The 57,671-nt window shown below is 61.8% G+C and carries 50 protein-coding genes (2 of these 50 only partly in view); 24 read left to right on the top strand and 26 right to left on the bottom strand.

What is annotated here, in order from left to right; genetic code table 11:
- On the bottom strand, positions 1-178 hold the 5' portion of the coding sequence (gene hexR, locus BM317_RS08220; protein ID WP_003187110.1) for a transcriptional regulator HexR. It extends 689 nt beyond the left edge of the window; the window shows 178 of its 867 coding nt (coding positions 1-178); it begins with the start codon at positions 176-178; the stop codon falls past the left edge of the window.
- Positions 179-600: 422 nt separating this feature from the next.
- On the opposite strand from hexR, the gene BM317_RS08215 reads away from it, so the two are divergent.
- Positions 601-915 carry a hypothetical protein gene (locus BM317_RS08215; protein WP_092168298.1) on the top strand — a complete coding sequence of 105 codons (315 nt, stop codon included), beginning with the start codon at positions 601-603 and terminating at the stop codon, positions 913-915.
- A 68-nt stretch (positions 916-983) separates the two neighbouring features.
- Here the strand turns inward: BM317_RS08215 and BM317_RS08210 are convergent, their stop codons facing one another.
- Complete coding sequence (locus tag BM317_RS08210) at positions 984-3,857, bottom strand: putative bifunctional diguanylate cyclase/phosphodiesterase (RefSeq protein WP_092168295.1); 2,874 nt, start codon at positions 3,855-3,857, stop codon at positions 984-986.
- A 261-nt stretch (positions 3,858-4,118) separates the two neighbouring features.
- On the opposite strand from BM317_RS08210, the gene uvrD reads away from it, so the two are divergent.
- The 3 genes from uvrD (at position 4,119) to BM317_RS08195 (ending at position 8,020) form a co-directional block, all read left to right on the top strand.
- Positions 4,119-6,299 carry a DNA helicase II gene (gene uvrD / locus BM317_RS08205; protein WP_092168292.1) on the top strand — a complete coding sequence of 727 codons (2,181 nt, stop codon included), beginning with the start codon at positions 4,119-4,121 and terminating at the stop codon, positions 6,297-6,299.
- Between the two features lie 297 nt (positions 6,300-6,596).
- Positions 6,597-7,472 carry a Tim44 domain-containing protein gene (locus BM317_RS08200; protein ID WP_092168289.1) on the top strand — a complete coding sequence of 292 codons (876 nt, stop codon included), beginning with the start codon at positions 6,597-6,599 and terminating at the stop codon, positions 7,470-7,472.
- A 140-nt stretch (positions 7,473-7,612) separates the two neighbouring features.
- Positions 7,613-8,020: an SMI1/KNR4 family protein gene (locus BM317_RS08195; RefSeq protein ID WP_092168286.1), complete on the top strand. Its 408-nt coding sequence runs from the start codon at positions 7,613-7,615 to the stop codon at positions 8,018-8,020.
- Positions 8,021-8,031: 11 nt separating this feature from the next.
- Here the strand turns inward: BM317_RS08195 and BM317_RS08190 are convergent, their stop codons facing one another.
- The gene (locus BM317_RS08190; RefSeq protein WP_092168283.1) at positions 8,032-9,795 is read right to left on the bottom strand and encodes a cation:proton antiporter; all 1,764 of its coding nucleotides are present in this window, start codon (positions 9,793-9,795) and stop codon (positions 8,032-8,034) included.
- A gap of 279 nt (positions 9,796-10,074) precedes the next feature.
- Between BM317_RS08190 and BM317_RS08185 the strand changes: the two genes are divergently transcribed.
- Positions 10,075-10,560 carry an acyl-CoA thioesterase gene (locus BM317_RS08185; RefSeq protein WP_060739964.1) on the top strand — a complete coding sequence of 162 codons (486 nt, stop codon included), beginning with the start codon at positions 10,075-10,077 and terminating at the stop codon, positions 10,558-10,560.
- Between the two features lie 135 nt (positions 10,561-10,695).
- Here BM317_RS08185 and pdxY read toward each other — a convergent pair whose 3' ends face one another.
- A complete protein-coding gene (gene pdxY, locus BM317_RS08180) occupies positions 10,696-11,568 on the bottom strand; it encodes a pyridoxal kinase PdxY (protein ID WP_092473887.1) in 873 nt (290 codons plus the stop codon).
- Positions 11,569-11,687: 119 nt separating this feature from the next.
- On the opposite strand from pdxY, the gene BM317_RS08175 reads away from it, so the two are divergent.
- Positions 11,688-12,110, top strand: a complete 423-nt coding sequence (locus BM317_RS08175) for a DUF3301 domain-containing protein (RefSeq protein ID WP_092168278.1) — start codon at positions 11,688-11,690, stop codon at positions 12,108-12,110.
- Between the two features lie 12 nt (positions 12,111-12,122).
- On the opposite strand, the gene BM317_RS08170 is transcribed toward BM317_RS08175, so the two are convergent.
- Positions 12,123-13,088: a CobW family GTP-binding protein gene (locus BM317_RS08170; RefSeq protein WP_092473885.1), complete on the bottom strand. Its 966-nt coding sequence runs from the start codon at positions 13,086-13,088 to the stop codon at positions 12,123-12,125.
- A gap of 27 nt (positions 13,089-13,115) precedes the next feature.
- On the opposite strand from BM317_RS08170, the gene BM317_RS08165 reads away from it, so the two are divergent.
- Positions 13,116-13,469, top strand: a complete 354-nt coding sequence (locus BM317_RS08165) for an NADH:ubiquinone oxidoreductase (protein WP_092473883.1) — start codon at positions 13,116-13,118, stop codon at positions 13,467-13,469.
- Here the strand turns inward: BM317_RS08165 and BM317_RS08160 are convergent.
- Both BM317_RS08160 and zigA read right to left on the bottom strand, forming a co-directional pair.
- Positions 13,466-14,116, bottom strand: coding sequence for a DUF1826 domain-containing protein (locus BM317_RS08160; protein ID WP_092473881.1), 651 nt, complete (start codon positions 14,114-14,116; stop codon positions 13,466-13,468). The two genes, BM317_RS08165 and BM317_RS08160, sit on opposite strands and share 4 nt — an antisense overlap.
- The gene (gene zigA / locus BM317_RS08155) at positions 14,116-15,324 is read right to left on the bottom strand and encodes a zinc metallochaperone GTPase ZigA (RefSeq protein WP_092473879.1); all 1,209 of its coding nucleotides are present in this window, start codon (positions 15,322-15,324) and stop codon (positions 14,116-14,118) included. The genes BM317_RS08160 and zigA overlap by 1 nt, the downstream gene beginning before the upstream one ends.
- 126 nt (positions 15,325-15,450) lie before the next feature.
- Between zigA and BM317_RS08150 the strand changes: the two genes are divergently transcribed.
- The 5 genes from BM317_RS08150 (at position 15,451) to BM317_RS08130 (ending at position 19,273) form a co-directional block, all read left to right on the top strand.
- The gene (locus BM317_RS08150) at positions 15,451-15,843 is read left to right on the top strand and encodes a glutamine synthetase (RefSeq protein WP_092473877.1); all 393 of its coding nucleotides are present in this window, start codon (positions 15,451-15,453) and stop codon (positions 15,841-15,843) included.
- Positions 15,844-15,958: 115 nt separating this feature from the next.
- The gene (folE2, locus tag BM317_RS08145) at positions 15,959-16,855 is read left to right on the top strand and encodes a GTP cyclohydrolase FolE2 (RefSeq protein ID WP_092473875.1); all 897 of its coding nucleotides are present in this window, start codon (positions 15,959-15,961) and stop codon (positions 16,853-16,855) included.
- Positions 16,852-17,520: a metal ABC transporter ATP-binding protein gene (locus BM317_RS08140; protein WP_092473873.1), complete on the top strand. Its 669-nt coding sequence runs from the start codon at positions 16,852-16,854 to the stop codon at positions 17,518-17,520. The genes folE2 and BM317_RS08140 overlap by 4 nt, the downstream gene beginning before the upstream one ends.
- Positions 17,520-18,386 (top strand): metal ABC transporter permease, encoded by an 867-nt coding sequence (locus BM317_RS08135; protein WP_092168254.1) that lies wholly within the window; start codon positions 17,520-17,522, stop codon positions 18,384-18,386. Before BM317_RS08140 ends, BM317_RS08135 begins: the two co-directional genes overlap by 1 nt.
- An 11-nt stretch (positions 18,387-18,397) precedes the next feature.
- On the top strand, positions 18,398-19,273 hold the full coding sequence (locus BM317_RS08130) for a metal ABC transporter substrate-binding protein (protein WP_092473871.1): 876 nt from the start codon (positions 18,398-18,400) through the stop codon (positions 19,271-19,273).
- A gap of 124 nt (positions 19,274-19,397) precedes the next feature.
- On the opposite strand, the gene BM317_RS08125 is transcribed toward BM317_RS08130, so the two are convergent.
- On the bottom strand, positions 19,398-19,919 hold the full coding sequence (locus tag BM317_RS08125) for a DUF3617 domain-containing protein (RefSeq protein WP_060739953.1): 522 nt from the start codon (positions 19,917-19,919) through the stop codon (positions 19,398-19,400).
- Between the two features lie 141 nt (positions 19,920-20,060).
- Between BM317_RS08125 and cls the strand changes: the two genes are divergently transcribed.
- On the top strand, positions 20,061-21,500 hold the full coding sequence (gene cls / locus BM317_RS08120) for a cardiolipin synthase (protein ID WP_092168248.1): 1,440 nt from the start codon (positions 20,061-20,063) through the stop codon (positions 21,498-21,500).
- On the opposite strand, the gene cfaB is transcribed toward cls, so the two are convergent.
- From cfaB to BM317_RS08095, 5 genes are all read right to left on the bottom strand, one after another.
- A complete protein-coding gene (gene cfaB / locus BM317_RS08115) occupies positions 21,497-22,684 on the bottom strand; it encodes a C17 cyclopropane fatty acid synthase CfaB (RefSeq protein ID WP_092473869.1) in 1,188 nt (395 codons plus the stop codon). The two genes, cls and cfaB, sit on opposite strands and share 4 nt — an antisense overlap.
- A 183-nt stretch (positions 22,685-22,867) precedes the next feature.
- Positions 22,868-24,787, bottom strand: a complete 1,920-nt coding sequence (locus BM317_RS08110) for a heavy metal translocating P-type ATPase (RefSeq protein ID WP_092168242.1) — start codon at positions 24,785-24,787, stop codon at positions 22,868-22,870.
- On the bottom strand, positions 24,784-25,836 hold the full coding sequence (hflK, locus tag BM317_RS08105; RefSeq protein ID WP_092473867.1) for a protease modulator HflK: 1,053 nt from the start codon (positions 25,834-25,836) through the stop codon (positions 24,784-24,786). Before hflK ends, BM317_RS08110 begins: the two co-directional genes overlap by 4 nt.
- On the bottom strand, positions 25,833-26,873 hold the full coding sequence (gene hflC / locus BM317_RS08100; protein ID WP_092473865.1) for a protease modulator HflC: 1,041 nt from the start codon (positions 26,871-26,873) through the stop codon (positions 25,833-25,835). The genes hflK and hflC overlap by 4 nt, the downstream gene beginning before the upstream one ends.
- Positions 26,870-28,831 (bottom strand): protease modulator HflK, encoded by a 1,962-nt coding sequence (locus tag BM317_RS08095; protein WP_092473863.1) that lies wholly within the window; start codon positions 28,829-28,831, stop codon positions 26,870-26,872. The genes hflC and BM317_RS08095 overlap by 4 nt, the downstream gene beginning before the upstream one ends.
- 221 nt (positions 28,832-29,052) lie before the next feature.
- Here BM317_RS08095 and BM317_RS08090 point away from each other — a divergent pair, with 221 nt between their 5' ends.
- Positions 29,053-30,318, top strand: a complete 1,266-nt coding sequence (locus BM317_RS08090; RefSeq protein WP_092473861.1) for a dihydrolipoyl dehydrogenase family protein — start codon at positions 29,053-29,055, stop codon at positions 30,316-30,318.
- 215 nt (positions 30,319-30,533) lie between these two features.
- Here BM317_RS08090 and BM317_RS08085 read toward each other — a convergent pair whose 3' ends face one another.
- The 7 genes from BM317_RS08085 to BM317_RS08055 form a co-directional block, all read right to left on the bottom strand.
- Positions 30,534-32,684, bottom strand: coding sequence for a tetratricopeptide repeat protein (locus BM317_RS08085; RefSeq protein ID WP_092168227.1), 2,151 nt, complete (start codon positions 32,682-32,684; stop codon positions 30,534-30,536).
- Positions 32,671-33,864, bottom strand: a complete 1,194-nt coding sequence (locus BM317_RS08080; RefSeq protein ID WP_092473860.1) for a DUF3142 domain-containing protein — start codon at positions 33,862-33,864, stop codon at positions 32,671-32,673. The genes BM317_RS08085 and BM317_RS08080 overlap by 14 nt, the downstream gene beginning before the upstream one ends.
- 161 nt (positions 33,865-34,025) lie before the next feature.
- Complete coding sequence (locus tag BM317_RS08075) at positions 34,026-34,838, bottom strand: class I SAM-dependent methyltransferase (protein WP_092473859.1); 813 nt, start codon at positions 34,836-34,838, stop codon at positions 34,026-34,028.
- The gene (locus tag BM317_RS08070; protein WP_092473857.1) at positions 34,832-35,986 is read right to left on the bottom strand and encodes an acyltransferase family protein; all 1,155 of its coding nucleotides are present in this window, start codon (positions 35,984-35,986) and stop codon (positions 34,832-34,834) included. Before BM317_RS08070 ends, BM317_RS08075 begins: the two co-directional genes overlap by 7 nt.
- Positions 35,983-36,852 carry a class I SAM-dependent methyltransferase gene (locus BM317_RS08065; protein WP_092168216.1) on the bottom strand — a complete coding sequence of 290 codons (870 nt, stop codon included), beginning with the start codon at positions 36,850-36,852 and terminating at the stop codon, positions 35,983-35,985. The genes BM317_RS08070 and BM317_RS08065 overlap by 4 nt, the downstream gene beginning before the upstream one ends.
- Positions 36,849-38,141, bottom strand: a complete 1,293-nt coding sequence (locus BM317_RS08060) for a glycosyltransferase (protein ID WP_092473855.1) — start codon at positions 38,139-38,141, stop codon at positions 36,849-36,851. Before BM317_RS08060 ends, BM317_RS08065 begins: the two co-directional genes overlap by 4 nt.
- A complete protein-coding gene (locus tag BM317_RS08055; RefSeq protein WP_092168210.1) occupies positions 38,135-39,754 on the bottom strand; it encodes a glycosyltransferase in 1,620 nt (539 codons plus the stop codon). The genes BM317_RS08060 and BM317_RS08055 overlap by 7 nt, the downstream gene beginning before the upstream one ends.
- Before the next feature lie 426 nt (positions 39,755-40,180).
- Here BM317_RS08055 and BM317_RS08050 point away from each other — a divergent pair, with 426 nt between their 5' ends.
- From BM317_RS08050 to BM317_RS08015, 8 genes are read left to right on the top strand one after another with little or no spacing between them, the layout of a single operon-like run.
- A complete protein-coding gene (locus tag BM317_RS08050; RefSeq protein ID WP_092473853.1) occupies positions 40,181-41,095 on the top strand; it encodes a GDP-mannose 4,6-dehydratase in 915 nt (304 codons plus the stop codon).
- Positions 41,092-42,060 carry a GDP-mannose 4,6-dehydratase gene (gene gmd / locus BM317_RS08045; protein ID WP_092473851.1) on the top strand — a complete coding sequence of 323 codons (969 nt, stop codon included), beginning with the start codon at positions 41,092-41,094 and terminating at the stop codon, positions 42,058-42,060. Before BM317_RS08050 ends, gmd begins: the two co-directional genes overlap by 4 nt.
- Positions 42,061-42,063: 3 nt before the next feature.
- Positions 42,064-43,506, top strand: a complete 1,443-nt coding sequence (locus tag BM317_RS08040; protein WP_092473849.1) for a mannose-1-phosphate guanylyltransferase/mannose-6-phosphate isomerase — start codon at positions 42,064-42,066, stop codon at positions 43,504-43,506.
- Positions 43,506-44,303 (top strand): ABC transporter permease, encoded by a 798-nt coding sequence (locus BM317_RS08035; RefSeq protein ID WP_092200260.1) that lies wholly within the window; start codon positions 43,506-43,508, stop codon positions 44,301-44,303. Before BM317_RS08040 ends, BM317_RS08035 begins: the two co-directional genes overlap by 1 nt.
- Entirely contained in the window at positions 44,303-45,568 is a 1,266-nt protein-coding gene (locus tag BM317_RS08030; protein ID WP_092168195.1) for an ABC transporter ATP-binding protein, read from the top strand. Before BM317_RS08035 ends, BM317_RS08030 begins: the two co-directional genes overlap by 1 nt.
- Positions 45,565-46,932, top strand: a complete 1,368-nt coding sequence (locus BM317_RS08025; protein ID WP_092473847.1) for a glycosyltransferase family 4 protein — start codon at positions 45,565-45,567, stop codon at positions 46,930-46,932. The genes BM317_RS08030 and BM317_RS08025 overlap by 4 nt, the downstream gene beginning before the upstream one ends.
- Positions 46,923-48,053 (top strand): glycosyltransferase family 4 protein, encoded by a 1,131-nt coding sequence (locus BM317_RS08020; RefSeq protein WP_092168189.1) that lies wholly within the window; start codon positions 46,923-46,925, stop codon positions 48,051-48,053. Before BM317_RS08025 ends, BM317_RS08020 begins: the two co-directional genes overlap by 10 nt.
- Positions 48,054-49,184 (top strand): glycosyltransferase family 4 protein, encoded by a 1,131-nt coding sequence (locus tag BM317_RS08015; protein WP_092168186.1) that lies wholly within the window; start codon positions 48,054-48,056, stop codon positions 49,182-49,184.
- A 191-nt stretch (positions 49,185-49,375) separates the two neighbouring features.
- On the opposite strand, the gene BM317_RS08010 is transcribed toward BM317_RS08015, so the two are convergent.
- Together BM317_RS08010 and BM317_RS08005 are read right to left on the bottom strand one after the other, a co-directional pair.
- The gene (locus tag BM317_RS08010) at positions 49,376-50,002 is read right to left on the bottom strand and encodes a glutathione S-transferase family protein (RefSeq protein ID WP_092473845.1); all 627 of its coding nucleotides are present in this window, start codon (positions 50,000-50,002) and stop codon (positions 49,376-49,378) included.
- Positions 50,003-50,127: 125 nt separating this feature from the next.
- Positions 50,128-51,030 (bottom strand): LysR family transcriptional regulator, encoded by a 903-nt coding sequence (locus BM317_RS08005; RefSeq protein ID WP_092473843.1) that lies wholly within the window; start codon positions 51,028-51,030, stop codon positions 50,128-50,130.
- Positions 51,031-51,367: 337 nt separating this feature from the next.
- Between BM317_RS08005 and BM317_RS08000 the strand changes: the two genes are divergently transcribed.
- A complete protein-coding gene (locus BM317_RS08000) occupies positions 51,368-53,581 on the top strand; it encodes an LTA synthase family protein (protein WP_256574079.1) in 2,214 nt (737 codons plus the stop codon).
- Between the two features lie 64 nt (positions 53,582-53,645).
- On the opposite strand, the gene BM317_RS07995 is transcribed toward BM317_RS08000, so the two are convergent.
- Positions 53,646-54,635 (bottom strand): aspartate-semialdehyde dehydrogenase, encoded by a 990-nt coding sequence (locus BM317_RS07995; protein ID WP_092473839.1) that lies wholly within the window; start codon positions 54,633-54,635, stop codon positions 53,646-53,648.
- Between the two features lie 131 nt (positions 54,636-54,766).
- Here BM317_RS07995 and ftrA point away from each other — a divergent pair, with 131 nt between their 5' ends.
- Positions 54,767-55,753, top strand: a complete 987-nt coding sequence (ftrA, locus tag BM317_RS07990; protein ID WP_092168171.1) for a transcriptional regulator FtrA — start codon at positions 54,767-54,769, stop codon at positions 55,751-55,753.
- Here ftrA and nudK read toward each other — a convergent pair.
- The 3 genes in view from nudK to pncB are tightly spaced (at most 42 nt apart) and all read right to left on the bottom strand, a layout consistent with a single transcriptional unit that may run on beyond the window.
- On the bottom strand, positions 55,750-56,346 hold the full coding sequence (nudK, locus tag BM317_RS07985) for a GDP-mannose pyrophosphatase NudK (RefSeq protein WP_092168168.1): 597 nt from the start codon (positions 56,344-56,346) through the stop codon (positions 55,750-55,752). The genes ftrA and nudK overlap by 4 nt on opposite strands.
- A 42-nt stretch (positions 56,347-56,388) precedes the next feature.
- Positions 56,389-57,222, bottom strand: a complete 834-nt coding sequence (gene nadE, locus BM317_RS07980) for an ammonia-dependent NAD(+) synthetase (protein ID WP_092473837.1) — start codon at positions 57,220-57,222, stop codon at positions 56,389-56,391.
- Position 57,223: 1 nt separating this feature from the next.
- A protein-coding gene (gene pncB, locus BM317_RS07975) for a nicotinate phosphoribosyltransferase (protein WP_092473835.1) crosses the window boundary here: on the bottom strand, positions 57,224-57,671 show its final stretch. Its footprint extends 782 nt past the window's final position; 448 of the gene's 1,230 nt are visible here — the last part of the coding sequence; its start codon lies beyond the right edge, outside the window; the stop codon is at positions 57,224-57,226.

Here is a 57,671-nt window from a genome sequence, read left to right as displayed (position 1 = left end):
AACCGATGGCCCGGCAGAAGCGCACGATGGTCGGTTCGCTGATGCCCACGCTGTGGGCAAGATCGGCCATGGAGCTATGCATCACGGCCGCTGGATCAAGCAGTACGTGATCGGCGACTTTCAGCTCCGACTTGCGCAGCAAGTGGCGTGACTGGGCGATGTGTTGCAACAGGTTCAAGGCGCTGGACTCTTGTTATGGGCAAATGCCGGGATGTAGCAAGCTTGTAGTTATACTACAAGAATTGGCGCTTTGCCCGTCCAAAACGTAACTGGATTGCCGCGCTGCCCCCTTGTTTTGGCCGAGGATCGCCAGATGTAGCAGCCTGGGCCTTGGCGCAAACCCTCTGCGCTGCCGATCGGTTGATCCCCAGACGCGACCTGAGCCTCTGGCTGGGGGAAACCATCTATTCAATCACTGACTACTTCCCCAACAACATACTCCAGCCGTCATCGATAATATGACCCACGGAAAATCTGGCAACTCACTCGACAACTAACGTCTTCTTACAATCCCAATCGCAATTTCCCAGACACCATCAAGTCAAAGTCGATATATTGGCTCCCGCAGGACGCAATCAACTAACTACAGGAGTTACTATCATGAAAATCACAACTAAAGATTGGAACGCACAAATCGATCGCATGCCAGGTGCCGCGTCGTTCCGTACCTTTGGCACTGTAACCGTCCCCCACACCGGCATTACGCCAAAGCTGGTACGAAGCCCGATGCAGGACAAGTCCTTTGATCTTCGACTGGAGTTGGAACTTGAATCTTCCAATGAAGTTTCACTGCCGGTCATAACCGACAAAGTCGTCGAATACAGAGTACCGGGCGAATCTCATGTCACCGGCGTGAGCATTTTTTTCGAAGGGCAGTTGCTGCATCACATTGATGAAGTACTCGTGACCAACTAAGCGCATGTTAATAACTTCCCGCCAGACACTAAAAGCGTCTGGCGGGAAGTTCCAATCGAGGACCGGGTTCATTCCGTCAAGTGCTGCATCCGCAACAACCCGGCCAACCCATCAGCTTCCACTGGCCGACTGATCAGATAACCCTGCACCTCATCGCAACGCTCGTTCCTGAGGAAATCGAGCTGCTCCTGCCGCTCGACGCCTTCGGCCACTACCTTGAGCGACAGCCCATGGGCCATTGCAATGATTGCCCGGGTAATGGCGGTATCCACGCTGCCCTCGCCCAGCCCGCGAATGAATGCCTGGTCGATCTTCACGTAGTCCACCGGGATACGTTTGAGGTAGCTCAGGGATGAGTAGCCGGTGCCAAAATCGTCGATCGCCAGTTTGACCCCAAGGTCACGCAATTGCTGGAATGTGGCGATGATGTGTTCGACGCTGTCGAGCAACTGGCTCTCGGTCAACTCCAGCTCCAGGTACTGGGGTGCCAGACCGGTTTCTTCCAGCACTTGTCGCACCAGGCTGACCAGCTTGCCCTGGCGCAACTGATGCACCGACAGATTGACCGACACCCTGATCGGCTCGAGCCCCTGGCGCTGCCATTCGCACGCCTGCCAACAGGCCTGGCGCAACACGAACTCGCCAATCGGCCCGATCAACCCGGTCTCTTCGGCCAAGCCGATGAAATCCCCCGGCGGAACCCGTCCCATGGCCGGATGATCCCAGCGCACCAGCGCCTCGGCGGCGTTCAGGCGACCGGTCGCCAGGCACAGTTTCGGCTGATAAAAGACCGTCAGTTGTTGCTCTTCCAAGGCCTTGCGCAGTTGGTTTTCCAGTTGCAGGCGCTCCAGCGTGCTGGCCTGGAGGCTCTCGGTGTAGAACTGGAAGTTGTTGCCCCCCAAATGCTTGGCGTGCTGCATGGCCATGTTCGCCTGGCTGACCAGCGTGGCAATTTCCCGCGTGTTGTCAGGCAACAGGCTGATGCCGATGGAAGCACTGAGCACCAGTTCATGGCCCTCGATGGTCAGCGGAACGCGCAGCTTGGAGGCCAATCGGGTCGCCACCCGCGCCAGGCTTGAAAGGTTGCCGTAGGCATCGAACAACACCGCAAACTCATCGCCGGATAACCGGGCGATGGTATCCGCCTCGGGCAGCGCGTTGATCAGGCGCCGCGCCATTTTCTGCAACAACTGGTCGGCGATGTCATGGCCGAGGCTGTCGTTGAGCAATTTGAAACGGTCCAGGTTGATATGCAGCAACGCCAGGCTGCGCCGTCCACCCTGGCGCACCCGCTGATGCGCTTCGTTCAAGCGTTCGCGAAACAGCGAACGATTCGCCAACCCAGTCAATTCGTCGTAATGGGTCAGGTAGCGCATCCGTTCTTCGGATTCGCGCCGCGCCGAAAGATCGGCGAAGAAGCCCACTATATGGCTGACATTTCCCCGAGCATCGCGCACGACGTTCAGTTGCAGCCACTGCGGATACAGCTCGCCGTTGGCCCGTGCCTCCACCAACTCACCCTGCCAGGTGCCGTGCTGCTTGAGCGACTGGCGAATGACGGGGTAGTGCCGACGCGCATCGCGGCTGCACGGCAGGTCGACCACGTTGCGCCCGAGCATGTCCTGGATATTGAAACCGGTGACCCGCGTGAACGCCTGATTGGCGGCGAGCAACAGGTAGTTGGGGTCGAAAATCACAATACCTTCGCTGGCGGCCTCGAACACCGTGGCCGCCAGTTGGCGTTGCTGCTCGAGTTCCTTGCTGACGCTGATGTCGCGCCGGGTGCCGACCATGCGCAGCACCCGTCCGCTCGCGCTGCGCTCGACGGCCCGGCCGCGATCTTCGATCCAGACCCAGTGACCATCGCCGTGACGCACACGGTATTCGATCTGGTAATCCTCGCTGCGACCCTTGAGGTGTTCGACCAGGGCACGCTTGAGCGCCGGTACGTCCTGGGGGTGCAAGCGCGGGGTGAGGTGACTGAGCATCGCCGTGACGTATTCGGGCTCCAGGCCGAACAACTCCTTGAGCTGGGTGTGATGGACCTCGTCAGTCTGCAGGTTCCAGTCCCACAACCCCAGCTCACTGGCCTTGAGGGCCAGGGCCAGACGCGCCTCGCTCTTGCTCAGGGCCTGGCTGGCGACCTCCAGTTCAAGGCTGCGTTGCGCAACCCGCGCCTCCAGGCCAACCTGGGCCGCCCGCAGTTTCTCTTCGGCCGAACGACGTTGCTCGACCTCTCGGGCCAGCGCCTCGTTGAGCAATGCACTGCGGGTTTGGGTTTGCTGCAGATGCTCGATCAGGGCCTGGTTCTGGAAGCGTCGCAGCATGCCACTCTGGATCAAGCGATTGACTTGCCAGGCCACCACGCTCAGGGAAACCAGCACAATCAGGCCCAGCCAGCCCCAGCCACGTTGCTGCTCATCGCCACCCCAGAAGAGATAACCGATGGCCGGCAACAGGCAGGGCAAGGTGAAGGACAGGAACGCTGGAAGGCTCACGGCATAAGCCACACTGGCCGACAGCACCGCCGCGCCAATCAGGCCGAACACCCAGGCCTGCTGCTGGAAGCTGTCGGCCGGGACCAGCGCGATGCCAGCCCCGGCCAGCGTCAGGCCGGTCATCGCCGAGCCCAGCAAAAACATGCGCAACCAGATCGGGTGCGCCTGGCGGCTTGGCATCGCCGAATCGAAAGCCGCCACCTGGATTACCCGCAGCGCCACCAGCGACAACAACCAGACGAGCCAGACGCTGACCAGGAAATAGCGCCGCGGCTCCCATAACAGCGCGGCGCAGACCAGACCATTGAGCAGCATGAACAACGTAGGCAGCAGTGAGCCTTGATACAACAGACGTGTGCGCTCGACCGCCATCTCCGTGGCGTACTGCTTGCAGATGACCCGCGGTTCCACACAGGGGCCCGCCGGATCGGAATTGAGGGTCATTGGCACTGTTCTTGTTCTTATTCAGTCAAGCGTGGAGAACCCGAAACGAGCACCGAGCATACACAAGCCATGGGCCATCCCACACTGCCCCAGCTCATAAAAACAAGGAAAAAAGTCGCTATTTCATTAGGTGGCACCCCTCCGGAGCGAGTCCCGCCAACGCCTGTAGCCTGTGACCCGCCGGTCATCACCCAGCGGTCTTTTATCGGCTGATGCAAAGCTCGGTTTGCCCGGGGTGACGCCGCACCCTAGAATGCGCCGATGCGCGATGATCTCTCCCTTCTGCTGAACTCCCTCAACGATGCCCAACGTCAGGCCGTAGCTGCCTCCGTGGGTCGTCAGTTGGTCCTGGCCGGTGCCGGCTCCGGTAAAACCCGAGTGCTGGTGCACCGTATCGCCTGGTTGATCCAGGTCGAGAACGCCTCGCCCCATTCGATCCTGTCGGTGACGTTCACCAACAAGGCCGCGGCCGAGATGCGCCATCGCATCGAACAACTGATGGGCATCAACCCCGCCGGCATGTGGGTCGGCACCTTCCACGGCCTGGCGCACCGCTTGTTGCGGGCGCATTGGCAGGAAGCCGGGTTGAGCCAGACCTTCCAGATCCTGGACAGCGACGACCAGCAGCGCCTGGTCAAGCGGGTGATCCGCGAACTGGGCCTGGACGAACAGCGCTGGCCCGCCCGCCAGGCCCAATGGTTCATCAACGGCCAGAAAGACGAAGGCCTGCGCCCGCAGCACATCCAGGCCAGCGGCGACTTGTTCCTGGCGACCATGCGCAGCATCTACGAAGCCTACGAGGCGGCGTGCCAGCGTGCCGGGGTGATCGACTTTTCCGAGCTGCTGCTACGGGCCCTGGACCTGTGGCGCGACCATCCAGGCCTGCTGGCCCACTATCAAAAGCGCTTCCGGCATGTACTGGTGGACGAATTCCAGGACACCAACGCCGTGCAATACGCCTGGTTGCGCTTGCTCGCCAAGGGCGGCGACAGCCTGATGGTGGTGGGTGACGACGATCAGTCGATCTACGGCTGGCGCGGCGCCAAGATCGAGAACATTCACCAGTACTCGGCAGACTTCCCTGACGCCGAAGTCATCCGCCTGGAACAGAACTACCGCTCAACCGCCGGCATCCTCAAGGCCGCCAACGCCCTGATCGCCAACAACACCGGGCGCCTGGGCAAGGAACTGTGGACCGACGGCGGCGAAGGCGAAGCGATCAACCTCTACGCCGCCTTCAACGAACACGATGAAGCCCGCTACGTGGTGGAAACCATCGAAAGTGCGCTGAAAACCGGCCTGGCCCGCAGCGACATCGCCATCCTGTACCGTTCCAACGCCCAATCGCGGGTGCTGGAAGAAGCGTTGCTGCGCGAACGGATCCCCTACCGCATCTATGGCGGCCAACGCTTCTTCGAGCGTGCTGAAATCAAGAACGCCATGGCCTACCTGCGCCTGCTCGAAGGTCGCGGCAACGACGCGGCCCTGGAGCGGGTGATCAACGTGCCGACGCGAGGCATCGGCGAGAAAACCGTCGAAGCGATTCGCGATCATGCGCGCCACAGCCACGTGTCCATGTGGGAAGCCATGCGCCAACTGGTGACCAACAAAGGCGTGACCGGTCGCGCCGCCGGCGCCCTGAAGGCCTTCATGGACCTGATCGAAGACCTGGCCGCCAAGTGCGGGGAGATGCCTCTGCACTTGATGACCCAGACCGTCATCGAGCAGTCCGGCCTGATCGCCTACCACGAAGCGGAAAAAGGCGAGAAAGGCCAGGCCCGGGTGGAAAACCTTGAGGAGCTGGTCAGCGCCGCGCGCAACTTCGAGAACACCGAAGAAGACCAAGACCTGTCGCCGCTGTCGGCCTTCCTGGGTCACGCCTCCCTGGAGGCCGGCGACACCCAGGCCGACGAACATGAAGACAGCATCCAGCTGATGACCCTGCACAGCGCCAAGGGCCTGGAATTCCCCTACGTGTTCCTTGTGGGCATGGAAGAAGGCCTGTTCCCCCACAAGATGAGCCTGGAAGAACCGGGACGCCTGGAAGAGGAACGGCGCCTGGCCTACGTTGGTATCACCCGTGCCATGCAGAATCTGGTCATGACCTACGCCGAAACCCGACGCTTGTATGGCAGCGAGACCTACAACAAGGTGTCGCGCTTCGTACGTGAAGTGCCGAAGGGCCTGATCCAGGAAGTGCGGCTGTCCAACAGTGTCAGCCGACCGTTCGGTGGCGGCCAGCAACAAAGCAGCAGCCTGTTCGGCGGCAGCGACATCCCGGAAACCGGCTTCAGCCTCGGCCAGACCGTGCGGCACTCGGTGTTCGGCGACGGCGTCATCCTCAACTTCGAAGGCGCCGGCGCCCAGGCCCGGGTGCAGGTGAACTTCAGCGAAGGCAGCAAGTGGCTGATGCTGGGGTATGCCAAGCTGGAAGCGATCTAAAGATTTATGTAGGCCCCTGTGGGAGCGAGCTTGCTCGCGATAGCGGTCGATCAGTCATTATTGATGCTGACTGACACACCGTTATCGCGAGCAAGCTCGCTCCCACAGTTGTTCTGGGAAACATTTCCGATAGAACTTGTTCCTCTTTCCTACAGCCCAAAGCGAACAAGCCCTCTTACGCGGTTGAAGCTGAACCTAACCTGTCACGCAAAAGCCGGAAACACTCTGCCGCTAGCCAGCAACAGTTCACCTGTGCAACATGGCCCGCGTGCTATCCACAAATGGGAATGCCTTTATATGAAACGTTTTCTTAGCGTCGCCATGGCGTTGTGCATCGGCCTGACGATGGCCATCGATGCCAATGCTGCCAAGCGCTTTGGCGGTGGTAAAAGCTCGGGGGCAGCCCCGACTCACCAGACCAGCCAGATGGCGCCGTCCTCTGCCGCCGGCTCCACCGCTGCCACCGCAGGCGCGGCCGGTGCCGCAGGCGCTGCCACCAAGGCCAGCGGTGCTTCGCGCTGGCTCGGCCCCCTGGCCGGCATCGCCGCCGGTGGCCTGCTCGCCTCCATGTTCATGGGCGACGGCTTCCAGGGCATGCAGATCTTCGACATCCTGATCATGGCGGTCATCGCCTTCCTGGTCTTCCGCTTCATTGCCGCTCGTCGTCGCAAGCAGCAGGAGCAATTCGCTCCAGCCGGCCACGCGCCGATGCAGCGTGAAGTGTTCAACCAGCAGCCTGCCAGTGGTTCGATCTTCGGTGGTTCGGCAGCGCCTGCGGCCGCTCGTCCGGTCATCAATGCGCCGGCCTGGTTCAACGAGCAGCGCTTCATCGAAGCCGCGCGCAACCACTTCATGGCCCTGCAGCAGCATTGGGACGCGAACGAAATGGACAAGATCGCCGAGTTCGTGACCCCGCAACTGCTGGAGTTCCTCAAGCGCGAGCGAGCCGAGCTGGGTGATGGCTTTCAGTCCACCTACATCGATAACCTGCAGGTGCAACTGGACGGTGTCGACGATCGCGCCGACAAGACCATCGCCACCCTGACCTTCATCGGTGTGTCGAAGGATTCTCGCTTCGACAAGGGCGAAGCGTTCAGCGAAAGCTGGAACATGGAACGCGCCCAGGGCGATGACCAGCCTTGGCTGGTGGCAGGTATCCGCCAGAACGGTTGAACCTTTGACCGTTTTGCATGTTGAAATAAAAGAACCCCGGCCCAGGCCGGGGTTTTCTATTTCGCGGTTGCATCTATAGCGAGCTACTGTATAAACCGCTTCATATAAAACCGCGCCATCGAGAAAGAGGATCCCCGGACGTGGAAGAAATCATCGAACAATTGCGTGAAGCCAACGAACCCGTACCGGTCCCGCTGGAATTGCCCGACGAAGATTTGCTGGTAGAGATCGAAGAGCAGCTGTTCATCGATATCCCATTCGTCTTCAGGGAGTTTTTGCTGACCGTCAGCGATGTCGTCTACGGCAGCCTGGAGCCGGTGACCGTCACCGATCCACAATCCCACACCTACCTGCCGGACGTGGCCGCCAACGCCTGGGATGCCGGTGTCGACCGCAGCCTGGTCCCGATCTGCCAGGACGGTGACGATTACTACTGCGTCGAAGAGGACGGCACGGTAGTGCTGTGGCAGGCAGAAGAAGAACTGATCGCCGAGGAAACCTGGGAATCGGTCTGGCACTGGGCCCGGGACGTCTGGCTGGAAAGCTGACCCGTCGCCGGTCAATGCCCGGACGACTCCTTGTGGTTGTCCAGGGTTTCAAGCAAGGCCACCTGCATCCGCGTATGCAGGCGGATGAACCAGCGCCAGAGCAGCGCCGCCACGGCAGTCGCCACCACGGCGATCAGTACGAGCACCTTGTTGGTCGGCAGAATGCTGGCCGACAAGGCTGCCAATAGCAGGAAAATCACCAGCAGCGAGAGAATCGGGATCACTTCTGCGATCACCCGACGCACACGCTGGGTGTGGCGCCCAGCCATCTCCGGCTTCACGCCCATCTCCGCCAACAGCATCGACAGCGCCTTGAGCTTGCGGTACGCGGCGATCAGGAACGGCAGCGACAGCAGCAACGCCCCACCCCAGATCAGTGCTTTCTGCCAGCTCGGGTCGCTGATCCATGCTTGCAGGTAAGCCGACATCCGCTCGGCGAAAAAACCACCCGAGACAAAAATCGCAATCACCAGCGCCAGATTGACGCCGACCTGCAGCAAAATTCGCCGGATCATCGACGCCACCATCGCCCCTTCACCCTGGGGTTGGATGCTACGCAGCCATTCGCCGTACATCCCCAGCACCCGCGTCAGGCGCTGGGGCATGACCGTCGCCAACTTGACGGACAACGGGTCGGCAGCCCGGATCAGGTACGGCGTCAGCAAAGTGGTCAACACCGAGACGGCGACCGCGACTGGATAGAGGAAATCGCTGGTGACCTGCAGGGTCATCCCCAACGACGCGATGATGAAGGAAAACTCGCCGATCTGCGAAAGCCCCATCCCTACGCGCAGCGAGGTGCGTCCATCGTTGCCCGCAATAAAGGCACCGAGGCCGCAGGACAACATCTTACCGAGCACCACTGCGCCCGTGATCACGGCAATCGGCCAGGCGTACTGCAGCAGTATCGCCGGATCGAGCATCAACCCGATGGCGACGAAGAAGATCGCGCTGAACAGATCACGCACCGGCTCCACCAGGCGCTCGATCTTCAGCAGCTGCCGGGACTCGGCCATGATCGCACCGATCAGGAACGCCCCGAGCACCATGCTGTATTCCAGTTTCACCACCAGCAGGCAGAAGCCGAAACACAGGCCGAGCACGGTAATCAGCAGCATTTCGTTGCTGTCGAACTTCGCCACGTAGGCCAGCACCCTCGGCACCAGCAGAATGCCGATGACCAACGCGACGATCATGAACAGCGACAACTTGCCGACGGTGGAAAATACCTCGCCAGAGCTCACGGTGCCGCTGACGGCAATGCTCGATAGCAAGGCGATGATGCCAATGCCCAGGATGTCCTCGACGATCAACACCCCGAAAATCAGCTGGGCGAAGCGCTCGTTTTTCATCTTCAGGTCGTTGAGCGCCTTGACGATGATCGTGGTGGACGAAATGGCCAGGATGGCACCGAGGAACAGCGAGTCCATGGTGCTCCAGTCGAACCAGCGGCCGATTTCGTAGCCGATCCAGATCATCAGCACAATTTCGAGGAACGCCGCGATGAAGGCCGTGGCGCCGACCTTGAACAGTTTGCGCAGGCTGAATTCCAGGCCCAGGCAAAACATCAGGAAGATCACCCCGAGCTCGGCCAGGGTCTTGATCGTGTCTTCGTCATGGATAAAGCCGAACGGTGGCGTATGCGGACCAATGATGAAGCCGGCCACGATGTAGCCCAATACCACCGGTTGTTTGAAACGATGAAAGAGTACGGTCACCAACCCCGCCGCCATCATGATGATCGCCAAATCCTGGATGAAACTGATGGCATGCATGTCGGGGCTCCCTGTTCAAAATGACTCACTGCAGAGCTGGAGAAATCCGTTTCCTCTGTAGGAATTGCCCTCGCAACGGGCTTTTGAAGGGTAACACCGCGACTTCCGACAAAAAGACGGTGCAATATATGGAAACAGATCCATCGGCGCGTGACGGCAACCACAGGCGCAGCGTCCCGATATCGGTGGTTTTTAAAACCTGGTGACCTGTTCGCAGGCCACTCCCCAGCACCCGCAGAGGTGCACTCCCGAATGACTGCCTTGAACCGTGAGTACGTTATGGAACCCGGAAACGCCCAGCTGTCGATGACGGTGTTGATGACCCCCGATATGGCCAACTTCTCTGGCAATGTCCATGGCGGCACCTTGCTCAAATACCTCGACGAAGTCGCCTATGCCTGCGCCAGCCGCTACGCCGGACGCTACGTGGTGACCCTGTCGGTCGACCAGGTCATCTTTCGTGAGCCGATTCATGTCGGCGAACTGGTGACCTTCCTGGCCTCGGTGAACTACACCGGCAACACGTCGATGGAAGTGGGCATCAAAGTCGTGACCGAAAACATTCGCGAACGCTCGGTGCGCCACACCAACAGTTGCTTCTTCACCATGGTTGCGGTGGATGACCAACGCAAGCCCGCGACCGTGCCGCCCTTGCAGCCGCAAAACAGCGAAGAAAAACGCCGCTACGAACAAGCCCAGCAACGTCGGCAGATCCGCCAGGAACTGGAGAGGCGCTACCAGGAGATCAAGGCGGACGGGCCTTAGGCGGGCGCCGAAAAGCAACGGTGGAAGGGCGCTTGCTCGCAATGGCGATGTCACAGCCAGCATCGAGTTGAATGTGATGCCCTCATCGCGAGCAAGCTCGCTCCCACAGGGATTTGCAGCATTCCACAGGGGCGATCAGAGGCTGATTGGCATAGCCTCGAACCGCACCCGTGGATGGGCGATCCGGTCCTGGGCGCGGACCAGTTCCAACTCATAGCTGGTGCAGGCCTGGGTCTCCAGCAGCACTTCGTGCACCGCCGCGGCGGTGAATTCGAACGCCGCGACCAAACTGTCCCCCAGCAGAATCCGCGCCAGGAACAAGCCCGACGTCAGGTCGCCCACCCCCACCGGCTGGCGCGGGAAAGCCAACAATGGACGACGCAGGTGCCAACTGCCATCGGCGGTCACCAGCAGCATTTCGAAACTGCCATCGGGTTTGCCGGGGTAGGCCAGATGCTTGACCAGCACCGCCTTCGGGCCACGGGCCAGCAACGCGCGGGCCATGGCCAGGCAGTCCAGCAATGACTGCGCCTTGCGCCCCGAAAAACTGTCCAGCTCCAGTTGGTTCGGGCACATGAGGTCCGCCACGGCAGCGGCTTCTTCCAGGAGAAATTCGCTCACCTCGGGTGCCACGATGCAGCCCTTCTCAGGGTGCCCCATGACCGGGTCGCACAGGTACAGCGCCTTGGGGTTGGCGGCCTTGATCCGCGCCACGCCCGTCAGAATCGCCCGCCCCTGAGCCGCGCTGCCCAGGTAACCGGATAACACCGCATCGCAATTCCCCAGCTCACCGATAGCGGCAATGCCTTCCACCAATGCAGGTATCTGCTCTGGCGCCAGCACCTCACCGGTCCATTGGCCGTACTGGGTGTGATTGGAAAACTGCACGGTATTGAGCGGCCAGACGTTCACGCCGACCCGCTGCATCGGAAACACCGCGGCGCTATTGCCAGCGTGACCGAACACCACGTGGGACTGAATGGCAAGCAGATGAGGCGTACGTTTCATGCGGGAAGTTTCCGTAAAACGATTGAAATTCAAGCCGCGCAGTATGCGACTAAACACAGCCTGTACGACAGACCGGCGAGACAGTTAAGCTGACAGCAACTTGTTGGAGCACTTCGTTCATGCTGACCCTTGGAAACATCTTCGTGCTGATGCTACTGGCTACCGGCGGCGCCTGGCTGTGGCACAACCATGGCTTGCGCGAACGGGCGTTGGCGAGGGTCATGCAGCATTGCGCCAACCTCAAGATCGAGCTGCTGGACGGCAACGTGGCGCTGAAAAAAATCGGCTTCGTGAAGGACGCCAATGGTCGACGACGCCTGGCTCGCGTCTACACCTTCGAGTTCACCGTCACCGGCGAAAGCCGCCATTCGGGCACCATCACCCAATTTGGGGCCCACAGCGCACATATAGAGCTGGCGCCCTACCCGATGCCCTTCGAAGAAACACCGCCAACGCCCATCGAACCGGTCCAGACCAGGCCCAGGGCCGAAGTCATCGAATTGAGCCAGTGGCGCCAGGAACACAACAAGTGGAAGCCTTGAAACGGGGCTGACTCAGGAACACCGACAACTCACCAGTCCGGCTTTCAGGCGATCGACATCTTGCGGCTGATCGAAAATCAGCTCGATCCGAGAATCCTGGCGCCACTCGCTGGTTTGCCACCCCAGGGCCGCCCCCTCCAACGCATTGGCTGAAACCCAACCGTCGCGGCTGTGGATAACCATCTTCGCCCGTTTCCAGCCCTGGTCTTGTAGCCATCGCGCGAGCGCCGCTGCGTCGAATCGTTGGCTTGGGTGCCAGCGCCAGCCGATACTCCAGCCTCCGTCCTGCTGCTGATACAGGCAGATGGGTTGCGTCGGGTCGGTCCAGATGGCCGGGATCTGGCCCAGGCTCTTGGGCAGGTTCACGTTATCCACAGACCCACTGCCCTGAGCCGCGAGGCCTGGCAATCGATCGAGTGGTAATGCCGCTTGTTGCGTCCAGTACAACGCTGCCCCTGACAGTTGCGCTGTCACCCGTTCGCGATCGGCCTGCGTGAGGCTCTCGGATTTGTTCAGCACCAGCAGTCCGGCATCCGCCAGGGTTTGTCGCTGCGCTTCGGGCAAGGGTTTGCCGTCCGCCATCGCCCGGGCATCCAACACCAGCACACAGGGTTGTACCGCGAGCACGCCGAGCCAGGGCGCTTCACTCAGTTGCCGCATCAACTGTGCCGGATGACCCAGGCCCGAGGGTTCGATGAACAGCCGATCCGGCCGGGCCTTGCGCAGCAAACGCCCAAGACCGATCTGAAACGGCGCGCCATTGACGCAGCACAAGCAGCCGCCGGCCACTTCGCCCAGTGCGATACCATCGCCAGCCTGGGTCAGCAGCGCGGCATCCAGGCCGATCTGGCCGAACTCGTTGATCAGCACCGCCCAGCGTTCATTGGCCGGTCGCTGGGCCAGCAGATGCCTGATCAGGCTGGTCTTGCCGGCGCCCAAAGGGCCGGCGATGACATGGGTAGGAATGTGCTGCAACATAATCGACGGCTTTCGATGGAGGTGAACATGCGATTGATCGGCTGGTTGTTACTGGCACTGACGTCGGACCAGGCGCTGGCCCAGGCCTGCGTGGTTCACAGCCAGGCGGAGCGACTCGATGTGAAAGTCTGCCAACAGAACCGCAGCATTCCACAGAAACTGTTTGCCGATGGCTTCTGCCAGCCAAACCTTGCCGGCCAGAAGGTCGAGGTGCACTACGTCGATCAATGCCCTGGCGGCGCGTTCGGCGTTTGCAGCAACGCCCAGGTCGCCAATATGCCTTACCGCCAGGATATTCACTATTACGGTGTGGCGACCGATGCCGCGTACCTGCAGCCATTTTGCGAAGGGCAAAGCCAAGGCACCTGGCTCAAGCCCTAAGCCAGCCAATCCAGCGTGAGCATCAGGCGACGCTCTCCCGGGGCGGGCGCAGGCGAGCGATGGATCAGGCCAGATCCCTCATTACCGTGCCATTTCTCGCCTTTAAGCAAGCCGACATCACCGCAACCAAACTGCTGGATCACGCGCGGATCAACCGGCTCGGCCTCAGGCTGTGCCAGGTGCCGGCGATCCATGGCTTCTTCCTTGAGCCACTGGCTGCCGACGCCCGCATAAGTGGTCAACAGCCGTACCGGTACGTGGTCAACGTGGAAGCGCGGGCACATGGCCTTGTCCAGCGTGCGCAGACGCAGACCGACACGTTGCGCGCCCAACAGGCAGGCAAACGCACAGACCAGCCAGGAAACATCGGCGATAAAACCCTCATAGCCCTGCAGGTCGCTGAAACCTGCGGCCAGACCGTGCAGCGCTGGCTGGGTGTCTTCCTCTGGCAAATCGAGCACCCGTGATTCAGCCAGCGGCTGGTCCATCGCCAGCACCATGGCCGCAAAATCGCTGATGTGGGCGGGAAGCTGACGCTGCCAGACTGCCAAGTTGATGCCGTCGTCCAGGATCTGCGTGAATACCCCTGGCGTATCACCTTGGACCTGCCGTACCTGTGTCGCGCGTTTCAGACTGGGCGCCAGCATCACGCTGCAACCTCTTCATGCCACGGCCCGAACGGATCCGGCAACAAGCGCCAATTTTCGATCCCGAGGGCCATTTCCGCATCGGTGAGCAGGCAAGCGTCCAATTCAGCGGCGAGTTGGCCAAAATCAATGTCCTGACCAATGAAGACCAGCTCCTGACGGCAATCGCCTGTGGCAGCCAGCCAGTTCTTCATGATCGCCGCTGTGCTCTCTTCATCCTGTGGCCATTGGTTTTTCGGCACGAACCGCCACCAGCGCCCGGCGAAGCCATGTCGCATCAAGCCGCCAGCCTGGGACCAACTGCCCGCCTCCTCAGGTTTGCTGGCCAGCCAGAAGAACCCCTTGGAGCGCAGGAGTTTGCCATTGGGCCACGGCCGGTCGATGAAGTTGAAGAACCGCTGGGGATGAAACGGCCGGCGAGCCCGATAAGCAGTCGAGGCGATGCCGTATTCCTCGGTTTCTGGCACGTGCTCACCGCGCAGTTCCTGTAGCCAGCCAGGTGCCTGGGCGGCGCGTTCGAAGTCGAAAAGGCCTGTGTCGAGGATTCTGCCCAGTGGCACCTGCCCCATGACCATCGGAATGATCTGCGCCTGGGCGTTGAGACGCTGCAGAATCGCGGTCAACTCTTCCCGCTCATGCTGACTGATCAGATCGATCTTGCTGATCAGAATCACGTCGGCAAACTCGATTTGTTCAATCAGCAGATCGGTGATCGAGCGCTCATCCTCCTCACCCAGGGTTTCGCCCCGTGACGCCAGGCTTTCGGCGGCCTGGTAATCCAGCAGAAAATTCACCCCATCGACCACCGTGACCAGGGTATCGAGTCGCGCCACATCGGCCAGGCTTCGGCCCTCTTCATCGCGAAACGTGAAGGTTTCCGCCACTGGCAGCGGTTCGGAAATACCGGTGGATTCGATCAGCAGGTAGTCGAAACGACCTTCCCTGGCGAGTTGCCCGACTTCTTCGAGCAAGTCCTCACGCAACGTGCAGCAGATGCAACCGTTGCTCATTTCCACCAGTTTCTCTTCGGAACGACTCAGGGTGACATCTCGCTGGACTTCGCTGCCATCGATGTTGATCTCGCTCATATCGTTGACGATCACAGCAACCCGCAGATTGTCGCGATTACGCAGGACGTGATTGAGCAGTGTGCTTTTACCGGCACCGAGGAATCCGGAAAGTACGGTGACGGGAAGACGATTGGGCATCAGGTATATCCTCATCGGGCGGCCGCTTCGATCACGGCTCGTTTCCAAGGCTTGGTTGTTTTATGTTATAGTATAACAATACAGTTCAACCAGCCCCGCCGCTCCTCATTCGTCTGAGATCCATCCATGCGCAATCCTCTGAAATTTGTTTTTGCGGGCCCGCTGTTGCTGTGGGCGTTAGGCGCTGCTGCCCAGAGTCCGCTCTTGGCAAACTGCACCCGTAGCGCGAATTTGCTGGCGTGCGTGGATATACAAGGCAATGCCTATAGCGTTGCGACGGCTGGAAACACTCTTTATTTACGCGGTTTTGAAGCGGCCAGTCGCCGCTATTGGGCGCAAACGAACAGCCGTTACGGTCAGCTCACGTTCTTTACCGGACTGGCGTCGGATGGAGAAAGTTGGGTTGGATACAGCCGGCGTGTGGGCTGGACCACCCTCAATCGTTTTTCAAGCTCGGGCGGCAGCAACGGCGCATTTACATGCGGGCGCATGAACGGGTGCCAGGATTCATCGCGTTAATGTTTCACGTGGAACGTGAACATTCAGGGAGATGAAACTCCTTTCATGGAAAAGGCTTCTTAAAATTAACTGTTATACTATAACATCTAATTTTAACCTTCGATGGGCCTTGACCATGAATGCGTTAACGTTGCCCGACGTGGCTGCGCAGGTTTCACGTCAAACCCTGCCCCTTGATTGGGTAGGCATGTGTGGCATCGCAACGCCGGTGTTGATTGACGGTCAACGTCTCAGCGCAACGGCCGATGCCGGTGTCAGCCTCGACGACAGCGAAGCGCGTGGCATTCATATGTCGCGCTTATATCTGGCGCTGGGGTTGCTGGAAGAGACGCCACTTTCTCCGGCGCTACTGCGCCGGATCCTGGAGCAATTTCTTGATAGCCATGAAGGCTTATCCCATGCGGCTTCGCTCAGCGTGCATACCAATCTACTGCTCAAACGTCCGGCGTTAATCAGCCCGTTGGCAGGCTGGAAAGGTTATCCGGTGAGCATCGAAGCTCAGTTGAAAAACACAATGTTCCACGTGGAACTGAAAATTCAGATCCCCTATTCCTCGACTTGCCCTTGTTCGGCAGCCCTTGCCCGGCAGTTGATCCAACAGCAATTTGTCGACGACTTTGCTAACAAGAAACTTGAGCATGCCGAAATTCTCGCCTGGCTGGGCTCATCGAACGGCATTGTCGCCACCCCTCATAGCCAGCGCAGCACGGCGACCTTGACCCTGCGTCTGGACACCGCTGTCGACGAATTACCACTGCAGTCATTCATCAACCAAGCCGAAGCAGCCCTCGGCACCGCCGTGCAGACCGCCGTGAAACGCGCCGATGAACAAGCCTTCGCCCTGGCCAACGGACAAAACCTGATGTTCTGCGAAGACGCCGCGCGACGATTGAGCACGGTCCTGGCCCGCTCATCGGAGATCACCGCCCTGGATGTACGCGTCGTTCATGCCGAAAGCCTTCATGCCCATGACGCCGTGGCGCAAAGCCGCTGGACCCGGGAGCCATCATGATCGACTGCCAAGCACTGCGCTGGGGTGCACCCGGACAACCCCTCACACCGCCCCTCGCCATGGAGCGACCGGCGGGCAGCCTCACCGCCATCATCGGTGCCAACGGCTCGGGAAAAAGCAGCCTGTTGAAAGTGCTCGCAGGGCTGCAAAAGCCGCTGGCCGGCAAAGTCACCTTGAATGTTCCACGACGTGGTGGCGTCTCATTCATGCCCCAGCAGCAACATCTGGATCGGCAATTTCCCATCAACTTGCAAGACCTGGTGGCGGCCGGGTCTTGGGGCAATCGCCACACGCCAGCCACGCGTAGACAGTTGCTGCAGACCGTACTGGACGATTGGGCACTGATCGGCCTTGAGCAGCGCCCGCTCATGGCGCTGTCGGGAGGCGAGCTGCAACGCGCCCTGCTCGCTCGCCTGAGCCTGGCCGAAGCGCCGTTGCTGTTGCTCGACGAACCCCACGCCGCCCTCGACGAACAAGGCCAGGCGCTACTGTGGAAACACATTCATCGCTGGCACGCGGCGGGCCGGACCCTCGTGGTGGTGTGTCATGACCTGGCAGCGGTACGCCAACATGTCCCCCATACGCTGCTGATCAAAAACACCGGCTGCGTGCTGGGCCGCAGTGTCGATTTGATCGCCCAACAACCCCATGCGTGGGTGGCCTGATGCTCGCGGCCACGCATTTCTGGCAACCCTTCCAAGAGTTCGTCTTCATGCGTCGGGCCCTGCTGGGCGGCCTGGTGTTGGCGTGCAGCACGGCGCCGCTGGGTGTGTTCCTGATTCTTCGGCGCATGAGCCTGATCGGTGACGCCGTGGCTCACGGCATACTGCCCGGTGCCGCCCTGGGCTTCTGGTTTGCCGGGCTGAGCCTGCCGGCCTTGACCTTGGGCGGCCTGGGCGCGGGCCTGAGCATGGCTGGGCTCGCCGCCTGGATTACCCGGCGCACTGGCCTACGAGAGGACGCCAGCCTCGCGGCGATTTATCCCATCTCCCTGGCGGCCGGCGTGTTGATCCTCGGCATGGCCGGCAAACGCCTGGACTTGCTGCACCTGCTGTTTGGCTCGGCCTTGGCGGTGGACGGCCCCACACTCAACGGCATGCTGTGGGTTTCCGGCGCCAGCCTGGTAGCGATGGCGTTGATTTATCGACCGCTGCTGCTCGATACCCTAGACCCACTGTTCCTGCAAACCGTCAGTCGTCTCGGCCCGTTGGCCCACGGCGTATTCCTGACCTTGGTGGTACTAAACCTAGTGATCGGTTTCCAGGCCATCGGCGCGTTGATGGTGGTCGGCCTGATGATGCTACCAGCCGCCGCATCGCGATTCTGGAGCCGTCGCCTGCCGCTGCTGATGCTGATCGCCGCGCTGCTCGGTTGCCTCTCGGTTTGGCTTGGCCTGCTGTTGTCGTTCTATTACTCACTGCCCAGCGGACCGTCCATCGTTCTGGTGGCGGGCGTGTCGTATCTGCTGTCGGTGGTATTCGGGCCGGTGCACGGTTTGCTGCGCCGCCCGCCCTTGCTCACATCCCAATGAGGTGTTTCCCGATGCGCGTACTGCTCGTGCTAATCAGTCTGATGCTGTCCATGTCCCTGTCCGCCGCCGAAAAACTCCAGGTGGTGACCAGCTTCAGCATCCTCGCCGACATGACCCGACAGGTCGGTGGTGAGCATATTCAAGTCACCAACATGGTCGGGCCGGACGCCGATGCTCACACCTACGAACCCACCCCAGACGACGCCAAGGCGTTGCTCAAGGCAAAACTGATTATCAAGAATGGCCTGGGCTTCGAGCCGTGGCTGGACCGCCTGGTGACCAGCACAGAAACCAGCGTCCCGGTGATCAGTGCCAGCCGTGGCGTCATCCCGCGCTCACTGGATGAGGACGGAGAGACCATCCCCGACCCGCATGCGTGGCACAACCTGGCGAACGCCGAGCTGTATGTCAGCAACATCACCAAGGCACTGGAAGCCGCCGACCCGGCCAACAAGGCCGACTACGAACGCAACAGCCAGGCATACCTGAAGAAAATCTACGCCCTACTCGCCGAAGCCAAGGCCAAGCTCGGCGCATTGCCTGCCGGTAATCGCAAGATCGTGACGTCCCACGATGCATTCGGTTACCTGGGCCAGGCCTATGGCATCGAGTTCATGGCACCCCAAGGGTTATCCACCGAACGTGAGCCGTCGGCGGCAGAAGTCGCGGCGCTGATTACCCAGATCCGTCAGGCGAAAGTCAAAGCGGTGTTCATGGAAAACATCAAGGACGCGCGTCTGCTCAAGCAGATTGCCGAAGAGAGCGGCGCTCACATCGGCGGCACGCTGTACTCCGACGCACTCGCCGCCAGCGGACCGGCGAGCACGTTCACCGGCCTGTTCGAATACAACCTCAATACGTTGTACGAGGCGCTGAACCGGCCTTAGAGCATGTGTGGGAGCAAGGCTGTCCGCGATGAACAGTGACGTCCTTGGCGACTCACCGAATTGTCTGCATTGCGAGCAATGCTTGGCTCCCACAGGCTCACCAAGCGATTACTTCAAATGAGCTTCAAGCCCTCGGCTTGACCGTCCCGCAATCCTGCCCCAGCCAGACCGCGCGAGTGTCGAGGCTACCGTTCTGCTGGATGCCGGTGGCATTGAACGTGCCGTTGACCTTGGTGGTGAATTCACGATCACTCTGGAATGTCGCGACCCCATTACCCTGGGCTTTCGGGCAACTGAAGCGAAACTTCCACTGATTGCCGGTGCGCTCGGTGATCTGCTGCTTGCAACCCGATTGCGGGTCTTGCAGCGGAATGTCATTGGTTTGCACCTGCGCCGGGGTCAGGCACACGCGAATGCCTTTACCCCCCATGGTAATCCCCTGCTTTTCCAGCATCGCCCGTTGCTCCGGGGTCATCTGGGTTTGCAACTGGCCAAGGATCAGTTGCAGGTCCGGCAGGTTCTGGTTATCGACCTTCATATTGCTGGTGGTCAATTCCCACAAACCCGGCTGGAGCATCTGCGCCTGAGCCGCCATCGGAACCGACAAACCCATCGCCAAGGCCACACCCAGCAGACGAACATTCATTACACGAACTCCAGAGGACAAGTGGCCGTTAGACGCCGTCCACGGGCTTCGGTTCAGGGCCTGAACCGGTGAATTAAATAGCGACATTCGTCACGGAACATGGTCTGTTAAGCATTGAAACTTCAGGAGCAAGGCTGCCCCATGGATTATTTCGGCCCGCATGTTTTCGGTTACCTGATCGCGCTGCTCCACACCCTGGGTTCCATTGCCGCCGTCCACGCCGTGCTGACGGTGCGCACCGCCCAGGGCTCGATTGCCTGGGCCCTGTCGCTGACCTTCATTCCCTACCTGACGTTGATTCCTTATCTGGTGTTCGGCCGCAGCACGTTCGATGGTTACATCAAGGCGCGCCGGCAAGCCAACGAAGAAATGCGCAAGGCAATCTCCGAGTTGAACTGGCGCCCCTGGGTCGAAGAAGCCCTGACCGCCCGCGCCTCCCAGGCCTATGCCTCGTTACGGGCCATGCCGAAACTGGGACGCACACCGTGCCTGGCCAATAATCAGGTGCGTTTGCTGGTCAACGGCCACGCCACGTTCGAGGCGATTTTCCAGGCCATCGAGCAGGCACGAGAGGCCGTGCTGATCCAGTTCTTCATCATCCATGACGACCGCCTCGGTCAACGCCTGCACACGCTGCTCTTGAAGAAAGCCGCCGAAGGCGTGGCCGTGTACCTGCTCTATGACCGCATTGGCAGCCACTCCCTGCCCCACCGCTACGTGCAAGCCTTGCGCGACGGAGGCGTCCACGTAAAAGCGTTCGCCACCCGCAGCGGCTGGCTCAACCGATTCCAGGTCAACTTTCGCAACCATCGAAAGATCGTGGTGGTGGATGGCGTGCAAGGGTTCGTCGGCGGGCACAACGTCGGTGACGAATACATGGGCGATAAACCACCCTTGGCGCCGTGGCGCGACACCCATGTGCAAGTGTGCGGGCCGGTGGTGGCGAGTATGCAAGAGTCGTTCGCCGAAGACTGGTTCTGGGCGGCCCGTTCCCTGCCCCCGCTGATCCTGCCGGACAGCTACCCGGACGACGGCGTGCTTTGCCAGTTGCTGGCCAGCGGCCCGGCCGACGCCTATGAAACCTGCTCGCTGTTTTTCGTCGAGGCCATTCACGCCGCCAGCGAACGCGTCTGGATCACCACACCCTACTTCATCCCCGACGAAGCGGTGTTCGCAGCCTTGCGCCTGGCGGTGCTGCGCGGCGTGGATGTGCGCATCCTGCTGCCCTCGCGGCCCGACCACAAGATCGTCTACGCAGCGTCCAGCCTGTACGCGTTTGAAGCGGTACGGGCCGGTGTGCGGATGTTCCGTTACGGGCCGGGCTTCCTGCATCAGAAAGTGGTGTTGATCGACCGGGAAATCAGCGCCATTGGCAGTGCGAACCTGGACAACCGTTCGTTCCGCTTGAACTTCGAAGTCATGCTGCTCACCGTGGATATCCCGTTCGCCAGTGAGGTCGAGCAAATGCTTGAAGAGGACTTCGCCCAGGCCCAGGAAATCGACAAACAGGAAAGCCGGGAGACCCACCGCCTGCAGAAGGTCGGCATGCGGATCGCCCGGCTTATTTCCCCGATTCTCTAAGGCGTGTAGATGTCGTCGCGGGTCCACGGCAGCTCATGGCTACCGTCGGCATGGGCCTTCACCGCCAGGATCTGGTGCAGATTGATCCAACCCTTGGCGAACGCGTAGGCGCAGCCGGCCAGGTATAGGCGCCAGATGCGCAGTGCCTGCTCCGACACTTCCTTCGACGCTGCCTCGAGGTTGTCCTCCAGGCGCTCACTCCAATGATCGAGTGTGCGTGCATAGTGCATGCGCAAGCTTTCCACATCGACGATCTCCAGCCCCGCTTCACTGATCTGCGCGGAAATCATCGACAGGTGCGGCAGCTCGCCGTTGGGGAATACGTACTTCTCAATAAACTCGCCCGCGCCGCGACCGACCGGACGCCCGTCGGTGTGCTTGGCAGTGATGCCATGGTTCATCACCAGTCCACCCTCGCGCACGGCGCCGAACAACGTCTTGCAGTACTGCTCGAGGTTGGCGTGGCCGACATGCTCGAACATACCCACGCTGACCACTTTGTCGAAGCGACCGTCCTGGGGCAGGTCGCGGTAATCCAGCAGTTGCAACTCGACCTGATCCTCCAGGCCTTCGGCCTTGACCCGCTCCCGGGCCAGCATCAGCTGCGCCTTGCTCAGGGTAATGCCGAAGACCTTGGCACCAAACTCCCGTGCGGCATAACGCGCCAGGCCGCCCCATCCGCAACCGACATCCAGCAGGTAGTCACCCGGTTGCAATCGCAGCTTGCGACACAGATGGCGGAACTTGGCTTGCTGGGCCTGCTCGAGGGTTTCGCTGCCTGTCTCGAAATAGGCACAGGAATAAGCCATATCGCTGTCGAGCCATAGCTGATAAAACGCGTTGGAAAGATCGTAGTGGTAAGAGATCGCCTTGGCGTCGGTTTCCTTGTCGTGGAGCGAGCGCACCGGCTGGTTGTCGGGATCGTCCTCGACCAAGGCCTGGCTCAACTCATCGCAGACCCGAATGACTTCGTGGATCGGGCCTTCGAGTTCCAGTTTGCCTTCGACAAACGCCGCCCCCAATGCGTCCAGGCTGGGGTGGGTGAATTGCGCGACCATTTGTGGGTCCTTGACCACAATCGTGACGCTGGGGTCGGCCCCCAGTGAAAATTCATGGCCATCCCAGAGCCGCAGCCGAAGCGGTAAATGCAGATTCTGTAAGGCCGGTGGAAGTTGCGCGAGCATGGAAAATCCCCCCTTGTTTCAGACGTCTGAAATGAGGGTAGACCATGCTAGAAAAATAGCAGGCTATCGAATTTATAGCCTTTTTCTATCGCTGTCCCAAATCACTCCCTGTGGCAGGTAACTTCTGCGCTGGCACGCCCTCTCCAATAGCAGACTGCAAGTACAGCGCGCAGTTCGCTGACCCTACCCAACGGTGCCCTTCGCTTGGATCTTGAGCAGTGGCTCCTGGAACCGCAGCAAGCGCCCGGCATTACCTAACACTAGCAGGGTACTGAGATTGTGCAGCAGCGCAGCGATCATCGCCCCCGCCGCGCCAAGCCAGCCGAAGGCGGCAAAGGCAACGATGGCCAACGTCCAGCCCAGGCCAATGATCACGTTGACCTGCAATGTGCGCCGACACTGGCGACTCAGCCGCACGCAGGTGCCGAGGCGCCGCAGGTCGCTGCCGATCAGCACGATGTCTGCTGACGCCAGGGCGATATCTGCACCACCTGCCCCCATGGCAACGCCCACCACCCCGGCCTTGAGTGCCAGGGAATCGTTGATGCCGTCGCCCACCACCATAGGGCGGAACCCATGCTCGATTTCAGCCATGACTCGCTTGAGTTTGTCTTCCGGCAGGGCCTGGGCTTGCACATCGCCAATGCCGACATCCCGGGCCAGGGTCGTGGCCACACTCTGGCGGTCGCCGGTCAACAGCAACTGACGGCCCAGACCCAACTCGCGCAGCTCGGCCATGGCCACCTGTGCCTCCGGCTTCACGCTGTCGGCCAACAGCAGCCAGGCGAGGAACTGCCCATCCAGCGCCAGACCGGCAATCGGGCCGTCGTGCTCAGGGACCGCCAGGGTTTGAATGCCTAGCTGGGCAAACAACTCCGGCCGACCGAGGGCCGCTTCGCCCTGAGCCGTCATCGCGACCACACCCAGCCCCTGGCGCTCACGAATCTCCGTCAGGGGCAGGCAATTGTCCTGTTCCACCAGCCCCGCCAAGGCACGACTAACCGGATGGCTGCTGGCCGAACCGAGGCTGGCAGCCAACGGCAGCAGCAACGATGCATGAGCATCCTGGGCAGGTTCGATGGATTGCAGGCGCAGCACGCCATAGGTCAAGGTGCCCGTCTTGTCGACGACCAACGAGGTCAGGTCCGCCAGTTCCTCCAGGAAAGCCGAGCTGCGGATCAGGATCCCGTGGCGCGCCGCCACCGCGATCCCGGCAATGGCGGTGGCCGGCGCCGACAGCACCAACGCGCAGGGACACGCCGCCACCAATACCGCCAACATCGCCTGGGCATCGTTGGTTACGAACCAGGTCACTGCCGCCAGCAACAACACCAATACCAGGTAACTGCCGGCGTAGCGTTCCAGCAAACGGGTGATGGGTGGCTTGGAGCGTTCGGCGTTTTGCATCAGGGCGATGACCTTGCCCAAGGTGGAGGCTTCGCCGGTTCGGGTCACCTCCAGGCGCAGCAGGCCATCGAGGTTGATCGCACCACCGAAGACTTCCGTGCCAACCATCGCCTCCAGCGGCACCGACTCACCGGTGATGGGCGCGGTGTCGAGGCTGGCCTGGCCGGACAACACCCGACCATCGGCCGGCACCCGGTCACCGGCGCGCACCTCCACGATATCGCCGGCCTGGAGCGTCGCATTGTCGACATCAATGATCGAGCCGTCGGCCTGTACCTTGCGACCTTGGCTGCGGGTCAGTTGGCCAAGGGCATGGATCGCCTCTTGGGAGCCTATGACACTGCGCTCTTCCAGCACATGGCCGAAGATCATGATGATCGGCAGCAACGCCGCGGTCAGCAGATCGCCGGTGGCCCAGGCGCCGAGCATCGCCAGGGCGATCAGTTGGTCAGTGATTCCGTGCAGGCTTGGGTACCGCAAGCTGTACCAGGCCGAACGCATCACCGGCACCGCCACCAACAGCGAGGCGAACCCCAACAGCAGTTGGCTGACGCCGCTCTGCTCTGGCGACCAACCGCGCCAGGCCAGGCCCAATGCGAGCAAGCCGAGAGCGAGCATCGCCAAGGTCAGTTGCCGGGCGGCGATGCGTTGCTCCGCCGAGGACAGCATCGGTACAGCAGGCGTTCGAGCGGTCATTGGCCGGCTCCCTGGATGATCAGCCGAGAATCGTCTTTCGGGTCGACCGTGGTCACTGAACCGGCCTGGCGAAGGATGGCAGGCATGCGTTCGCGATACAGGCGCAGCAGCATTTGCGGATCGCTGCCCTGGGTCTTCGCCAGCCCGAGCACCGTGGCTGTGTCGGCCGAAGCCTTGGCGAGCCGTTCGCTGGCCTGGGCATGGGCGACTTGCACGGCACGGTCAGCGTCCTGGCGGGCGACCTGGGTGAGTTTTTCCGCTTCGGTCCGGGCGTTGGCCACGGCTTTGTCGGCCTGCTGGCTGGCGGTCAGTACCGCATTGAAAGCACTCACCGCCGGCCCGGGCAGACTCGATTGCACGTCGACCCGCACCACTTCGATGCCCAGCCCCTGCCCCGTCGCCGCCAGGTCAGCCAAGCGTCGGTTAAGCCCCTGAACCAGATCGCCTCGCAAGCGTTCGCGGCGCTCGGCAGCCTGGTTGTCACTGCCCATCAGTTCGGGACGAGCCACCAGAATGGTGTCCAGGTCCCGGGCCGCAGTCAGGGCCACGGCACTGCGGGTCGCCAGCCGGTCCAGTGCCGGCAGGACATGTTCACCTTGCAAGACGAAAGCGTAAGGATCAGTGACCTTATAGAACACCCGCACATCCAGTTGCACCACGCCAGCATCACCGGTCAATAAATAACCAGAACCGGCCAACGCATCGCTGACCGGCGTGGCGAAACTGGCCACACGATCAGCCTGCAAGGCCGCGTCCGAGCGCAGCAAATTTTCCACCCGCCGTTCGAGCACCCGATCCGCTGCTGGCAGCAGGATCACTTGTTCCACGGGACGCGGCCAAGCCAGCAAGAGGCCGGCATTCTGGATACGATCCAAGGCGCCGAAGTGCAACACCACCGCACGATTCTGCGGGTCGATCTGGCGCACGTTGGAAAAGACCCAGGCCAACGCCGCCAACACCGTGACGGCGTAAAGCGCCAGAAATGCCAGGCGCCCGGCCTGGATCCACGGACTGGATAACCCATTTGTTCCACGTGGAACCAAACTCATGGTTGTGTTCCACCTTCGCCTTCCATGGAAGCAGGACCGTCCACCAAAACACGGAATGGTGCGGCATCGGTGCGCAAAATCAGCTTGGTGCCTGGGCTGACGATGGTACCCAAGGTGTCCAGCGAACGGAGCAGGTTGTAGAGCTGGGGAGAGCCGGCGTATGCCCGGCCATAAATTTCGGCCGCGTCTACCCGGGATTGCGCCTCGATATCAGCGGCCTTTACCGTGGCATCGGCTTGCACGACGCGGGCATCACGTTCTGCGGCGGAACGAATCTGCGCCGCTTCGCGCTTACCGATGGAGGTGCGTTCGGTGGCGATGGTTTCGCGCTCGGCTCGCATGCGGTCTACCGTTGCGGTCAGTGTGACTGATGGCAACGTCAGGCGTTCGATACCGACTTGCAATACTCGTACACCGTACGTGGTGAGCAACTGTTGATCGATCTGCTGACGCAACTGCGCTTCGAAATCGGCGATGCGCACTTGGCTGGCATCGGTGTTGACCAGGTTCGCCAGGTCAAAACTGGCGGCCGTGGTTTCCAGCGCGGAGCCGACAAATGTGCGGATCTGCCGCGCAGCTTCGTCCGGTTGGTTCTGCACCGCGCGCATGAAACGCTGCACGTTGTCCGGGTCGCCCTGGACCTGCCAGGCCACATAGGCCTGGACAATGATCCGCAGTCCATCGCGGGTACCGACGTCCTGCAGGCCGCTGGAGGTGGTGCGCAATCGCAGGTCCACCGGGATCGCCGCCTCGAACGGCGCCGGCCAGCGCCACCCCAGGCCAGGTTGCAGCAGCACCCGGGCCGGATTGCCGAAACGGGTAATGACCGTGGCCTCCCCCGACCGCACTTGCACCAGGCTCGCGGCCGCGACGGCAAATGCCACCAACAACACGGCCCAGCCCATCCGCCGCCAAGGAAACGGACCGGCTTGCTGCGGGTCGCCGTGATGGTGGTGATGATGACCATGGTGATGACCGGCATGGCCGTGATCGTGACCGGCGTGGTCGTGGTGACCGTGTGAAGAGGACTGGCTCAATGGGCAGCTCCTGGCGGGACAGGGTTACGCGGCGACGCGGGGTCGGCCGGCAGCGTGAAGGTTCGCAAGTCGATGGTCGGCGCGTTGGCGCTACCGCCCAGGCGATGATCGAGAATCAGCAACTGGGCATTGCCGAGGCCCTGGCTCAGTTGGCTCAAATAATGTTCCAGCACAAAAGCGTGCCCCGCCGTGGCGTAGGCTTTGCGGTCGGCGTTGAAACGCAAATCGGCAGCCTGGGCGGTCGCGTTGATTTCCCGCGCGGTGGCACTGGCCCGGTCATGGGCGATGCTGGCTTGCAATTGCGCCTGGTTGGTCTGTTCCGCCGCCGCGCCACGCTCCCGGGCGATCAATGCCTGGGCACCGATCTGCGCGGCCTGCACGCCGTGGTAGGCATTGGCCGCACCGGCCGGCGGATGAATCGCCTCCACCACCGTCGCCAGGATTTCCACACCGCTGTCGAGGGATTGCAGATCAGCCTGGACAGCGCGACCGATTTCGTCGGCCAGGCTCACGCGGTCGGCGCCCAACAAACCATCCAACGTACGGGAAGCAAACTCATGCACCAGGATGCGGCTGGCGGTGCTGCGGATCAGCGTCGGCACATCGGCGCTGTTGTAAGTCGCCGCCAGCGCCGCGGCATCCGTCAGGCCGATGCGATAGACAAAACGCACATCCATGTTGACGATCTGGAAGCTCTGCTGGTCGGCACGACGGCTGGCAATGACCTGGGATTTGTCGTTCACATGGCTGGCATCCCACAACCGATTGGCAATGGCCGGTGCCGGTCCCTCCGCCGGTTCAGCCTCGACCTCTGCACGACTCTGCGCGACGCTGGCCGCCAGTTCATGCACAACGCCATTCTCGACATTGAGCACCCTGCCCCACGGCCAAGGCAACGCGACATGCAAGCCGGGACCGAACACCTCTACCGGTTTACCGAAGCGCTCATAGATGCCCCGCCCCTGCAGCGGCACTTCGTGCACACCTGTCAGCAACCAGCCCACCAGCCCCACTGACGCCAACACCGGCAAAAAAGCCCGACGCATGTAGCTAAAGGCCCAGATCTGACGCAGGTCGATACCGAAACGGTTATGCAGTTCATGCTGCAAGGCCAGCCACGGTTGCGGCGGCCAGCGCAGCAGATCGGCGATGACACTGCGGCCCAGCAGCGTCAGCTCCAGGGCGTCCCGGCGCGGGATGAACAACGATAGCACCGCGCGCAACAACAACTCCGCCGCCACCAGCCCGGGCAACAGCCCCATCATCACCGCCAGGCGCACCGGCCAGATGGACGTTTCTGCGGCGAACAGCAAGCACAGGGCGCCAAGCACCAGCACGATGATCGCCACCCGGGTCAGTTGCGCCAGCGCTGGCGCTTCCGGCCATTCCACGGGGGGCTGCTGGGACAATTGCCGCTCGAACACCAATAACCCGAACGCCAACAACAACGACAGCACCGCCCCCACACTGGCCGAAACACCGAGGGCGGCAGCCGGCAATTGCAAGTCCCAGGCTTGCTCAAGGCCCAGCAATACCAGCACGGCCCAACCGGCCAGCCACAATGCGGGCGCACCGATTTGCTTGAGCAGGCCGACCGAACGGGCACCGATGCAGTCCAGCAGTCGCTCATACCACCCCAAGTTATCAACAGGCTCGTTTTCCGCCGGCAGGTTATCCACAGCCGGCAACAACGCCCTGCTGCGCCATTGCGTCACCCACCAGGCCGATTGCAAGCCCGCCACCAGCACCAACAGTCCCGCACCTTGGCTGACCAGCAAGACTGGCCACAGCGATTGCGGCGAAAACACCCCGATAAAAAACGCCAGGACCAGACCCAATCCCGCCACGCTTGCCAAGGCGCAGGCGATAAGCTTCAAGCGGCGCCCTTGAAACGACGCGCGCTGGAAACGCGGCCATTCGGCCACTTGTGCCCCCTCGATATCTAGATCGACTTGCATACCACCCCAGCTTTCGTGGCGATCAAAATCCGGGCCTGTGAGCAAACGCCACCGCCGCTTCGTTATAGGCCGTTACCTTATAACGATTACTGTGAAATTTCCGTTTTGAATTCTTCATGACAAGGCCCACGCCGACCTCTTGACTTAAGCCTTGACCGGAATCTCTGGAAGCGCTCATATTACGCCCATAATTTTTTATCAGGCCAAGCGGGAGAACAGCGATGAGCAACTACGACGTGGTCATTCTGGGCGGTGGACCCGGCGGGTATAACGCGGCGATTCGGGCCGGGCAGTTAGGGTTGACGGCCGCCTGTGTCGAAGGTCGAGCCACCCTGGGCGGCACCTGCCTGAATGTCGGCTGCATGCCCTCCAAGGCCTTGCTGCACGCTTCAGAACTATACGAAGCGGCCACGGGAACGGAGTTCGCCAACTTGGGCATTGAGGTCAGCCCTACCCTCAATCTTGCGCAAATGATGAAGCAGAAAGACGAAAGCGTGACGGGCCTGACCAAGGGCATCGAGTTTCTGTTTCGCAAGAACAAGGTCGACTGGATCAAAGGCTGGGGCCACATCGACGGGCCGGGCAAGGTGACCGTCACCGGTGACGACGGCAGCAAGACCGCACTCGACGCCAAGGACATCGTCATCGCCACCGGCTCGGAACCCATGCCGCTGCCAGGCGTGACCATCGACAACCAGCGCATCCTCGACTCCACCGGCGCCTTGTCCCTGGGTGAGGTGCCCCGGCATCTGGTGGTGATCGGCGCTGGCGTCATCGGCCTCGAGCTGGGCTCGGTCTGGCGGCGCCTGGGCGCCCAGGTGACCGTGGTGGAATACCTCGATCGCATCTGCCCGGGTGTGGACGGCGAGGCCGGCAAGACCTTGCAACGGGCCTTGGCTAAACAAGGTATCCAGTTCAAATTGAGTTCGAAAGTCACCGGTGCCACGACCTCGGCCAGCGGCGTGCAACTGCAGATCGAACCGGCGGCAGGCGGCGAAGCACCCGGCGTCTGGGTGATCGGCGACGTGACGGCCGGACCGATGCTGGCCCACAAGGCTGAAGACGAAGCCATGGCCTGCATCGAACAGATCGCCGGCAAGGCCGCCGAGGTCAACTATGCACTGATCCCCAGCGTCATCTACACCCGCCCGGAACTGGCCAGCGTCGGCCAGACCGAGGAACAGCTCAAGGCCGAAGGCCGCGCCTACAAGGTCGGCAAGTTTCCGTTCACGGCCAACAGCCGGGCCAAGATCAACCACGAGACCGAAGGACTCGCCAAGATCCTGGCCGATGAGCGCACCGATGAAATCCTTGGCGTGCACCTGGTGGGCCCGAGCGTCAGTGAGATGATCGGGGAGTATTGCGTGGCCATGGAGTTCAGCGCCTCGGCCGAGGACATCGCCCTGACCTGCCACCCGCACCCTACCCGTTCGGAGGCGTTGCGCCAGGCGGCCATGAATGTGGAGGGGATGGCGACGCAGATGTAGGAACAACGCGAAGCTAAAGTGAACATTTTTTTGTGGCGAGGAAGCTTGCTCCCGCTGGGCTCTGTAGGAGCTGGCGAAGCCTGCGATCTTTTGATCTTTCGCTTGAGACTCAAGTGTCTGGGGAAAGATCGCAGCCTCGTTGCACTCGACAGCTCCTACACAGCTCCTACAGAGCCAAGCGGGAGCAAGCTCGCTCCCACAATGGGTGCTTCACCTCAGGAGGCTGACATCCGGGCCTTGCGCCGCCGACGACTGATCACCCCCAACACCACTGCCACCACCAGCACGAGCCCGCCCACTTCCAGCCCAACCTTGTAAGGTCGCAGCGTCGAGCGGATCGGGTCTAGGGCCTGGGTCACGTAGCGTTTGTTCGCCTTGCCGAAGTCCGGCTCCTGGCATTGATGACCAAAATCCCCAGCCCAATCCACGTACGGGCCTTCCTTCACATAGCGCTGGTACAACGCGCTTTGCTCTTCAAGGCTGGAGTTGTACCCCACCGCCTTGCACAGCACCGCCGCAAACGCCTGGCTGGTATGGGGCAGGTAATCCGCCGCCTGGCTCGCCAGCGCCGTGGCGACAAACCGATAGTGATAACGCACGTCCGGCTGCGCGACGCTGGCCTGCTGGCGTTGCACTTCACCTTCGGCCACCAGTGGCCCGACGTTCAGCTCGACCGGTTCCAGGCTGTAATTGCCGCCCAGGCTGGCGTAATCCGGCGCCATCTCATAACCGAGCAGTTCCATACCCCATTTGCGCGCCATCCACGACGCATGGAAATACGCCTCTGCGCGCCGGGTTGGCCACCATTTGGACTCGGCGTCCTGGCGCAATTGCCCATAGGCACGGGCCTTGTTCTGCAGGTCCGGGTTATCGAAATAAGCCGGCGCCTCATCAAAGCGCCCTTCCCTCAGCAAACGCCTGCCCAGCAGATTGCGCAAGCTGGCGGCCACCGGCAGCGGCACGTAGTTGTCCCGGTCCTCTTGGCTCAACGCCGGTGGCGCCGGGACTTGAGCGTCGACGTACTGCTTGAGCTCATCCACTGTGAGCACCCGCTCGGCGACGGCGGCAGCGTCGTACCAATAGTTGCTCTGGCCGCGATAGAGCTGATCGAAGGCTTGCAGGTAATCACCGCGCTGCAAGGCCAGGATTGCGCTTTCCCCTTCGACCCGGCACTTGGGTTGCACCGATTCGTAATTCCAATCCGGTGTGCGCCGGCTGCCCCAGGATTCATCCTTCGGAAATGCTTGGGCAGCCTTGGCATAGGCCGCCGCCGCGGCCACCTTGTCGCCGTCGCGCAAGGCCAGCTTGGCGCGCACCCACCAGGCCAAGCCTGTGTCGGGAGCCTTTTGCACAAACGCCTGGGCGTTGGCGTAATCGCCGTGCTGGTAACTCACCGCCGCCAAACGGTCAGCATCATCCAGGTTATCCCGGGCGTTGGTCTGCAACAGTTTGACCAGCCTTTTCTCACCCGAAGGTTCTTCACCGTCCCACCAGCCAACGCGGCTGAGCAGGTAGGCGGTGACCAGTCGCTGCACCGCTTTGGCCTTGAGCAACTCGCTCAAGCGTTCATCCGGCTCGACGCTCAGGCGTTGTGCCAATTGCAGCAACGAGCTGTAGCCGACCGGGGATCCTTGCAGGTTCTGGATCGCGTACAGACCGATGGCGCTGTCCCAGTCGTCGGCGGTGTAGGCCACCCGAGCTTCTTCGCCGAGGCTGGCGATGCCCAGTTCCAGCGGATCGCTGAACCCGGCGATGCTCATTTCCCGGGCCTGGCGAAACGCCGCTCGCGCCTGATCCTGCAAGGCCACAGGGTCGCCGCTGCCCGCCTCGGTGCTCACGGCAAACAATGCCCGCCCAAGGGAATACGCGGCCCAGGTGCTGCGCAACCGTCGCTGGTCAGCCGGCAACGCCAGCAATTGCTGGAACGCTTCCACGGCGCGCTGATGCTCACCGACGTTGAAAGCCGCCGCGCCGAGCGCATACAGGCGCAGTTCATCGGGCAGGTTGGCCGCTTCGGCCGCCACCTGGTCGATATCGGTCAACGCCCGCAGGCGCTCCACCACCGCTTGTTGCGGCGGGGTCAGGCCAATCTGCTCGGCCTGGTTACGTTGTTCAACGTAGGAAGGCAGGTCGTCATAGCTGTAGTCCGGGTTGCGCGTCGCCTCGGTGGCCGGCTTGAGCCCGGCAAGCGCCTGGCCGAGGCGGCTGACCTCGAAGCGAAAGCTGCCTTCGGGCAACTCCGCCAGCGTCTGGGCGCGGTTATCCAGCAGGCGCATCGGGAAATCCGGCCCGCAGGCCAGCGCCGGGCCCAGCGGCAGGCACAGGCTCAGGCACAGCAGGTGACGAGGCCACTTACGGGTAAACATTGAAACCTCCTTGGTCGATTTTCGTACAGCGCGCCCAACCGATTGCCCGTTGGCTGCCAGCCGCCAAGCGGCCTTCCTGAATGCGGGTGAAGGTAAGCAGTCCGGGAGTTTGTTGCAACGTGTAACCGGCCAAGGCATCGACGCCGTCACACGCCCCGACAGCCAGCGTCAGGCGCTGGGGCCAGGGGCGATCGAGATTGCCCTGGTTGACCAGGCGGATATCGTACAAACCGCCCTGCTCCCCCCACTGCAACGCCAGGCGACTGTCCAGGTGATCGCCCCGGGCGACGGCGCCGAGCGTGGTCAAGCTCCACGCTCGCCGGTCGCCGGCCAGCGGCAGGCGAAACCAGATCAGCCCCGCAAGATGTTGCGGCGGATCAGCCCGCAAATCCGCCGCAAGCCCGGCCACTTGTTGCGGATCGGCCAGCAACTCCCGACGCTCGCCACCACGATCGATCGGCACTTCGCTTTCCACCACCGGCACGCCGCTCTCCTGGGTCAGCAGCGCCACGCCATAGGCTGGCAGGGCCAGATAAAACGGCCGCGTGGCGATCTCGCTCCAGCGTTGTGCCCAGTGCCGGGCCTGTTTCGGATCGAACAGCCCTTGCCGTGGATCGCTCACCGCGTGGACCTGCAGCACGCTGCTGTCCACCGCGTCCAACAATCCCGGCAATGCGGGGCTGTCGAGCCAGGCCGGTAGTGCCGTGATGCTGAGCCGCAGGTTGGCCGGCAGGCTGTGCCGCAGTTGGCCGAGGAAGTTTCCATAGGCCGGCAGCCGTGCATTGCCAGCATCGTGGTCGACCTCCACGCCCACCGGGGTCAGGCCTTGGGCTTGCCAATCGCCCAGCACTTGCTGGATTTGCGCAATGACCTCGTCCTGGTCCAAGGCCTTGAGCTGGCCGTCCAGGCGAATCACGGCGATCAGCGGACGGCCATCCGCCTTGAGCAGGCCCGGGTCGATCCGCGCACGGCGCCAGCCCGCCCCGGGAAAAGCCTGCAACGCCAGTACCCGCAGCGTGGAAAAATCGCCCCGGCTTTGGCGCAGCGCCGGCTCATGAGCCTTTGTCCATTGGCGTTGCCAGATATAGAGCTGTTGATCGAGGGCCGGGGCCGGAGGTTGTTCGCAGCCCGCCAAAAGCAACACGGCGAGGGTCAGGGAGAACCGGAAAAAAACAGTCATGAAGCCTTACCGCGCGCAAAAGATGTGCAGATTAACGCCGAGCACGTCATTGTGGGAGCGAGCTTGCTCGCGATAGCGGTGCATCAGTCAATCTATAAGCGGCTGAACCAACGTTATCGCGAGCAAGCTCGCTCCCACAGGGTTGAGGCCTACCAACGTCATCAAGGCTTACGCGCAATAATCACCTGACTCTTGGCCACCACCGCGTCCAGCGCCTGCTTGATCTGCGCCCCGCGCGGTGAATCCAGCACCGCTTGCCAGGTGTCGGCCCAGTGATTGAGCAACGGGTGGTCAGCGTTGCTGAAATCGACCTTGGCCTCCCAGAACAACAGCATCCACATCGACCAATAGAACCCGTATTGGCTGTGGCTCAACACTTCCAGCCCGGCCTCGCTGACCATCGCCTTGAACTGCTCTTCACTGATGATGCGAATGTGGTTGGGCTTGCGAAAGTACTCCGGCGCGGCGATGTCTTTTTGCAGGTCTTCGGAACTGGGGTGCGGCACGCTCAGCAGGTACAGCGCGCCAGGCTGGCCGACCCGTACCAGTTCGGCGAGGAACTGCGCCGGGTCGTCGACGTGCTCGATGACTTCGGTGGACACCACCCGGGTGGCCGTGGCGTCGGCAATGGGCAGCGGATTGCAGTCGGTCACATGGCACTCGACGTCGCGCGCAGGGGTGTCGCTCAAGCGCTGGCGCGTGGCTTCGACCTTGGCCGCGTCGATGTCGGCGATGATGATCTTCGCCCCGCGCATTCCGCAAAAATGCACGTTGCCACCGTCGCCACAGCCCACGTCCAGCAACGTGTCCTCAGGCGTCACAGGGAAACCCGTGAACAGTTCGCCGGTTTGCTGGTTGAACCAGCCGCTGAGCATCGCATCGTGCAGCCCGAGCATATACGGGTCGACTTTCTCGGCCACCGGTTCGGCGGGCGCGGGCGTGCCCGTGGTGAGTTTTTTCAAAAGGCTCAGCATGACGGGGCTCCAGAAACAGGAAGGACGGTTCGGGCGGCGGACAGGCGTTCAACCAACCGGGCGCCACGATTGCGCATGGGCATTTCGACCCAACGGTAGTTGAGCTCGCTCAACAGCCCGATCAGCAACAACGCACACGCCAGGGCCGGCCAGGGATGGCTTGCCGGGTCCGGCGAGCCCAAGGGGGCGAAACGAAACCACAACTCGCGCAGCAGGAAAAACACCGGGATGTGGATCAGGTAGATCCCATAGGAACGACTGCCCACCCAGGTCAGCGCCGTTTTAAGTCGTCCGCGGGGCAACAGGTAATCCCGATCGTAAGAGGCCACCCAGACCAGCACGGCACTGAGCACCGCCATGACCCCGAGACGGTAGAACGACAAATTGAAGTGCTCGGTCGCGATCCAGGCCATCACGCCGCCAAGGCCCAGCACCAGCAGCACACCCAAGGGCGGGCGGCGCAACCACGTGGGCTCGAAGCGCCAGTAGCTGGGCCGCAGGCTCCAGATCGACAACAACACACCCAGCGCCAAGGCATCGGTACGGATCACCGACAGCCACAGCGCCCGCCAGGTGAAAAACTGCACGAGCACCACCGCCAGCAGCACCCACACTAAATAGCGGCGCGAGACGAACACCAGCAGCGGCAGGATCAGATAGAACTGCTCTTCCAACGACAACGTCCAGTACACGAAGCTCGCGCCGTATTCATACTGCATGAAGGCATCGGCAAAACGCAGGTTGGCGAATTGCAGGAAACCGGCCAGGGTCGCCTGCAGGTTGGCCTGCACGCTGCCGAACGCACCGGAACGGTTCAGGAAAAACACCGCGAACAACACCAGCAGCAGCCAGAGCCAGGCCGACGGCAACAGGCGAAACGCCCGGCGAATCCAGAAATCCCGGGTGACGGCCCAGAATTGCCGGGGGCTGTCGCAGCGACGCAATTGCGGGATCAGGCTGCGCCCGATGACGAACCCCGAAATCGCGAAAAACAGGTCCACGCCCCACCACAGCTGGAAACTGTCGGCCAGGGCCGCCAGGCGCGGCCATCCGCCAGGAAACGGCATGCCTTGCAGGTGATGGAACAGCACGCCGATCACCGCAACGGCGCGCAGCAATTCGATGTCCAGGATCCGCTTGCCGCTCATGAATGACTCCCGGAAGAAGGATCGGGTTTACGCGCGATGATGACCTGGCTCTTGGGCATGAACCGGTCCAGCACCTGCTTGATCACCAGGCCGTCGGGTTGCGTCAGCAAGTCCTGCCAGAGGCTCGCCCAGCGCTCCATCAAGGGGGGATATGGCGCCTGGATACGGTCGCGTACGGCGCCCTCGAGGTCCCGGCCGGCCGCTCGTTCGCTGGCCCAGAAGAAAATCATGCCCATGACCCAGAAAAACCCGCTGGCCTGGCGATGCTCGATCACCAGCCCGGCATCCTCCACCAGCGCGGCGAATCGTTCGGCACTGAAAATCTGCACATGGTTGGGCGCCTGAAAGTAGCCCGGCGGCGCGATGCCTTGCTGCAAATGCTCACCCACCGGGGCCGGCACGCTGAGCAGGTACTGCGCCCCGGGTCGGCCCATGCGCACCAGCTCGGCCATGAACGGCCCTGGCTCATGGATATGCTCGAGCACCTCCATGCAGACGATCTTGTTCGCACAGCCATCGGCCAGGGGCAGCGGCAAGCTGTTGCTGACCAGCCCCAGGAACGGCGCGGCGGCCTGGGCCTCGACTTGGCGAGCCAGGTCGCGCACCTTGTCCTGTTCGCTGTCGGTAAAGATCACGGACGCGCCCTGGCGCATGGCAAACAGCGTCGCCACACCTTCGCCGCAGCCCACATCCAGCAAGGTATCGTCGGCCGTGATGGCGAAGCCCTTGAGCAATTCGCCGGTTTCACTGCGAAACCAGCCGTCGAGCATCGCGTCGTAGAGGCCGGCATCCCGGGGCGAAACGGCCACCGTCGGCGCTGGCGGAGGCGCCACTGGCCTGCGCCCGGCCAGCCATCGCCGGATCATGGCTGCGCCGCGTTCCGGCGACGCTCGGACAGTTGTTCGAAAAACGCCCGCAAACGCTGCTCGGCGTTGGCCTGGCTGCAGAATTTCTCCAGGCTGCGCACGGCATGGGCCGACATCTGGCGATAACGCTCGGGATCATTTTTAGCCACGTCGTAGCTGGCGCGGTAGGCCGAGCACAGCGAGTCCCAATCGGTGACATAACGCAGGGTCCGGTAAGCCGCACGCGGGTCGTGGGGCCAGGCGGTCAGTTCCTCGGTCGAATCCACCACGAAGGCATTGTCGTGATCGATGTAGTCGGCCATCGCCGTGTTCAGCGGCGCAATTGCCGGACGGCCGCAGGACATGAACTCCATCAACGGCAGGCACTGTCCTTCGCCATAGGAACTGTTGACCACGTACCGGGTGGCTTCCACCAGCCGTTCGTAGTCCGCGTCCGCCAGGTAACCGTGGATCAGCACGATGCGGCAGCGGTACGACTGGTTCTTGTAGACGTGGTGGAGCATGTCGGTGAGCGCGGCGGTGACATCGTGGTGGGTCAGCTTGAGCACCAGGGTAGCGTCAGGAACATCGCGAAACGTCGCACAAAATGCGCTGATCATGTCCTTCCAGTTCTTGCGCCCGTCGTAGGGATTGAACACCGAGGTATAGATCACACCGTCCAGCAGTAACTCGCAATCCTCGGCCGGGCCGTCCAGCACCAGCGGCGTGCCCGCCTGGTGCACCGGTGGGCCATAAGGCCGCAGGTCGGTGGTGCGACTGTCGATCAGCAGGCCACGCAATTGCAGGCGCATGTGATCCACGGTCGGCCGCTGGGCCAGCACCGCGCCACGGGCGGCAAAGCGGTCCCATACCGGCGCGGCAACAGCGGCGATGGGAAAGTCTGCGCCCATCACCTCACGAACGGTGTTGACGGTGAAGCTGGAATGGGTGATCGCCATGCCGGTCGCGCCCAAGACCACTCGCCAGTCGTGCCGGGCCTCGCCCTGCCAGCTTTCGGTAGGAATGGTGCTGAATTCCCAGGCGAACACCGGGATCGTCGGGCAGGCGTAGTGGGCCGCAGTGCGATGAGGTGGTGAAAACGACAGGAATACGCAATCCTCGCCACGCCCCAGGCAATCGGCGTACAGCTGATCGACCTCTTCGTCAGGCCGGGTCACTTCGACCACCCGCCCCAACCGCTCCAGCACCGGGCGAAACTCCTTGAGCACGAAGTAATAGCTGTACTCGGGCTTACCGAGGTTTTCCAGAATGTTGCTCTGGTTGGTTTCCGAATAAATGATGATCAGCATGAGGCGCTACCTGCCTGGATCGCCAGCGGCAGCCCTTCGTCACAGCCTGGCTCAGCCAGGAAATCCACCAGGCGCTGCTGCACCGGGGCGAACGCGCAGTAGCGGCGCATCCGCTCGTTCGCGGCAACCGCCATGGCCTGGTAGGCCTGTGGCTGGTGCTTGGCCATGGCGTAGCTCTGCTGGTAGGCAAGTTTCAATGAGCCCCAGTCGGGTCGATGGCGCAGCGTGCGATACAAAATGCGCGAGTCTTCCGGCCAGATGGTCGGTTCGCGGCTGGACTTGACGATGAAGGCCACCTCGGCGTCGATGTAATCGCGCATCGCCGTGTGGTCCGGCGCGATCACGGGGCGTGCACAGGACATGAACTCCATCAACGGCAGGCACAGGCCCTCACAGCGGGACGCATTGACGTAGAAACTCGCCGCGCCATACAGCCGGGCGAATTGTTCGTCCTCCAGATAGCCGTGCATCACCACCACCCGGCAACTGAACGGCGACAGCTGGGACAGCAGCGTCAACAGTTCGACGTAGTAGGTCGACAGGTCGTTCTGGGTCATTTTCAGCACCAGCGTGGCGTCCTCGACGTCACGCAGGGCCCAACAGAATGCGGTGATCAACTGATGCCAGTTCTTGCGCCCGTCATCGGGGTTGAACACGCTGACGTACACCACGCCACTGACTTCGGTTTCCACCACTTGTTGGGTATCCGGCAGCACGGCCTGGGGATGTTCCGGTAGCGCCGGTTCGGAGGCCGGCTCTGGAACGGGCTCGACGGCCACCGGCGGCGGTGCCGGCCCTCTCAGGATCCTGCTGATGGCAACGCGCACCGGCACGGGGACCAGGTCGCGAACCGCCTCGCGATACCAGCACAGCAGGTTGTGCTTGCACAGCCACACGGGCCCCTGCTCGCGCTTGCCGGTGAAGGCGCGGATGACTTCGCGCAGGTAATGGCGGGAAATGAATGCGCGCCGCCGCCAAGTCAGAGGGGGCGGCTCAATGATCTGTTCCGGCTCTGGTTCCGGTTCCGGCACTTCTTCGAGGATCGGCGCGATCAAGCCATCGGCCGACAGCCCGAGGGGCCGGCTGTCGATGATGCAGCCCTTGATCTGCAAGGTCGTTCCCGGGTTGATCGGCAGGCTCGGGTATTGCTCACGAACCGCCGCGAAACGCTCCCACAGCGGCGTGGGCAATACCAATACCGGGAAATCCTCGCCCAAGGTCCGGCGGATCGCCTCGGCCGTATGGCTGGACAGGGTAATCACCCGGCCGTGACGGGCCAGCGTGCGACTCCAGTCATGCCGCAGGTCGTCGTCCCAGTGCTCGGCCGGGATCGAATCGAACTCCCAGGCCACCACGCAGACCATCGGGCAAAGCAGGTCCAGCGGCGTCTTGTGCGGGGGGGAAAACGAAAGGAACAAGCAGTCCTGCCCGGCCTGCTGCAATGTTCGATACAACGGATCGACCTCGGCGACCGACGACACCACATGCACCGGCCCCAGGCTTTCCAGCACGGGACGATAGGCCTTGAGCACGAAGTAATAGCTGTACTCAGGGCGGCCGAGGCTCTGGCTGATGGAGTGATCGTTTACGTCCGAGTAAAGAATGAAATTCATGGCATCCCATCATGGCGCCGCCGTCCCGGCAGCCCCACTTCATGACGGTCGAGTCACGCATCGAGCCGGCCCGGGGGCCGCCACGCGTCGTTCATCTCGCTACCCGTCTCGTTCTTGTTTTTTTATGGTCCCGCCCCTGGGGCTCATCTCGAAGATCGAAACTAGGGACAGCCTGACGAGGGGCATTCTAAACACATCCGCCAAGGGTTCGTGAACCGCCCGGCGAGAATAAACCAGCTATAAATATGAGAACTGACCAGTCACGGTTTGCGCTGTTGAAATTGCTGCAAAATTGGCACAGATTGGCAACCAAACAACTACAACAAACGCTTCTCTAGGCCAATCGTTGAGTGACTTTTCCCCGATCTTACGGAAATTTCCCACTCAGTTCGCAATAGACGAAGCGACCATCAAGGGAGCTGGTGCTTGAAAAAACGTCTGTTCGTTACGGGCCTCAGCGGTTTCGTTGGACGTCACCTCAAATCTCGACTGAACGGTCATGATTCGGCGTGGCAGGTGATGCCTGACGCTGCCCGCTACGACCTGACGGATGCCAGGACCCTGGAAGGCCTCTGGCCCGAGATTCCCGACGCCGTGATCCACCTGGCGGGACAGACCTTTGTCCCCGAAGCTTTCCGCGATCCGGCGCGCACCCTGCACATCAACCTGCTGGGCACCTTGAACCTGCTCCAGGCCCTCAAGGCCCGGGGTTTCACCGGCACATTCCTGTATGTCAGCTCCGGTGATGTCTATGGCCAGATCAGCGAAGACCACCTGCCGATTACCGAACTGCAACCGCCCGCCCCGCGCAACCCATATGCCGTGAGCAAGCTGTCGGCCGAACTGCTGAGCCTGCAGTGGGGCATGAGCGAAGGCTGGCCGGTGCTGGTGGCCCGCCCGTTCAATCACATCGGTGCCGGCCAGAAGGACAGCTTCGTCATTGCCAGCGCCGCCCGGCAGATCAGCCGGATCAAGCTGGGCCTGCAACCAGCCCGGCTGCAAGTGGGCGATATCGACGTGACCCGCGACTTCCTCGATGTCGCCGATGTGATTTCGGCCTACCTGGCCCTGCTGGAAAAAGGCGTCCCGGGGCAGGTCTACAACATCTGCTCAGGTCGCGAGCAAAGCATTCGCAGCCTGATCGAACAACTGGGCGATCTCGCCCAGGTCGATGTGCAACTGATCCAGGACCCTGCGCGTCTTCGCCGCGCAGAACAGCGTCGCGTCTGTGGTAGCCCAGCCAAGCTACGACAGGCCACCGGATGGACGCCCGAAACAACAACACAACAATCCTTGCGGGCGATCCTGTCCGACTGGGAGATACGGGTACAACAAGAATGAAAAGTGCATTGATCACAGGGATCACCGGCCAGGACGGCGCGTATCTGGCCAAGTTGCTGCTCAACAAGGGTTACAAAGTCCACGGCCTGGTGGCGCGACGCAGCAGCGACTCGCGCTGGCGGCTGCGAGAAATGGGCATCGAACAGGATATCGTTTACCTGGACGGTGACATGGCCGATGCCTGCTCGGTGCAACGGGCAGTGATCAAGTCGGCGCCGGACGAGGTCTATAACCTGGCCGCGCAAAGTTTCGTCGCGGCCTCCTGGGACCAGCCGGTGACCACCGGCATCGTCGACGGGCTCGGGGTTACCCACCTGCTCGAAGCCATTCGCCAGTTCAGTGTGCAGACCCGCTTCTACCAGGCCTCCACCAGCGAAATGTTCGGCCTGATCCAGGCCGAGCAACAGGACGAGCACACCCCGTTCTATCCGCGCAGCCCCTATGGCGTGGCGAAACTGTACGGCCACTGGATCACCGTCAACTACCGGGAAAGCTTCGGCCTGCATGCCAGCAGCGGCATCCTGTTCAACCACGAATCACCGCTGCGCGGCATCGAGTTCGTGACTCGCAAGGTCACCGATGCCGCTGCGCGCATCAAGCAGGGCAAGCAGCAGGAATTGCGCTTGGGCAATATCGACGCCAAGCGCGACTGGGGCTTTGCCGGCGATTACGTCGAAGCCATGTGGCTGATGTTGCAACAGGACTGCCCCGACGATTACGTGGTGGCCACCGGCGTCACCACCACCGTGCGCGAGATGTGCAGGATTGCCTTCGAACACGTGGGCCTGGACTACCGTGACTTCGTCAAGATCGACCCGGCGTTTTTCCGCCCGGCCGAAGTCGAGGTGTTGCTCGGCAACCCGGCCAAGGCACAACGCGTCCTGGGCTGGAAGCCTCGGACCGACCTCGACACCCTGATCCGCATGATGATGGATGCGGACATGAAACGCGTCGCCAAGGAGTAGGCCATGCTCATTCCCGTGATTCTTTCCGGCGGTGCCGGGACGAGGTTGTGGCCGGTGTCCCGCGAGGGCCATCCCAAGCCTTTCATGCTCTTGCCCGACGGCCAGTCGCTGCTGGGCAAGACCTATCGGCGGGCGGCGGGGTTGTTCGACGGTCGAGGCGACATCGTCACCGTCACCAATCGCGAGTACTACTTCCAGAGCCGCGACCACTATCAGAGCGCCCACCTGGAGCGTTATCGCGGTCACTTCGTTCTGGAACCGACAGGCCGCAACACCGCGCCGGCCATTGCCACGGCCACCCTCGCGGTACAGGCCCTGCACGGTGACGAGGCGATCCTGGTGGTCATGCCTGCCGATCACTTGATCAAGGACGAGGCGGCCTTCAAGGCCGCCGTTGAGCACGCCGTGGAACTGGCCAAAAACGGCCATCTGGTGACCTTCGGCGTGCTGCCCTCGACGCCGGAAACCGGCTTCGGCTACATCGAACGGGGCCAGCCCCTGGATACCAAGGGCGCGGCCAAGGTCGTGCGCTTTGTCGAAAAGCCCGACTTGCAGACCGCCACCCAGTACCTGGAAAGTGGCCGTTTCCTGTGGAATTCGGGGATGTTCTGCTTCTCGGTCAAGACCCTGTTGGCGGAGCTGCACGCCCACGCCCCCGAGTTGCTGGAACAGGCGCGCGCCTGTGTCACCGCCAGCACCGCGGTGGAAACCTCAGGTTGTGTGCAGCAGGAATTGTCCGCGGCGCATTTCGCCGAAATGCCGGAAATCTCCATCGACTACGCCCTGATGGAGCGCTCAGCCAATGTCGTGGTGATCCCGGCCGCCTTCGACTGGAGCGATATCGGTTCCTGGAGCGCCGTCGCCAGCCTGGTACCCGCCGACGGGCAAAACAACCGCGCCACCGGTGAAGCCCTGTTTATCGACAGCCAGAACACCTTCGTCCAGAGCGACAGCCGCCTGGTGGCCGCCCTGGGCGTGGAAAACCTGATCATCATCGACACCGCCGACGCCGTGCTGGTGGCCCATGCCGACCGCGCCCAGGATGTTCGCCGCGTCGTCCGGCAACTCAAGGACAAGGACCACGAAGCCTATCGCCTGCATCGCACGGTCAGCCGTCCATGGGGCAGTTATACCGTCCTCGAAGAAGGTCCACGTTTCAAGATCAAGCGCATCGTGGTCAAGCCTGGCGCATCGCTGTCGCTGCAAATGCACCATCACCGCAACGAACATTGGGTAGTCGTCGAAGGCATGGCCAAGGTCACCAATAACGGCTCGGGCTCGCACCTGGTCGCCAAGAACGAATCGACCTTCATTCCCGCCGGCCACAAGCATCGCCTGGAAAACCCCGGTGTCATCGACCTGGTCATCATCGAGGTCCAGAGCGGCGAATATCTCGGGGAAGACGACATCGTCCGCTTCGAAGACCATTACGGCAGGGCCGTCTGATGCTGTTGGCCTTGCAACGCTCGCTGTGGAGCTATCGCGGCTTCGTCCTGGGCAGCGTCAAGCGCGAGTTCCAGGCACGCTATCGCAACTCGTTGTTCGGCGCGTTGTGGACGGTGCTCAACCCGTTGTCGATGATCCTCGTCTACACGGTGATTTTTTCCCACATCATGCGTGCCCGCCTGCCCGGGGTCGAAGATGGCATGGCCTACAGCGTCTACCTCTGTGCCGGGCTGCTGACCTGGGGATTGTTCGCGGAAATCACCACCCGCAGCCAGGGCATGTTCCTGGAAAACGCCAACCTGCTGAAAAAGATCAGCTTCCCGCGGATCTGCCTGCCGGTGATCGTGCTGTTCAATGCGGGGATCAACTTCGCGATCATCCTCGGGCTCTTTCTCGGTTTCCTGCTGATCACCGGGCGCTGGCCAGGCATGACCTTGCTGGCCCTGGTGCCACTGCTGGCCCTGCAAGTGATGTTCGCCGCCGGGCTGGGCATGCTGCTGGGGATCCTCAATGTGTTTTTCCGCGACGTCGGGCAATTGTTCGGCATTTGCCTGCAATTCTGGTTCTGGCTCACGCCGATCGTTTACCCGATGACGATCCTGCCGCCATCGATCCAGCGACTGCTCGCCTTCAACCCCATGACCGCCCTGATGCAGAGCTACCAGAACCTGTTTCTCTACAACCAGTGGCCGGTCTGGAGCTCGCTGGTACCGTTGCTGGTGGTGGCCCTGTTGTTGTGTGCCTTGGGCCTGCGCATGTTTCGTCGGCGCGGCGGTGAAATGGTGGATGAACTCTGATGGGACATTTGCGCGTCACCGGCCTGGGCAAGGCCTACAAGCAGTACCCGAACCGCTGGAGCCGGCTGTTCGAGTGGTTGATCCCCTTTTCCCGCCAGCGCCATCAACTGCACTGGATCCTGCAAGGCGTGGATTTCGAGATCCAGCCCGGCGAAGCCGTCGGCATCGTCGGGGTCAACGGTGCCGGCAAAAGCACGTTGCTCAAGATGATCACCGGCACCACCCAACCCACCTGCGGCCACATCCATTTGCAAGGCCGCGTCGCCGCGTTGCTGGAATTGGGCATGGGCTTTCATCCAGATTTCACCGGCCGCCAGAATGCGTTCATGGCCGGTCAGTTGCTGGGGATGCACGTAGAGGAAATCGAAGCGTTGATGCCCGAAATCGAGGGGTTCGCCGAAATCGGCGAGGCCATCGACCAGCCGGTACGCACTTATTCCAGCGGCATGCAGATGCGCCTGGCGTTCAGCGTTGCCACCGCCCGACGCCCGGACATCCTGATCGTCGACGAAGCGCTGTCGGTGGGCGATGCCTACTTCCAGCACAAGAGCTTCGAGCGCATCCGCAGCTTCCGCAAGGCCGGCACCACGCTGCTGATCGTGTCCCACGATCGCTCGGCGATCCAGTCGATCTGCGACACCGCCATCCTGCTCGAACACGGGCGCATGGCCATGCGCGGCAAGCCGGAAGAGGTGATGGATTATTACAACGCGATGCTGGCCCAGCGCGAGGGCCAGGTGGTTCGCCAGGAAATGCTCGCCAACGGCCAGATACGCACGATTTCCGGTACCGGCGAGGCCGGCATCGTCGATGTGCAATTGCTCAACAGCCAGGGGCAGTCGGTGGAAGTGGCCGAGATCGGCCAGCCGATGGTGTTGCAAGTGCGGGTTGAAATTCGCCAGGACATCGAGCGGCTGGTGCTGGGCTTTTTGATCAAGGACCGCCTTGGCCAGCCCATGTACGGCATCAACACCCATCGCCAGGACAAAGCCGTGACCGACCTCAAGGCCGGCGAACAGATCACCTTTCGTTTCAGTTTCGACATGCGCCTGGGCAAGGGCAATTACTCCATCGCCCTCAGCCTGTCGCGGCTGGACTCGCACTTGGACCGTAATTTCGAATGGCGCGACTATGGGTTGGTGTTTCACGTCATCAATAATCGCCAGGAGGATTTCGTCGGCTGTTCCTGGCTCCAGGCCCGGACCAGTATCCAGCGCTCGAGCCAGACTGCCGTCGAGGCGTTGCCGCAAAAGGAGTTGCCATGAGTCGTTTGCTGGTTGAATGCACTTACGTCTATGAAAACCCGAAGGCAAACTCCGGGATCCAGAGGGTCGTGCGCAATGTCATCCGCGAACTGCCGGTCAAAGAGCTGGAGCGCGAATGCATTCCCGTCGTGATGCTGCAAGGCAAGCTCTACGAAGTTAAAAGCCTGGCACCACCGCCCGCGAAAGCATGGGACCTTGTCAGCCTGCGCGCGCGACTGGAGCAAGCGGCCAATCTGTTCTGGCTCAGGCACCGGACACTGGAATCACGACACGTCTTTAGTCAGTCGGTCTGGGCGCGTCGCCTGTTGTACGTCGGCTGCCGGCTGTTTGTCTTTGGCTGCCTGAGCCTCCCGATTCGTCTACTCAACCTGCTCCTCAGGCGCCGGCAGGTTCCGCCGCGCATCGTGCCGCTGGAACACCGGCCCGGGGATCAATTGGTGTTGCTGGATTCCTCTTGGCACGCGGATTTCTTCCCCCTGGCCGAACAGCTCAAGCGTGATGGCGTCGGAATCATCTCGGTGGTTTATGACCTGATTCCCCTGACCCACCCGCAATTCTGCGACGCTGGGCTGGTCAGGGTATTCAATCGCTGGTTCGACTGGATCGCCCGCACCGCCGACGGCTACATCGCCATCTCCACCACCATCCGCGACCAGCTTCGCCAGGAAATGGTCCGGCGTATTGGCGAGCAGCAGGTGCACGAGCGCTGGTTCGACTATTTCCACTTGGGCAGCGAACTCGACCTGATCGACGCCACTCACGCCGTCGACCCGAACTTGTTGCGGCTGTTCAAGCGCCCCGAGCCGGTGTTCCTGATGGTCAGCACCATCGAACCGCGGAAAAACCACGCCTACCTGATCGATGCGTTCGAGCGGGCCTGGGCCGCCGGGTCACAAGCACGGTTATGCATCGTCGGGAAAGTCGGCTGGAAATGCGAGGCCCTGATCGAACGTATCCAACGTCATCCACAACTGGACAGCCGCCTGTTCATGTTCAACAACCTGGCGGACCAAAGCCTGGAACACGCCTATAGGCACTCCACCGCGCTGGTGTTCCCATCCTACGTGGAGGGCTTCGGCCTGCCGTTGGTGGAGGCCATGCAACGCGGCTTGCCGGCGATGGGCAGCGACATCCCGGTGTTTCGGGAAATCGGCGGTGACTTCATGGTCTACTTCGATCTCGACGATCCCCAAAGCCTGGCGAACCTGGTCATCGACATGGAACACACCGGAGTATTCCCGGCCAGGCGCAACCTGGATCAATGGCAATGGCTGAACTGGCGCCAAGCCAGTGCGCAACTGGTAGAAAGGATCGAGGGCCACGTTAACGAAGTCATTGTCGACCGGGAAACAGCATGCGGATAGCCCTCAACGCGCGCATTCTCCAGGCGCCACGCACCGGCATCGGCCACTACGTGGCGGAACTGGCGACGGCCTTGGCCCAAGAGCCGGATGTACAGTTGTCACTGTTCCACGGTTGGGGCTGGAGCCCGCAATTGCCGCCAACCGCCAAGCCTGGCTATTCAAGGCTGAGCCCCTTGCTGCGACGGGTTCCGGGCGCCTATCAGGCGCGGCGCTGGTTGGAGCAGAAACGCTTCGATCAAGGACGTTCAAAGGCTATCGACCTGTATCACGAACCCAGCCTGTGGCCGCTGGCCTTCGAAGGGCCGACGGTGATCACCCTTCATGACCTTACGCACCTGCGCTACCCCGAGACGCAACCACCGGCACGCCTGAAGGAAATCGAGCGACGACTCAGCCGTGCAGTGGAACAGGCGCAGCTGATCCTGACCGACTCGCAGTTCATCGCCGATGAAGCCCAGCAGTATTTCGGCCTGACCACCGAGCGCCTGAGGGTCGCGCCGCTGGGGGTCGCGGCACGTTTCCACCCGCGCGAACCGGAAGCGATCGACGCCGTGCTCAAGGCCCATGGCCTGGAGCATGGCCGATACTTTCTCTGTGTCGGCACCCTGGAGCCACGCAAGAACCTGTCGTTGGCCCTGCGCGCCCATGCCGGGCTCCCTGAATCCCTGCGTCAGGCTTTTCCTTTGTTCATTGTAGGAATGAGCGGATGGCAACAGGCGCAGCTCAATGATGAGTTGAAACGCGCCCTGGCTGGCGGTCATGTTTGTCTGGCGGGTTACCTGCCTGACGAACAGGTCGCCCAATTGTTGGCGGGGGCACGGGCACTGGTGTTCCCGTCGTACTACGAAGGCTTTGGCCTGCCGGTGCTTGAAGCCATGGCCAGTGGCACCCCGGTGATGACCACCCGCTGCTCGGCGATGCCGGAAGTGGCCGGGCCGGCCGGTATCTATTGCGAACCCGACGATCCACACGGCATGCGCGACGCCATGGAGAGGTTGATCGAAGATCGCCTGCATTGGCAGGCGCATCGGGAAGCGGGATTACAACAGGCCGCGCTGTTTTCCTGGGAACGCTGTGCAAAGGTCACTGCCCACGCGTATCGCCAGGTCTTGGGAGGTTGAATGCGAGTCCTGCACTTTTACAAAAGTTATTTGACTGACTCCATGGGCGGCATCGCACAGGTCATTTTCCAGCTTTGCGACAGCAGCGACCGATTGGGTATCGATAACACCGTGCTGACGTTGAGCGAACATCCCGCACCCGGTCCGATCCAGCTCCGACAGCATATCGTTCATCAAGCTCGAATGGACTTCCAAGTAGCGTCCACCGGCTTCTCCTACAGCGTGTTCAAGAAATTCCGTGAGCTGGCCGCCGAAGCGGACGTGATCAACTACCACTTCCCCTGGCCGTTCATGGACCTGGTGCACTTTTGCAGTGCCGTGAAAAAACCCTACGTCGTGACCTACCATTCGGACATCGTCCGCCAACGGCACCTGCTCAAGCTCTATCGGCCGCTGATGCGACGCTTCCTGGACGGCGCTGATCGTATTGTCGCGGCCTCGCCGAACTATGTTCAAACCAGCGATGTGCTCAAGGAATACAGCGCCAAGACCCGGATCATCACCTACGGCCTGAACAAGACCAGTTATCCACAGGCTGACGCCGAACGCATGGCGGGATGGAAGGCAAAACTGGGCGAGCGCTTCTTTTTGTTCGTGGGGGTGATGCGTTATTACAAAGGCCTGCACATCCTGCTCGACGCCCTCAAGGGTGTGGATTATCCCGTGGTCATCGTGGGCGCCGGCCCACTGGAAAAACAATTGCATGCCCAGGCGACGGCATTGGGCCTGCGCAACCTGCACTTCCTCGGGCGCCTGGGGGACGAAGACAAGGTCGCATTGCTGGAACTGAGTTATGCCATCGTGTTTCCTTCACACCTGCGCTCCGAAGCCTTTGGCATCTCCCTGCTCGAAGGCGCGATGTTCGGCAAACCGATGATCTCCAGTGAAATCGGCACCGGTACCAGCTACATCAACATCCACGACGAAACCGGCCTGGTGGTGCCTCCTAGCAACCCCGAGGCCTTCCGCGAGGCGATGCGCACCCTGTGGGAAAACCCGGCCCAGGCCCAGGCAATGGGCGTCAAGGCCGAAGCCCGTTACCGCCAGTTGTTCACCTCCGAAGAGATGGGCCAAAAATGGGTGCGGTTGTACGAGGAACTGCTGGAGGAAAAGGCGCTTTCCTACGCCTGATACCTGTGGCAAGGGAGCTTGCTCCCATTGGACCTGTAGGAGCTGTCGAGTGCAACGAGGCTGCGATCTTGTCCCAGACCATTGAGTCGCAAGCGAAAGATCAAAATCAAAAGATCGCAGCCTTCGGCAGCTCCTACAGCGCAACCCAGCGGGAGCAAGCGCCCCCGTCACACAGCGACCCACTCAAATGCTCAGGCGTGCTTTTGCAACCCGGCAACCGTACGCGGCATGCCCACGAACCCGGGCAAGGCTTCGATCCGCGCCAACCAGGCCCGCACATGGGCATAGTCTTCCAGCGACACATTGCCTTCCGGTGCGTGGGCGATGTAGCTGTAGCCGGCGATGTCCGCGACGGTCGCCGTATCACCCGCCAGAAAATCACGACGGCTCAATTCCTGATCAATGACTTTCAACACCGCGTGGGAACGGGCAATCACGTCCTCGGCGTTGTAGGCCGCGCCAAACACCGTGATCAGTCGCGCCGTGGCAGGCCCCGCATGGATCGGCCCGGCCGCCGCCGACAACCAGCGCTGCACCCGCGCGGCGCCGACTGGATCGGTGGGCAGCCAGCGGCCCTTGCCATATTTGTGCGCCAGGTACACCAGGATCGCGTTGGAGTCCGCCAGCACCACGCCGTCATCGTCAATGACCGGTACCTGGCCAAACGCATTGAGCGCGAGGAAGTCCGCCTGTTTGTGCGCGCCCTTGGCCAAGTCGACGAACACCTCCTCGACCGGTAGCCCGAGCAACGAAAGCATCAATTGAACGCGATGGGAATGGCCGGAAAGCGGGAAGTGATAGTGTTTGATAGGGTTCATGGTCGACTCCGCAGGAAGTGACGCCATCAGCACAACGGCGTCGATGGGGTCATCTTCCGCTCCGGGCCAAAACAAGAGAATCACCCAGAAATGCAATCCATTGTTTCAGCCAGAGAAACAATTCGTCAGCCGCTCAAGGCTGGATGTTCGCGCAATGCACTGACGACAAAATCGACAAAACTGCGGACCCGCGCCGGCGCATTGCGTCCGCCCTGGTACACCACATGGATCGGCAGAGGCGGCAATTCGAAATCGGCCAGGACGATTTCCAGTTCGCCGGCGGCCACGTTGCCCGCCACTTGGTAAGACAGGACTCGCGTCATTCCCAACCCCTGGCAAGCGGCGGTGATCGCCGCCTGGTTGGCCGTCACCACCAGCCGGGGCACGGGCCGGACGGCCAACGGTTGGCCTGAATCGATGAAGGTCCAGCTTTTGACCTGGCCAATGGCCGACGACGCCACCACGGGCATTCGCTCCAGGTCATCCGGATGCCGGGGCCGCCCGTGGCGTGCGAAGAAGTCCGGGGAGCCGCACACCACTCGCCGTACTTCACCGACCCGAACGGCGTGCAGGTTGCTGTCCGGCAACTCGCCAATGCGCAGGGCAACGTCGATGCCCTCCTCCACCAGGCTCACCGTGCGGTCCAACAACAAAGCGTTGATGCTGACCTCGGGGAACCGATGCAGGTAATCCACCAGCAGCGGCGTCACGAACGACTGGCCGAACAGCACCGGCGCGGTGATCGTCAATTGCCCACGGGGCTGGACGTGACTGCCGGCCGCCGAATCCTCGGCTTCCTGCAAATCGCTCAGGATCCGCCGACAGTCCTCGAGAAAGCGCTGACCGGCTTCGCTCAGGTACACATTGCGGGTGGTGCGCACCAGCAATGGCGTACCGATGCGTTGTTCCAACCCTGCCACCGCCCGCGTGACGCTGGCCGCCGACAGGCCCAGGCGCCGCGCCGCCGCCGAAAACCCCGACTCCTGGGCCACGGCGAGAAAAACCTGCATTTCCTGGAACCTGTCCATCCATCCCCCGATGAGAAATCCTGATACAAGTTTTCCGCGCGCCTTAAAAAACAGCGCTGCGCCGCCATTGTAGAGGCCTGCGCCAGTGAACCACAGCCTAGCGCAGCCGGACACCGGGACATTGGCCCGACCCGCGGCGATAGCCCTTGGTACCATCCCCTCCTCATGACAGTTTAATGACCAAAGGAAGAACCTTCTGTGGGAGCGAGCTTGCTCGCGATGGCATCAGTCAGTCACACGCCATGTGGACTGACACACCGCTATCGCGAGCAAGCTCGCTCCCACAGGGTGGGTGTGTCGTTCAATGGATTGGCTTCAACTGAAAGGCCCGTTTCTCGTGAATATTATCTATCGCGCTTCAACCCACCCCCGCGCAGCCCTCATCACCCTGATTGGCTGCGTATTACTCGTCCCCGTGGGCCTGCGTCTCGCCCTCGGCTGGTCCGACCCGCTGGGCTATCTCTCGGACCTGGGCATCGGTGGATTACTGATCGCGTTGCTTTACCGTCGCCCCTGGTGGCTGGTACTGCCGGTATTGCTGGCCTGGAGCGCGTTGACGCTGGCCAGCATCGAATTGGTCAGTGCGGTGGGGCGGATGCCCAATCCTTCGGACATTCATTACCTGACCGACCCGCAGTTCGTTGAAAACTCCACCAGCGGCGGCTTCGCCCATCCGTGGCTGGCCGCGGTCCAGTTGGCCGCGCTGGCATTCTGGCTGATGACCCAATGGACCCGCCGCCCACACTCGGCGCCACGCTTGCCTCGCCACGCCTGGGCCGTGCCCGTGTTGCTCCTGCTGAGCCATGGCGCGCTGCAAACCTGGCGGCCCAGTGAAGCGGACCAATGGAACGTGTTCAACCTGCCTCACCAACTCGTCACCGCAGGTATCGCCGCCGGGCAGGACCAAGCCCGGCAATGGCTCGACGGCGACACCGTGGACCCCGCCCCGCCCATGACAGGGCTGACCCGCCTGGACCTCGATGGCAACAGGCTGCTGGCCGAGCCGGGGCGTGCACGCAACGTCCTGGTCATCGCCCTGGAGGGCATTCCCGGCGCCTACGTGAGTGCCAACCGCCAGGCCTTGAACAGCCGCTACCAGGAAAACCTGATGCCCAACCTCAGCGCCTGGGCCGAGCGTGGCATGAACACTCCCGATTACGTCCTGCACAGCCACCAGACCATTCGTGGCTTGTACGCGATGCTGTGTGGCGACTACGACAAGCTCGACGACGGCACGCCCAAAGGCGTCGAAATGCTCAACCAGACCCAGCGCAACCAGGCCTGCCTGCCGGCCCAGTTGCGCCAGAACGGCTTTTCCACGCATTTCCTCCAGGGCGCGGGCCTGCGGTTCATGGCCAAGGACCGGATCATGCCGCACATTGGCTTCGATACGACCCTGGGCATGGAGTGGTTCACTCGCCCCGCCTACCTGGAATTTCCCTGGGGCAAGGACGACAAGACCTTCTTCGAAGGGGCGCTGGATTACGTCGGACAACTGCAGCAGGCGGACAAACCGTGGATGCTGACCCTGCTGACCGTGGGCACCCACCAGCCTTACTCGGCACCGGATGACTATCTGCAACGCTACGACACCGCCAAGCAGGCGGCAGTGGGTTACCTGGACGACGCACTGGCGAGCTTCCTGGCGGGCCTGGAACGCCAGGGCATCCTCGACAACACCCTGGTGGTTATCACCTCGGACGAATCCCATGGCATCGACGATGTGCGGCTGGCCTCGTCCTGGGGGTTCAACCTGACGCTGGCGCCGGAACCGTTGCCCCGGATCAAGTCAGGCACCTACGGGCATGTGGACCTGACGGCCTCGATCCTCGATTACTTCGGCTTCACGGTGCCCACGTCGTTGTCCGGTCGCTCGATGTTCAGGGACTACCCGACGGGCCGGGAAATCATGTCGTTCACCAATGGCAAGCTGCGCTACCACGACGGCAAGGGCACATTCACCGAATGCGATTTCCTCCAGCATTGCCGTTACTACAGCAGTGAAGGCTTCATCGCCGACCGCGCCACCTACGGCGGGCAATACAGCGGCCAGCGCGCCCGATTGATCAGCGCCCGTGCCACGGCCCTGGACCAGACCCTGTTGCCCACGCCCCTGAACCAGCACTATCAGTTCGGCAGCGCCGATAAAATCCCCCTACCGGCCCAGGTCACCAACGACTGGACCGATAACCTGATCGGTGCCCAATACCTGGAAATGCCCAAGGGTTCACAGACCCGCGTCAGCCTGACCATCCGCGCGGTGGAGGCAGACCATGCCGCCTACATCTCCCTCAAGGCCAAGGAGTTCGAGCAGGATGTGCCAATGGACCTGCCGACCGAGGTGGCGGTGACACCCGACCAGCCGCTGGTGATGAACATCAGTTTCGACAACCCACAGCAGCGCAAGGCGTTTTCCTTCCATCTGCTGGGCCATGGCGTCGGCGCCATCGAGATCAGCGACTTCAGCGTCGTGACCGAACTGCCGGACCAGACGGACCAGCCGCAATACCTGGACGATATGCAGGAAGACAGCGAGGCCCAATCCAGTTGAACAAAAAACGCGCAGCCATGGCTGCGCGTTCTAATGTTCGGGCTCGGGCTTGATCAATACTTGATCAATACTTGATCAATTGCATGATTTCGAATGCGTTCAATGCCGCCCCACGCAGTAACTGATCGCCGCTGATGAACAGGTCCAGCCCGTGTTCGCCGTAGATCAGGTTGTAACGAATCCGACCGACTTCCACCGCATGCTTGTAGGTGGAGGTCATGGGCATCGGATAAGCGCCGAACTCGGGCTCATCCACCACTTCAACCCCCGGTGCCGCACGCAACAATTCACGCACCTGCGCCAATGACTCGATGGGCTTTTTGAACCGCAGGCTCAGGCTCTCGGCATGGGAGCGCAGGGTCGGCACCCGCACAGCCGTGGTGCTGATAGCCAATCCCGGTTCGTCCAGGACCTTGCGCAGCTCCCAGACCACTTTCATTTCCTCACGGGTGTAACCATTGGCTTCGAACGAATCGACCTGGGGAATCACGTTGAAAGCCAGGTTGTGGGCGAAATGCTCGCTGTCATCGCGGTCGCCATAATCACTGAAGGACTTGGCCTTCTCTCGCAGCTCCAGCATCGCCGGCTGCCCCGCACCGCTGGCCGCCTGATAAGTGGAAATGATCGCGCTCTCCAACCCGAAGGCCTGATGCAGCGGCCCCAGCACCATCAGCGCAATGGCCGAGGAGCAATTGGGGTTGGCGATCAGTTTTTCGCCCTTGTAACGCTGACCGTTGATGGGCGGCACCAGGAGCGGAATCGCCGGGTGATAACGGAAGGCCGAGGAGTTATCGATGACGTAGGCGTTTTCAGCCAGACGCTCGCCATACTCCAAGGCGAAGGCCCCGGAGACACACAGGAAGACGATGTCGCACGAGGCGCAACCCTCGATCGAAAAGGCTTCGATCAGGTGCTCGACCTGACCCACCTTCAAGCGCTTGCCCGCCGAACGGCCAGAGGCCATGCAGACCACGTCATAGTCGGTGTTTTCAAGCAATTGCAGCATGGTCATGCCCACTGCACCGGAGCAGCCCACCACGGCGACTTTCTTCATTTCGCTTCCCTTATCCACCTTTGCAAAGGCTCAACCGTCTTGGTTTTCCTGATTGCCTGCGATCGATTGTAGGGAGACGGGCCCGTCCGCTACAGTGCAGCGCAAGACAATAAACGGTGGATTTACGCCAAATGCATGCGCATCCCGGAACCGTGGCAATCCTCGTTTATGAAGGCCTGTGCGTATTCGAGTTTGGTATCGCCCTGGAGATCTTCGGCCTGCCTCGCCCTGAGCTGGATGTAGCGTGGTATGGCCATCAAATCGTTGCCGTCGATCCAGGACCGATGCATGCGCTGGGCGGCCTTCGGATCGCCGTCGACGCAGGGCTCGAAGCACTGGACAGCGCGCGAACCATCATCATCCCCGGCTGGCGCAGCCACCAGGCAGCACCCCCCAAAGCGCTGTTACAAGCACTGCGCCGCGCCCACGCCCGCGGCGCACGCCTGCTGTCGATTTGCTCGGGGGTGTTTGCCCTGGCCGCCACCGGGCTGCTCGACGGCAAGACCGCGACCACCCATTGGCAATTCTGCGCAGAACTGGCAGAGCGATTTCCGCTGATCACGGTTGACCCGAACGTGTTGTATGTCGATTCCGGGCAATTGATCACCTCAGCCGGCAGCGCGGCCGGCATCGACGCCTGCCTGCACCTGATTGCCCGGGACTTCGGCACGCATATCGCCAACTCGGTGGCCCGTCGCCTGGTCATGGCGCCGCAAAGGACCGGTGGCCAGGCCCAGTTCATCGTCGCCCCCGTGAGCAAGTCTCCACGCAACGAACTGACCCGCGTCCTGCAGTGGCTTCGCGAGCATCTGGATCAGCCCCTGAGCGTCGGCGACATGGCCGCCCGCGTCGCCATGAGCGAGCGCACCTTCCTGCGGCGCTTCGTCGAAACCACAGGTCTGCCGCCCAAGACCTGGCTGCAACAGGAACGCTTGAACCGGGCACGGGCGCTGCTGGAAAGCACCGACCAGGGCATGGCCGGCATCGCCCAGGCCTGCGGCTATCGGTCGGTGGAGAGTTTTCGGGCCGCGTTCCGGAACGCTGTCGGTTTGCCGCCCACCGCCTATCGCGAAAGATTCGGCAGCGCGCAGGTCCGCCCACAGCAGGCCTGGGGCTAATCCAGCAAGCGATGCAGCTTGGCGTACTGCAACAGCATGATGGTCTTGCCGTCGCAAATCTCCCCGCTCTCGATCATGCCCAAGGCCTGGTCCAGAGGCAGCTCCAGCACCTCGATCTCTTCGCCCTCGGCTTCAAGGCCACCGCCTTCGTGCTGCTTGTCTTCGTCGAAATATTCGCCGACGAAAAAATGCACCCGCTCGGTCACCGAGCCCGGGCTCATGAAGGCGTCGAACACCTTGCGCACGTCCTGGATGATGTAGCCGGTTTCCTCCTGGGTTTCCTTGCGGATGCAGGTGTGCGGGTCGTCGTTGTCCAACAGGCCGGCGCAGGTTTCTATCAACAGGTCATCGTGCCCGTTGACGAAGGCAGGGAAGCGGAACTGCCGGGTCAACACCACCGTTTGCTTGGCCTTGCTGTACAGCAGGATGGTGGCGCCGTTGCCCCGGTCATAGGTCTCGCGCGTCAGTTCGCGCCATTGGCCGTTGCGGCCGAGGTAGTCATAGGTGGTCTTGCGCAGCACGTACCAATCGTCCGAGAGGACTTCGACGTGCTTGATGCGTACGCGATCCTTGATGCTGATTGCCTGTGTCATTTACCCACTCCGTTCAAAACCAAAGGTCCCATTAGAACCCTATTACAACGATGCAGGGACGCGTGGCAATGCGCGTTTGTGGGCTGTCTTGAGGTAGGCGCGTTCAATGATCTGGCGCGCCTGGGGCGACACCTCTTCGCCCATCAGGTACGCATCGATTTCCTCGTAGCTGCAGCCATACGCCACTTCATCCAACTTGCCGGGCGCCAGGTCTTCCAGGTCCGCGGTCGGCGCCTTGCGCACCAGATGCGCGGGGGCGCCCATCGCGTCGGCCAACAACCTCACCTGGGTCTTCGTCAGCCCGGACAACGGTGCCAGGTCGCACGCGCCGTCGCCAAATTTGGTGAAAAATCCCATCACCGCCTCTGCCCCATGATCGGTGCCCACCACCAACCCGTTGCTTAAGTTGGCGATGGCGTATTGCGCCAGCATCCGTGCCCGGGCCTTGGCGTTGCCTTTGGCAAAGTCGGTGAGTTCGGCCGAAGGCTGCAAGCCCTCGATGGCGATGCTGCCCATCAGCCCGTCGACGCACGCGGCGATGTTGCTGCTGGTGATCACGTCCGGTCGGATGAAGTCCAGGGAGGCCTGGGCGTCCTGCTCATCGGCCTGGGCCTTGTACGGCAGCCGGACGGCGATAAACCGCGCCGCGTAGTCTTCACCCCGCAGTTGCTCCACCGCCAACTGGCAGAGGCGGCCGGCGGTGAGCGAGTCGACGCCGCCACTGATCCCCAGGACCAGGGACTGGCAACCCGACTCGCGCACGATCTGCTTTATGAACTCGACGCGGCGGGCAATCTCGGTTGCTTCGCCGCCCTGTGTGAGTTGGCGGTCAATACCCAGTTCCCGGGCAATGCTCTCTTGCTGAAACGAAGTCATATCAAGCTCCCAACTGTGGATTGATCAGGGCAACGTTGAACACTTGGGCGGCGTAGCGCAGAAACGAGGCATCCTCGCAGACGTTCTTGATCGGGTCGTCGGAGAACTTCACCACCGGCTCGCCGTGGACCCGCACCAGTTTCATGACGATGCTCAGCGGTTCGACACCGTCGACGTCGCAAGCCAGGCTGGTGCCCATGCCAAAACCGAATTTGGCCTTGCCGCGCACATGCCGCAGGATCGGCAGGCACTTTTCGAAGTTGAGGCCATCGGAGAACATCAGGTCCTTGGTGCGTGGGTCGACACCGAGTTCCTGGTAGCGCCCCAGCACCTTGTCGGCCCAGACGATCGGGTCACCGGAGTCCTGGCGCAGGCCGTCATAGAGCTTGGCGAAGTACAGGTCGAAATCCTTGAGGAAAAAGTCGGTGCTGATGCAGTCCGTCAGGGCG

It is taken from the genome of Pseudomonas sp. NFACC24-1 (assembly GCF_900115235.1).
GTDB lineage: Bacteria > Pseudomonadota > Gammaproteobacteria > Pseudomonadales > Pseudomonadaceae > Aquipseudomonas > Aquipseudomonas fluorescens_AA.
The sequence above is the reverse complement of the archived record's forward strand: the minus strand, read 5'-3'. Positions and strand labels throughout refer to the sequence as shown.

Excerpts from the sequence above, each read along its gene's own strand:
- zigA (WP_092473879.1), bottom strand. The coding sequence starts at position 15,324 with ATGCCCAATCGTCTTCCCGTCACCGTACTTTCCGGATTCCTCGGTGCC.
- BM317_RS08070 (WP_092473857.1), bottom strand. The coding sequence starts at position 35,986 with ATGAGCGGCAAGCGGATCCTGGACATCGAATTGCTGCGCGCCGTTGCG.
- BM317_RS08140 (WP_092473873.1), top strand. The coding sequence starts at position 16,852 with ATGATCGACTGCCAAGCACTGCGCTGGGGTGCACCCGGACAACCCCTC.
- folE2 (WP_092473875.1), top strand. The coding sequence starts at position 15,959 with ATGAATGCGTTAACGTTGCCCGACGTGGCTGCGCAGGTTTCACGTCAA.
- nudK (WP_092168168.1), bottom strand. The coding sequence starts at position 56,346 with ATGACACAGGCAATCAGCATCAAGGATCGCGTACGCATCAAGCACGTC.
- BM317_RS08095 (WP_092473863.1), bottom strand. The coding sequence starts at position 28,831 with ATGCAAGTCGATCTAGATATCGAGGGGGCACAAGTGGCCGAATGGCCG.
- BM317_RS08085 (WP_092168227.1), bottom strand. The coding sequence starts at position 32,684 with ATGTTTACCCGTAAGTGGCCTCGTCACCTGCTGTGCCTGAGCCTGTGC.
- BM317_RS08035 (WP_092200260.1), top strand. The coding sequence starts at position 43,506 with ATGCTGTTGGCCTTGCAACGCTCGCTGTGGAGCTATCGCGGCTTCGTC.
- BM317_RS08210 (WP_092168295.1), bottom strand. The coding sequence starts at position 3,857 with ATGACCCTCAATTCCGATCCGGCGGGCCCCTGTGTGGAACCGCGGGTC.
- BM317_RS08150 (WP_092473877.1), top strand. The coding sequence starts at position 15,451 with ATGCGCAATCCTCTGAAATTTGTTTTTGCGGGCCCGCTGTTGCTGTGG.
- BM317_RS08065 (WP_092168216.1), bottom strand. The coding sequence starts at position 36,852 with ATGATCCGGCGATGGCTGGCCGGGCGCAGGCCAGTGGCGCCTCCGCCA.
- BM317_RS08130 (WP_092473871.1), top strand. The coding sequence starts at position 18,398 with ATGCGCGTACTGCTCGTGCTAATCAGTCTGATGCTGTCCATGTCCCTG.
- BM317_RS08175 (WP_092168278.1), top strand. The coding sequence starts at position 11,688 with ATGCTGACCCTTGGAAACATCTTCGTGCTGATGCTACTGGCTACCGGC.
- BM317_RS08080 (WP_092473860.1), bottom strand. The coding sequence starts at position 33,864 with ATGACTGTTTTTTTCCGGTTCTCCCTGACCCTCGCCGTGTTGCTTTTG.
- BM317_RS08015 (WP_092168186.1), top strand. The coding sequence starts at position 48,054 with ATGCGAGTCCTGCACTTTTACAAAAGTTATTTGACTGACTCCATGGGC.
- hflK (WP_092473867.1), bottom strand. The coding sequence starts at position 25,836 with ATGAGTTTGGTTCCACGTGGAACAAATGGGTTATCCAGTCCGTGGATC.
- BM317_RS08170 (WP_092473885.1), bottom strand. The coding sequence starts at position 13,088 with ATGTTGCAGCACATTCCTACCCATGTCATCGCCGGCCCTTTGGGCGCC.
- BM317_RS08005 (WP_092473843.1), bottom strand. The coding sequence starts at position 51,030 with ATGGACAGGTTCCAGGAAATGCAGGTTTTTCTCGCCGTGGCCCAGGAG.
- BM317_RS08010 (WP_092473845.1), bottom strand. The coding sequence starts at position 50,002 with ATGAACCCTATCAAACACTATCACTTCCCGCTTTCCGGCCATTCCCAT.
- BM317_RS08165 (WP_092473883.1), top strand. The coding sequence starts at position 13,116 with ATGCGATTGATCGGCTGGTTGTTACTGGCACTGACGTCGGACCAGGCG.
- BM317_RS08090 (WP_092473861.1), top strand. The coding sequence starts at position 29,053 with ATGAGCAACTACGACGTGGTCATTCTGGGCGGTGGACCCGGCGGGTAT.
- BM317_RS08215 (WP_092168298.1), top strand. The coding sequence starts at position 601 with ATGAAAATCACAACTAAAGATTGGAACGCACAAATCGATCGCATGCCA.
- ftrA (WP_092168171.1), top strand. The coding sequence starts at position 54,767 with ATGCATGCGCATCCCGGAACCGTGGCAATCCTCGTTTATGAAGGCCTG.
- BM317_RS08190 (WP_092168283.1), bottom strand. The coding sequence starts at position 9,795 with ATGCATGCCATCAGTTTCATCCAGGATTTGGCGATCATCATGATGGCG.
- cfaB (WP_092473869.1), bottom strand. The coding sequence starts at position 22,684 with ATGCTCGCGCAACTTCCACCGGCCTTACAGAATCTGCATTTACCGCTT.
- BM317_RS08025 (WP_092473847.1), top strand. The coding sequence starts at position 45,565 with ATGAGTCGTTTGCTGGTTGAATGCACTTACGTCTATGAAAACCCGAAG.
- cls (WP_092168248.1), top strand. The coding sequence starts at position 20,061 with ATGGATTATTTCGGCCCGCATGTTTTCGGTTACCTGATCGCGCTGCTC.
- BM317_RS08040 (WP_092473849.1), top strand. The coding sequence starts at position 42,064 with ATGCTCATTCCCGTGATTCTTTCCGGCGGTGCCGGGACGAGGTTGTGG.
- BM317_RS08060 (WP_092473855.1), bottom strand. The coding sequence starts at position 38,141 with ATGCTGATCATCATTTATTCGGAAACCAACCAGAGCAACATTCTGGAA.
- BM317_RS08160 (WP_092473881.1), bottom strand. The coding sequence starts at position 14,116 with ATGCTGGCGCCCAGTCTGAAACGCGCGACACAGGTACGGCAGGTCCAA.
- BM317_RS08110 (WP_092168242.1), bottom strand. The coding sequence starts at position 24,787 with ATGACCGCTCGAACGCCTGCTGTACCGATGCTGTCCTCGGCGGAGCAA.
- BM317_RS08020 (WP_092168189.1), top strand. The coding sequence starts at position 46,923 with ATGCGGATAGCCCTCAACGCGCGCATTCTCCAGGCGCCACGCACCGGC.
- BM317_RS08125 (WP_060739953.1), bottom strand. The coding sequence starts at position 19,919 with ATGAATGTTCGTCTGCTGGGTGTGGCCTTGGCGATGGGTTTGTCGGTT.
- BM317_RS08200 (WP_092168289.1), top strand. The coding sequence starts at position 6,597 with ATGAAACGTTTTCTTAGCGTCGCCATGGCGTTGTGCATCGGCCTGACG.
- pdxY (WP_092473887.1), bottom strand. The coding sequence starts at position 11,568 with ATGAAACGTACGCCTCATCTGCTTGCCATTCAGTCCCACGTGGTGTTC.
- uvrD (WP_092168292.1), top strand. The coding sequence starts at position 4,119 with ATGCGCGATGATCTCTCCCTTCTGCTGAACTCCCTCAACGATGCCCAA.
- BM317_RS08075 (WP_092473859.1), bottom strand. The coding sequence starts at position 34,838 with ATGCTGAGCCTTTTGAAAAAACTCACCACGGGCACGCCCGCGCCCGCC.
- BM317_RS08030 (WP_092168195.1), top strand. The coding sequence starts at position 44,303 with ATGGGACATTTGCGCGTCACCGGCCTGGGCAAGGCCTACAAGCAGTAC.
- BM317_RS07995 (WP_092473839.1), bottom strand. The coding sequence starts at position 54,635 with ATGAAGAAAGTCGCCGTGGTGGGCTGCTCCGGTGCAGTGGGCATGACC.
- BM317_RS08185 (WP_060739964.1), top strand. The coding sequence starts at position 10,075 with ATGGAACCCGGAAACGCCCAGCTGTCGATGACGGTGTTGATGACCCCC.
- BM317_RS08055 (WP_092168210.1), bottom strand. The coding sequence starts at position 39,754 with ATGAATTTCATTCTTTACTCGGACGTAAACGATCACTCCATCAGCCAG.
- nadE (WP_092473837.1), bottom strand. The coding sequence starts at position 57,222 with ATGACTTCGTTTCAGCAAGAGAGCATTGCCCGGGAACTGGGTATTGAC.
- gmd (WP_092473851.1), top strand. The coding sequence starts at position 41,092 with ATGAAAAGTGCATTGATCACAGGGATCACCGGCCAGGACGGCGCGTAT.
- BM317_RS08135 (WP_092168254.1), top strand. The coding sequence starts at position 17,520 with ATGCTCGCGGCCACGCATTTCTGGCAACCCTTCCAAGAGTTCGTCTTC.